The sequence below is a fragment of the Synechococcus sp. H70.2 genome (genome assembly GCF_047462275.1).
GTDB lineage: Bacteria > Cyanobacteriota > Cyanobacteriia > Thermostichales > Thermostichaceae > Thermostichus.
Map to the genome: position 1 here is coordinate 1 of NZ_JANSIU010000001.1, position 56636 is coordinate 56636.

Here is a 56636-nt window from a genome sequence, read left to right on the forward strand (position 1 = left end):
CGCCGACACCCTGCCAACGCCCACGCCAACACCCACACCCACAGTTCCCCCGGCACCGACACTGACACCTCCACCTACGCCCACGCCCACACCCACGCCTACGCCGACACCAACTCCAAGTCCTGCAGGCCTGCAGGTCACCATTCCGGGGCTGCCTGCCGACGCGATAGTCACCATCCGCCTGGCCGACGGCACGGTCATCGCCACCTCCACCTCAGTGGCAGGCAACGTGGCCACCTTCCCTGAGCCCTTCACCATCCCCTTCGGTGGCCAGATCCGGATAACGCCCGCCATCCCCTCGCCACAGCCAATCACAGTGGGCGGGACGACGCTGAACATCTTTGACAACACCACCAATCCTGGCAGCACTACCTACTTCAACTTCGGTCCAGCTATCTCAGTAAACTAGCCTAGACAGGGCCTTTGGCCTGCTGGCGCGATGGCTGCCGTTTAGGGTGAAGATGAGTAGCGGTCAGGTATTTTCTTGTTCACAGAGACTGGTTATGACTTGACTGCTCCTGCTAGGCGGGCTGTTCTGTAGCAGCTTTTGCTTCTTTTTCCTTAGCTGCTTTCATCTCCGCCAGAATCTCCTCCGGTCGCTTGCCAGCCCGCTGGGATCCGGCAGGCAGCTCATGGGGATCGATCACCCCCTTGGGCAAGTAGGCAAACTCCCGCAGCGGCGTCACCATCGGATCTTCCGTGACCTTGGAAGGCAGACGGCCCAGCGCCACCTGGTGGTAGTTCAGTTCGTGGCGGTCGTAGGTGGCTAGCTCATAATCTTCGGTAACCGAGAGGCAATTGGTGGGGCAAAACTCGACGCAATTGGCACAGAAAATACACACTCCAAAATCAATGCTGTAGCTATAGAGTTCTTTTTTCTTCAGCTCGGTGTTGTAGACCCAGTCCACCACCGGCAGGTCGATGGGGCAAACCCGAACACAGATCTCGCAGGCAATGCACTTATCGAACTCGAAATGAATGCGTCCCCGAAAGCGCTCGGAGGGGATCAATTTCTCAAAGGGGTACTGAACAGTTACGGGCCGGCGGTTCATGTGGTCGAAAACCACCCCCATTCCCTGGCCGATGTACTTGGCTGCTTTGAAAGCGTCGCTTACGTATTCGCCAACTCGCTTTAGAAAAGTCATAGTCGCTTTCCTCTCTCTTGTACTCTCATTCAACCCCCGAAAAAGGCGGGGAAGGCAAGTTTCAAGGCTGCCGTCAACAGCAAGTTCACAAACGAGACAGGCAGCAGAAATTTCCACCCCAAGTCCAACAGTTGGTCAATGCGCACCCGCGGCACTGTCCAGCGCAGGAGGATGGCCAAGAACACAAAGATAAAAGCCTTGACCATCGTCATGAGAATCCCTAAGACCGCCGCGCCAATCTGCAAAAAGGGGTTGTCCAACGGGATCCCAAGCCAGGCGGCGATCATCTCCACCGGCACCACAAACGACCAGCCACCCAGGTACAACACCGCCGCCATCAGGGAAGCCAGCAGCAAGTTGGCGTAGGAGCCTAGGTAAAACAGGGCAAACTTGATGCCGGAGTACTCGGTGTGGTAGCCAGCCACCAGCTCTTCCTCTGCCTCCGGCAGGTCGAACGGGATCCGCTCCGTTTCTGCCAGGGCCGCGATCAAGAAAATGACAAAGCCAATCGGCTGCCGCCAGACATTCCAACTGAGGATCCCCAGCCCGCTTTGCTGCTCCACAATCCCCACGGTGTCTAGGCCGTTGCTCATCAGCACCACTGCCAGCACCGACAGGGCCAGGGGCAGCTCGTAGCTAATTGACTGAGCTGCCGCCCGCAGCCCCCCCAGCAGAGAGTACTTGTTGTTGGAGCCGTAGCCGGACATCAACAAGCCGATGGGCTGCACGCTGGAGGTGGCGATTAGGAAAAAGACGCCAATGGCAATGTTGGAGATCAACAGGTTCTGGCCAAAGGGAACCACCAGGTAGCACAAAAAGACCGGTAAGAAAACCAGGATCGGCCCCAGGGTGAACAAAACCGGGTCAGCCAGGCTGGGCAGCACATCCTCCTTCGTCAGCAGCTTGATGCCATCAGCAATCGGGATCAGTACCCCCTGGGGGCCGGCCATGTTGGGGCCAATTCGCTGTTGGGCTGCCGCCGAGATTTTGCGCTCCAACCAGGTCATGACCATCACCCCCAGGGTGGCAGCGATGACCATGAGTAACATGGGCAGAGGTATCCACAGAGCGTGGGCAGCGCCTGGACTCAGCCCCAAGTTTTGCAAGGCGGTCTCAAAGCTGCGCTGTAAGTCAATACCAGTAGTGGTCATGGAGTGAAGTAGCTTCCTAAAGACAGTGGGCTCAAAAAACCCTAGATCCCTGACTAGGTCTTATTGTTGAGATCCGACTGGGGAGGACGGTAGCGGCGGCGTAGCTCCTGCTCAATGATGGCCTGGAGGCGGGCATCGGAGAGCTGCTCAGCACGGCGACGCCTTTCTTCTTGGTACTTGGCCCACTGCTTGGGGCCGATAATTGCAGCAATAGTTACAACGATCAGAAGCGGCAGAACCAGGATCGCCCAGGCCATCGCCTTTGTCCTCGCTTTCCTAGCAGTATTTTAGCGATCCACCTCCCCCATGATGATGTCGATGCTGCCCAAAATAGCAATCATATCGGCCACCTTCATGCCCCGAACCAGCTGAGGCAAAACTTGCAAGTTAACAAAGCCAGGCGGACGAATTTTCCAGCGCCAAGGACAGACGCTGTCGTCGCCAACAATGTAAATGCCCAGTTCCCCTTTGGCGCTCTCCACTCGCACGTAGGCTTCCCCTTTGGGGATCTTGAAGTTGGCCGAGGGCTTTTTGCTAATGAACTGATAGTCCAGTTGGTTCCACTCTGACTTCGGCCCCTCCAGCATGCGCTTGGCCTCCAGATTTTCAAAGGGACCGCCGGGCAGGGCCTTCACTGCCTGCTGGACAATTTTGCAGGACTCGCGCATCTCCTTCATGCGCACCCGGTAGCGGGCTAGGCAGTCTCCTTCGGGGTAAACCGCCACCTCCCAGTCGAAGTCGTCGTAGCACTCGTAGTGATCTACCTTGCGCAGATCCCAGTTGACGCCGCAGGCGCGCAGCATCGGCCCCGAGAGGCCCCAGTTGATGGCGTCCTGCTTGGAGATAACGCCCACCCCTTCCAGGCGGCGGCGGAAGATGGGGTTGTCGGTGACCAGACGCTCGTACTCATCCACTTTGGGCAGGAAGTACTCGCAAAAATCGAGGCACTTTTCCGTCCAGCCGTAGGGCAAATCCACCGCTACGCCCCCAACGCGGAAGTAGTTGTTGTTGATGAGGCGCATGCCGGTGACGGCTTCAAAGAGGTCCAAGATCCACTCCCGATCCCGCATGGCGTAGAGGAAGGGGGTTTGGGCACCCAAGTCTGCCAAGAAGGGGCCAAACCAGAGTAGGTGGTTGATAATGCGGGTCAGCTCTAGCATAATCACCCGCAGGTAGCTGGCCCGCTTGGGCACGCTGATCCCGGCCAGCTTCTCGACGGCGTTGACAGTAATGGCCTCGTTAAACATGCCGGCCCCATAGTCCCAGCGGGAGACGTAGGGCAGATATTGCACCACGGTGCGGTTTTCGGCAATTTTTTCCATGCCGCGGTGCAGGTAGCCAATCACGGGCTCGCAGTCGACGATGTTTTCGCCATCAAGGGTAACCAGCAAGCGCAAGACCCCGTGCATAGAGGGGTGGTGGGGCCCAAAGTTGAGCAGCATCCGATCAGTACGGGTCTCGATCATGGGCATGGGCATGGCCGCCACCTCCGCAGCTCAGGTTTATACTCTGCAACACTTGCAGTATAGCGGCTTTCCTACTTTTTCTCGGTGGCTGTAGACATCAAGGATCCCAATCCTCGCCATTGAGCTTGGCTAGAGTAGGAAAAAAAGGAGGAAGGGCGATGACCGGTTCCCCTGCCGATGGCTTCTCTCGAGGTGAGCAGCAACATCCGCAATACCATACCGATCGAGCTCTCCTCAATGAGCTGATGGCCAACCCTCCCTCCGACTGGGCCCTGGCGGAAGTAGCCCGTCTGCGCATCCGTTACTGCGGCTTCCCCGGTGCCTGGGATCTGCAGCGGGATTTGGATCAGATCCTGGAACAGTGGGGCCTAAGTGAAGAAGAGTTATTTGCCCGCACCCGCCAGATCCACGCTCGCGGCCAGGTGTATGGCCACAGCTTCAGCACACGGGATGACTGGGCTTAGGGCAGGGTTGGGAGCCTTGCTTGCCTTTCTCCCAGCAAGATGGGGGGTTCCGGCCACTGGCTGTTGGCTAGGAAGCACGAAGTTGCTCGGCAAAGATGGGATCCAAGGGCACATCCAAAGCAGCGATGACCTTGGTCCAGAAGTTCATAAAGCCAATCCAGGCCGAGAGCTCCACCAGATCCTCGTCCGACCAAATGGCTTTGAGACGGGCAAAGAAGCTGTCGGTTACCACCATACTAGGCACAGTCATCCGCTCGGCGTACTCAATGGCCAGCTTTTCCGCCTCGGTGTAAAGGGGGCTGGTGCGGGCCTGGGCTACCGCTGCAATTTTGGCCGGCGAGACGCCGTACTTTTGGGCCTGCAGGGTGTGGTAGGGCACGCAGTAGTGACGGCAGCCGTTGATCTGGGCAATGCGGATGCTAACCAGTTCTTTCAGCTCCGCGGGCAGGTTGGGGTTTTCCGTGTGCAGCGCCCCGTAAAGGTTCATCACTGCCCGCATCAGTTGCGGCTTATGGGCCATCACCTGTAGCGGGTTGAGGGCAGTGCCGTAGGTTTTCTCCAGGCTTTCGTAAACCTTCTGCAGTTGCTTATCGGCTTTTTCTGGGGGAACAGGAGGGATCCGCATGGAGGATCTATCTAAAATTGCAGCATTCTCGACTTTAGCGCGTTTGGGGAATCTGCCCAAGCCTTCCCTTCGCTGCTCTGGCTGCTTTCTTGGGGATCCCTCCTCCCACTGAGGAGTAAGCTTCAAGCCTTCTGAGGGTGCGGGCTTTCCCGGCCCCACCGTCAAGCCGGACGGCAGCCCTGTTTGCAAGCCCCCACTCAATTCCCCAAGGACTGCTCGAGGGCCTCCACCTGCTGCTGCGTGGCCGTGGCCCCTTGGTTGAGGGTTTGCTGAAGCTGTTCCCGCGACTGGTAGATCTGCAGTGGCCCTCCCTGAGGGATCCCTTGCTGGGCGGCCTCGGGGCTGGCCTGTTCCGGCCTCGGCTCCGAGCTCAGCGGATTGCGGTAGAGGCGGTTGACCAGCAGAAAGCCCACCAGCACCACGGCAGCAGCCACCAAAAGTCGGATCATGGGGGGTCCCTTGCAAATCGCTAGTTCTAGATCTAGAATGCCCCAAAAGAGTGCCGAGTATCGGGCAGATTGCGGGGGCTTGGCCGGAGTCAGACTAACCAACATCGGCGGGGATCCCCTATCGGACAGCTTGGGGCAGCAAAGTTGACGGGGCTCTGTCCCTTCAGTACGATACGATAATGGATCCAGCTGGGCGAGTGGCGGAACTGGTAGACGCACCGCACTCAAAATGCGGCGGGAAACCGTGTCGGTTCGAATCCGACCTTGCCCATAGCAAAGCGTCTCTGGCTTCGGCCCTTGGGAAGCGGCTGCCCTCGCCACGAGGGGGAAGGAAGAAAAGTTGACGGGATCCTTCTCTAGGTTGCCTGGGCTGTTTCGGTTAAACGTCAGCCCAGCAGCTTGTGATTTCGCTAGGGAGAGGGGGAAAGCTTGCCGCTGGCTTAACTCGAACGGCGCACCAGTTGCCAGCCCTCCACCTCAGCCAAAGGCTGTAGCCCCAGCTCCTGGAGCGATAGCTGCTGAGCTTGGACAGGGGAGACCCAGAGGTAATCCCCATGTTCCCCTGCCCGTAGGGCCTGGTTATCCACCCATCGCCCGGGGTTAGGGGTGTAGAAGGCGAGGGCCTGGGCTTGACAGACATCCGGCAGGCCGCTGCGGCCAATGTCTACCACGGGAAAATCGGGGTCGGCAGAGCCCAGCATCTGTTTCCAGTCCATCTGAGCGAAGGCGGGATTGAAATTGCCAAAGTCAGGCCGCAGAACAATGCTGACCATGGTGAGGATGCTGGCAGCTAGGAGCGTACCCACCCAAAGTTCACCAGCATAGTGCAGCACCCGCCGCCAGCTCCAGATTGCCGGCAAGAGCAGATACAACAGACCAATGGCCACCAACGACCAGGCGTGGGGTTGGAGCAGCTCCAATCCCTCGACATCCCGCCTGACGGCCACTCCCAAACCCAAAAGCAGGGTCCCCACCGCCGCCAGCCCCCAGGAGAGCACCTGGGCCAGGTGGGGCCTGTCCCGCAAAGAACCTCGTCCCGCTGTTGCCACCGAGCCGGTGCGGAGCGGAAACGGCAGAGCTTGATCCAGGGCCACTCCTGCCAGGAGAGCCAGCCAGGGATAGAGCTGTACCGTGTAGTAGGGCGTTTTGGTGGGGTAGAGCTGCAAGAGCAAAAGCAACAGCAGGGGGAAAGACCAAACCAGCAGGGTGGATCCCGGCTTTTGCCGCAGCAGCAGCCAGCCTCCTACCAAGGCCAAAACCGTCCAAGGAAAGCCGTGGAGCGGGAGGTGCCAAAAGTAGTACCAGCCGGTGGCATCGGCATGGAAGGGTTCTCGCCCCAGATCCCATACCTTCCCCACCAAGGTGGCCAGCACCTTTGCGCCATACACCCCCATAGCCGGCACCAGCCAGAGCCCAAAGATCCCCAGGCCCAGCAACATCCCCAGCCAAAAAGAGCTGGATCCCAGCCAATGCCGCCGCTGCTGCCACAGGTAGGGGATCAAAGCAACCCCCGGCAGCAGGATCATGGCACTCTTCATCAAGAGGCCCAGCCCAAAGGCTACCCCCACCAACCAAAACCAGCGCCGGTGGCCGCGGCTGCCGTTGACTAGGGCCAGGATCCCCAAGAGCTCTAGGCAGGTTAGGGGCACGTCCTGCCCCACCAGCCGTCCCTGCTGCACCCAGAGGTAGCAGAGGGGTAAAACCGCCATGCCCAGCAGGGCTGCCCGGGTTGGCAAAAAGGCCCGCCCAATCCAGCCAATGAGGGGAATAGAAAGCAGAGCCGCTAGGATCCCGGGCAGCCGCGCCGCCCACTCGTTTACGCCGTAGAGGGCAAAGCTGAGGGCCACACTCCAGGTAAGCAGGGGAGGTTTTTCAAAAAAGGGCTCCCCCAGAAAAGTTGGCCCCAGCCAGTTGCCTCCCCGCAGCAGCTCGCGGGCCATCTGGGCATAAAAGCTCTCGTCACAGCCAGCCAAGCTGGGATCCGCCCCCGAAAGCACAAACAGGGGCACCGCCAGGCCCGTGATCAACAGGCTCAGGCCCCAAAAGGACAGCAGGTTTGGGTCGCGGCGAAACTGGACAAAAGAAGTACTGCTTAGACGGTTGGGGTTGCCGGAAGGACGCATGACGGCAGCAAGTGGCAGCTCTAACCAGACTAGACGCTACCGAAGGAGATCTGGCCTTTTTCCAGCCAAAATCCGTAGGAGCCCTGTCCTCTGTCGGTAATGCCGGTTGAGGCTAGCAAAAAGACGCAGACTTTAACGCTGCGAAGGTGAGGGCACTTGTGGGTCTGTGGGTAAACCAGCCGTGATTGGCTTGCCGACTCGCCAGCGGAACAGAACCCTTAAGCCCCCACCTTCTCTGGGTCGGCATAAGCGCGGGTAGCTCACGGAAGCTCCAGGGATCCAGAGGTACTCTCTAGCCCATCTACCAGTGAGGTCAGTCCCTGAAACCAGTCAAAAAACTGCTCGGCATAGGGTTGCAGGGCAGGCTCCAGGTAGTAGAAGTTCTCCCCCCGGTCGGTAAATTCCCAAAACTCTGCCACCGTAGAGAGGAGCTCCTGGCGGATGATCTGAAGGCGGGCCAAGGGCTCGTGCTGCATGTCCTGATAGATCAGCCTCGCCCAATCCTCCCGGCCACAACTGAGGAAATAGGCTGCCAAGCGGACTTGGGTTTTGCGGATCCCGCGTAGGGTGGCTTCCTGCTGCTCGCTTTCCGGGTCTTGATCTAGGCGCAACAAGACCTGCAGGATGGCCTCTGTTGTTTCCGCTTGCAGCGCACAGCTCAGTTGGGCCAAAACGCCCAGGTCAAAGCCAAAGGTTTCGCAGAGGAAAAAGAGGCCGGCCTTGTAGGCCACCAGGCTGTAGTAGCGAAAATGGCTGACTATCTGCAAAACCAATGCCGGCTGCCGCTGGCGCAAAGCAGCCTCGGCCAGCAGACGGTACTGCTTGAGCAGGTTGTAGCCGCTGCGGATATCTCGTGCGTTGATGACGGCCCGTAGGTAGGTGTTGAAAAACTTGATTACCCACTCCACCAGCCGAAGCTGTTGGCTTTGCAGAGCCCGGATCCCCAGATCCCGTGTGTGGATAGCTACCAGGGTGCTCACCTGGCGCATGCCATTTAGCCCCTCGGCAAACAGAGCCTGATACTGCCGCAGGATCTTCAGCTCCAGCCAGGATCCCTCCGCCTCGATCTGGCTCAATAGCCGCTCATCCACCGAGGCAAAGTCGGGATCCCGCCGCAGCGCGGGGGTCAGGAGAAACCAGGAGCAGGGCAGGTGCGCCTTGTGCTCGGCATAGAATAGCCACAGGGCCTTCAGGCTATCCAAGGCCTCTAGAAGGATAACCCCCTCCTGCTGATGCAGAGCACTGGTGGCGATGGTTTTGATCTCATCTAGAGCCGCCAGGCAGCGCTGCTGGGCTGTCGAGTAAGGCTCTGGCGCAGAGGGTCGTCTGGCAAGTAGGAACTGGGCAGGCCGGGAAGCCAGGGATCTGAGAATCGCTTGCTGTGCCTGCTGTTTGATGCGGCGGACAATCGAAGTTGGCTGCAGGAAGTGAAACACAAAGCGAAAGTAGGGGATCAGTAGCAAAAACGAGGCCGTGCCCAGCAGTAAATTAAGCCCGATCAGCAGTCTTGGATTGTCGAAGAAACCAAGGGCCATCGAGCTCCACAAACTGACCACATTGGCCAGGATGAGAAAAAAGAACAGGTAGAAGTTGACCTTCTCGCGCAAAAATAGCTCGGTGACCTTGGGGGTAAAGCGGTCCGCGCTCAACTGCACCACAATCGCCACCACCGAGAGGGTGAAGCCCAGCACCCCCGACAGCACCTGGGCCAAGGTGGCAACAAATTCCTGCAGTGCTCCTGGATCTTGAATTGGCCTGGCCAGCGTCAGCTCCATGCCCGCCTGGAGCCAGTGGGATCCGCCCCAAGCCCACAACAGTCCAGCCGCCACCACTGCAGCGCTCCAGGGCAGAAGTTGACGGCGACGCATGGCCAGGGGGTTCAATACTCGCTTAGAAGAGCTTCCACAAACTCATAGCTGGAAAAAGGTCGCAGATCCTCTAGCCCCTCGCCGGCACCAATAAAGCGGATAGGCAAGTGCATCTGCTGGGTAATGGCCAGGGCAATCCCCCCCTTGGCGGTGCTGTCGAGCTTGGTGAGGATGACGCCGGTTAGCTTGGCCACTTCGGCAAACACCTGGGCCTGGCGCAGGCCGTTTTGCCCTTGGGTGGCATCCAAAACTAAGAGGCTTTCCACCTTGGCCTCAGGCGCTTTCTTGTCGATGATGCGGCGGATCTTGGCCAGCTCCTCCATCAGGTTTTTCTTGTTTTGTAGCCGGCCTGCTGTATCCACCAGCAGCAACTCGGTGCCTCTGGCCTTGGCGGCTGTAATGGCATCAAACACCACCGCCGCCGGATCGGCATTGGGGGACGGGTTGGCGATCACCTCCACCCCAGCGCGTTCCGCCCAGATCTTGAGCTGCTCGACAGCGGCAGCGCGGAAGGTATCGGCAGCAGCAATTAGACACTGGTAGCCAGACTCGCGGGCCACATGGGCAATTTTGCCAATGGTGGTGGTCTTGCCCACCCCATTCACGCCTACGATCAGCCAAATGTTGAGCGTGCCCCGCTGCGGCGCAAAGGTGGGATCCCCCACTGTCAGCATCTGCCGCAGCTGCTGCTTGAGGTACTTCACCGCCTCCTCTGGGGGTACTACCTCTTCGCGCAGGCGTCTTTGCAGGGCCTGAATGATCTGCTCAGTGGCCTCAACCCCCACATCCGCCTGCAGCAACATTGCCTCAATTTCCTCGACGGCATCCTGGTCGAGAGGGCCGCGGCCCACTAAGGCTTTTAGCTGGTTGATGAGGTTAAGGCGGGTTTTGCCTAGACTTCGCCGCAGCTTTTGCAGCCAGGAGATCTCTTCTATGGAGATCTCTTCGGGTTTGCGCCCTTGGGCCGCCAGGATCTCGGCTGACCAGCGAAAGCCCTCGTCGAAAACCAGCTCTTCTGCGGCTGACTGCGGCGCTGGGGCAGGAGGAGGGGCTACCGCAGCTACACCTTCTGGCTCCGGCTCCTCCATGGCAGTAGCTGCAAGGGCCTGCAGGCGCTCGGCAGCGCGAGGAGCCAGATCAAAAAAGGAAGGTGCAGCAGCCGGCTGGACAGGGGGCGAGGTGGGAGAGACCGCCTCAGTTGCTGCCGCCTCTGGGGCAGAGGGCTGGGATCCCTTGCTTGCAGGCGATTCTGGCGCTGGGGCGGCTGGGGAGACAACCTCTGCTTGAGTGGCTTGGGCTGCAGCCCGCGCCTTTAGGTTGGCATAGGCAGCCTTGGCAAAGGCCAAGTAGTCCTCTGGCGACATAGCTGCCGGCTCTGGCGCTGGGGGGGCCGCCAACTCAGGGTCTTGGGGAGAGGATTCTGCTCCACCCTTGGAGTCGGTGTAGCGACGGCGAAACCAATCGAAGGCCATAATCCCACCTCTACTCTTGCTTTCCAGTTTGGCAGAGCAGATCTCTTTCTGGAGCGCCGCCCTGCTGAGGAAGGGATCCCTTGGAACGGCGCAGCTCCCCTAAGCAACACCACCGGCTTGTTGGGGTAGACCAGCACGCGATTTTCCAGGTGATAGCGCACGGCCCGGGCCAGGACTAGGCGCTCCATGTCGCGGCCCTTGCGAATGAGGTCGGCTACCGTGTTGCGGTGACTCACCCGCACCACTCCTGATCGATGATTGGCCCCCGTCCAGCTCCGTGGGCAGTAGCGCTAATGATCTTGACGCCCCGCTGGTGGGCACGCGGGTAGGGGTTGGCGCCGGCAAAAGCAGGCAGGTTGATCACCGGCGGCGCCTGGCGGAGCAGCCACCCACTCAAGACCTGCAGGTATTTGGCCAGCACCACCAAGTCAACGCGATACTCCTGCAGCATGCTCGGCCTTGTTCTCCGGAGAAACATCGATGCCGAAGGAGCGGGCCAGCGGCTCCAAGTTGGGGTGGTTGCTTCTCCGCCGGCAGCTCCCCAGCCTTCTGCCGCCAGATCAAATCCAACAGACAGTGGGGCTGCTTGCTGGCCCACACCGCAATGCGCCGGCGGGTGTCGGAAAAATGCAGCTCCCAGTTGGCCTGGATGCCGCGGGCAATGCCGGAGATCGTTCCAGCCGAAAGCCCTCCAAATCCCACTCGAGGCGGCTCAGGAACAGCCCTGGCTCGAGATCCGTGGGGTGGTCGGCGTGAAGGCCGTCGTAGCTGTAGATGAAGTTGGAGAGCTTGGCTACCAGCCCTTTTTGATCGGGACAAGAGACCAACAAAGTGGCCGTGGGCATAAAGTCAGCCCTTTTACCCTAGGATTTGAACAAGAGCAAGCGGGACAGCAGCCTCAATCCCTGGAACGAAGTATGGCCGCCCCTGTCCAAAAAGGCAGGGGATCTCCAGGCCGAAGCGAGGAAGCTAGGCAGCATCTGCGGTCGGCGGGTTGTTGTCTGCAGCGGCCCCAGGCTCTGCCGCAGCTACCGGTTTTGCAGCTGCCTCGGCGGTGGCGACGGGGTTGGTTTTGGGTGAAGCTGCAGCTGCTGTCTGGGAAGCAGAGGCGCGGGCAGCTTTTTCCAGCTCCTGGGCTTCCTGAGTTAACTGCGCCTCAAACTCTCTAGCAGCATCCTGTAGGCTGCGCAAGGTTTTAGCTAGGGCACGACCCACCTCTGGCAGCTTGCGCGGCCCAAACACCAAGAGGGCCACTGCAAAGATAACCAGCATTTCTGGCAGCCCAATGCCCAAAAAATTCATAGGCCGTAGGATCCCTTCGCTTCCCTAGCCTGACATCTTTTTGCCCTTGGCCGCAAGCACCTCCCTCCTGCCAGAGTTCTAGCCGCCCAAGTCAATGGAAGGGGAATGATAAAATTGCGCTATACCCGTTCTATTGGCCTAGGCTCGCCCATGCTCCAAGCCCTCCAGAAACTCTTCGGGGATCCCAACGAACGCAAGATCCGCAAGTACCTGCCTACTGTCAAGCTAATCAACTCGCTGGAGATTGAGATTGCCTCCCTTTCCGATGCAGAGCTGAGGGCCAAGACCACCGAGTTTCGCCAGCGCCTAGACAGAGGAGAGTCCCTCGACGAGCTCCTGCCCGAGGCGTTTGCGGTGGTGCGGGAGGCGGCCAAGCGGGTTCTCAACTTGCGCCACTACGACGTACAGCTCATTGGCGGCATGGTGCTGCATGAGGGCCAAATTGCCGAGATGAAAACGGGGGAGGGAAAAACCCTAGTTGCCACCCTACCTGCCTACCTAAACGGCTTAACCGGGAAGGGGGTTCACATCGTAACTGTCAACGGCTATTTGGCCCGGCGGGATTCGGAGTGGATGGGCCAGGTGCACCGCTTCCTGGGCCTGACGGTTGGCCTGGTGCAAGAGGGCATGTCCACCGCCGAGAAGCGGCGCAGCTACCACTGCGACATTACCTACTGCACCAACAGCGAGTTGGGCTTTGACTACCTGCGGGACAACATGGCCACCGACATCAGAGAGGTGATGCAGCGGCCCTTTAACTACTGCATCATCGACGAGGTGGACTCCATCCTCATCGACGAGGCGCGCACCCCCTTGATTATCTCTGGCCAGATGGCCCGTCCCTCCGAAAAGTACCTCAAGGCGGCCCAGGTGGCGCGGGAGTTGATCCGGGACGAGCACTACGAGGTGGATGAAAAAGCCCGCAATATCATCCTCACCGACGAAGGTTTTGAAGCTGCTGAGCGCTTACTGGGGGTCTCCGATCTGTTTGATCCCAAGGATCCCTGGGCGCACTTTATCTTTAACGCTGTGAAGGCCAAGGAGCTCTTTATCCGAGATGTCCACTACATCGTCCGCAACCAAGAGGTAGTGATTGTGGACGAGTTCACAGGACGGGTGCTCCCCGGCCGCCGCTGGTCAGATGGACTGCACCAGGCCATTGAAGCCAAAGAGGGGGTGCCCATTCAAAGCGAGAGCCAAACTCTGGCCACCATCACCTACCAAAACCTCTTCCGCCTCTATCCCAAGCTTGCCGGCATGACGGGCACTGCTCGCACGGAGGAGGCGGAGTTTGTCAAAACCTACAACCTCGAAGTTACTGTTATCCCCACTAACCGACCCATTCGCCGCATAGATGCCCCTGACCTGGTGTACAAAACCGAAAACGCTAAGTGGAAGGCGGTGGTTGAGGAAATTGCCTACATGCACGCCCAGGGGCGCCCTGTTTTGGTGGGAACCACCAGCGTGGAAAAATCCGAACGCCTCTCAGCCATGCTTAAGGAAAGGGGGATCCCCCACAACCTCCTCAACGCCAAGCCGGAGAACGTGGAGCGGGAGGCGGAGATCATTGCCCAGGCGGGGCGCAAAGGTGCTGTAACCATTGCTACTAATATGGCTGGGCGGGGCACGGACATCATCCTGGGTGGCAACGCGGAATACATGGCCCGCCTCAAGCTACGGGAACGGCTAATGCCCAAACTGGCGCAGCTGGATCCCGACGACCCCCTGGGATCTGTCCCCCTAGTGAGCCGCGGCGGCGGTCAGGGGTTTGGCTCAGCCTCACCCAAGCCGAAAAAATCCTGGACGGTGGTCTCTCCCAACTTTTACCCCTGTGAGCTGTCACCCCGCACTAGCCAGGCCCTGGACGAGGTGGTGGCGGCTGCAGTGGCCAAGTACGGCTTAAACCGCCTGCCGGAGCTGGTGGTGGAAGATCTCATCGCAGTGGCCTCGGAGAAGGCACCCGTGCAGGATCCACTGATTTTGCAACTGCGGGAGGTCTACAACAGCATCAAGGCCGAGTACGAAAAGGTCACGGAGGCCGAGCACGAGGAGGTGGTGCGGCTGGGGGGCTTGCATGTCATTGGTACGGAGCGCCACGAATCCCGACGGATTGACAACCAGCTGCGGGGCCGCGCTGGACGGCAAGGAGACCCCGGCTCCTCGCGCTTTTTCCTCAGCCTGGAGGACAACCTGCTCAAGATCTTCGGCGGCGAGCGGGTGGCCAAGCTCATGGACCTGTTCCGGGTAGATGAAGACATGCCCATTGAGCACCCCCTCCTGTCGAAGAGCTTGGAGAATGCCCAGCGCAAGGTGGAAGTGTACTACTTTGACCTGCGCAAACAGGTATTCGAGTATGACGAGGTTCTCAACAACCAGCGGCGGGCTATCTACTCGGAGCGGCGACGCATCCTGGAAGGGGAGAACCTCAAAACCAAGATCCTCGACTACGTGCGCAAGACCGTTGAGGAGATCGTGCAGGCCCACGTCAACCCTGAGCTGCCCCCAGAAGAGTGGGAAATTGACAAGCTAACCGCCAAGATGCAGGAGTTCATCCCCCTGCTCAAGGAAAACCTCAAGGTCGAGGACTTACGAGATCTCTCCTACCAGGAAATTCTCGACTACCTGATTAAACAGGCGGAGCTGGCCTACGAGGCCAAGGAGGCTTTCTTGGATACGTTTGAGCCAGGCCTGATGCGGAAGGCGGAGCGCTTCTTCCTGCTGCAGCAGGTGGATACCCTCTGGCGGGAGCACCTGCAGCAGATGGAGGCCCTGCGGGAAGCGGTGGGCCTGCGCGGTTATGGCCAACGGGATCCCCTCATCGAATACAAGAACGAGGGCTACGAACTCTTCCTCGAGATGCTGGACAATATCCGCCGCAACACGGTGTACAACCTATTTGTCTTTACCCCTCAAATTGTCCAGATGCCCCAGGCAGCACCCGTGCAAGCAGTGGCCACCGGTTCCGATACAGGCCAGGTGGTAGAGGCCGATTTTACCCACGAGTAGGCAATGCCACGTAACCTCAGTCTTTCTTCAACGGGAGACAGACTGCATCTAGGCAGGGGATCAAGGCTGCTTTTCAAAGTCCAAATCCGGCAAGGGGAGATTGGCGGAGCTGCTCCCTTGGCCAGTGAGCAGGGCTAGGCGGCGGGAGATCTCGTCCTCGAGGGCCATTTCGTCAAGTTGGGCGGCAAGTTGCTCGCTGCGATCCTCGGAGAGCTCGCTGAGGGCTTGAGCCTTGAGCTGGCGTGCTTGGATGGCGTTTTTGGCCGCCTCAAATTGGGACTTAGCCGAGTCGATGCTGTAGGCGTTGTTAACGCGGCTCATCTGCTCAATAGCTTTGTTCACCTCGTAGATGTCCTTGAGGTTGCTCAGCTCGCTCTTGTAGATAGCCAGCCGCTCTTTTTCTCGGGCCAGCTTTTCCTTGGCAGCCTTGACATAGCGCTCAGCAGTTTCCACTTGTTCTTTGAGCGGGCCAAGAGCCGCCTCAATGCGCAGGGCTTGGGCCATAGCTAGGCGAGCGGCCTCCTGATCTCCCCGCTGCATGGCCAGGCGAGCCTTGTTCTCCAGCGCTTGGTACTCCCGCACCTTTTGCATGTACTTTTGCTCGGCCCGCTGGTAGGCAGCTACCTGGGTGGCGACGGCTTCAGTAAGCCGCTGCACGGTCTCCTGCATGGTTCGCAGCGATTCTTCGGCCACCGCCACTGCCTCTGCACCGCCTTTTTCCACTGGGAGCCCCCACAGCCAGTTCCACGTGCCGACGATGAGGCTACCGGCCCGCTGACCAAAAATGCCGTAGATAAGCTTGCGCACGCCCATAGCTTGCCCCTTGCCAATAGCTGACTTCACTTTATTCAATTTCTTCTGGAACTGGGAAGATACCGGTGTAGGGCAGACGGACAAAGTCTAACCCTCGCTCCCGCAGAGCTGGAATTAAGCAGCACACGACCTCGGCCACCTGGGATCCCCCCTGGACGCCGTCGTGGAGCACAATCAGAGAGCCAGGCCGCACTTGGGCCAGCACTCGCTCCACCACCACTGCAACCGGCGGCTCTAGCCAATCTTCGGGCACCACGGTCCACATCACTGGAAAAAATCCCCAGCGATGCAGCTCCACCAGTGTCTGCGGCCAAAACAGGCCGTTAGGGGGGCGCACAGCCCGATATTCTTCTGGGATCCCACCGCAGGCAGCCACCAGGGCGGCTTGGCTGCGCCGCAAGCTGCTATGCAATTCGCTGCGGCTGAGCTGGGTAAAGGAGCGGTGCTGCCAGCCGTGCAGACCAATGCCATGACCCTGTTGGCGAATTTGCCGCACCAGGTGAGGCCAGCGCTGCACCCGTTCCCCCAACACAAAGAAGGTGGCCGGCACCTGAAACTCCTGTAAAACCTGCAACAGAGCTGGCGTGTGCTGCGGGTGGGGGCCGTCGTCAAAGGTAAGGGCCACCTGCTGCTTCTTAGGATGCGGGGGCAGCTCCCAGAGAGCCTCCGGGAAAAGAGTCTTCAGGCTCCGGTGCAGGAGGGGGTAGAGGGCGGGGGGGAGCATCTGCGGCGGCGAAAAGAGCATGGGCCGGGATCCCGTCACTTTTTGGGTTGCGCTTGGCCGCGCCGTCCCTTGTCAACTTTCCAGAGAACCGCGTGTTACCCCTAGCTGGCTGTGGAGCTTCAGCTGGCGCCACAGTTGAGAGCCACTCATCTGGCCCTGAAGGAGTTGCTGGTAACAACGCAGAGTTTGTTGGATCTCCGCAGGAGACTCCTGGAGGAACTCGATGCGCAGATAGCGCAGCCCCAGATCCAGCAGTTTTTGCACATATTCGGCCCCAGTTTGGGCTTTGCCATTGTAGAGGGTGTTGCGGCAGCCAGCGTCAGCTTTCAAAATGTGCTCAACATTAGCCCTGTCCCTTAGCTTTACCTCGTGTTTTTCGCAGGGGCGGCCACAATTGGTGTAATCCGTGCCGCTCGACAAAAAGGCGCAGAAGACGCAGTGCTCCATGTGAAACAGGGGCATGTGCTGGTGGATGGTAACCTCGTACCAGTGGGCGGGGCCAGCTTGCAGCAGGGATCCCAGTTGCTCGTGGTTGAGGTCATAGGAGGCCGTCAGGCGCTCCAAGGGGTAGCGGCTTTTGAAATAGTGGGCGGTGATGGGGTTAGCCACGTTCAAGGAAAAATCGCCGATGCAGCGCTGGTTGGCAAAAAAGCGCAGGTGGTCGTAGTTGCGCACCAGATAGCCATCGGCTCCTGCTGCCAACACCTGTTTGAGGATCCAGCTTTCTCCCGGCTTGGTAATGCGGGGCGGGGCCACCCACAGCTCCACCTCGGGGTGGGCAGCTTTGGTAGCGCGGATAACTTCCCGGTAGCGGCGGGGATCCTCCAACTCTAGGTAGATCTGGCGGATGCCGCAGGCAATCACTGCCAGCAACTGCTCCGGCTCCCGCACCAGCACCACAAGCTGGGGCGATCCCGGCTCGGCTTGCTCTGGGGGGGGCAGCAGGTCCTGCCAGCGGGCGTTAGGGTTCAGGTGCCAGCGGCGGGGTCGAGCTCGCAGCGCCTGCAGCTGCTCCACGGCTTGGCGCCGCATTTGGTTGAGGACGCTCACCGGCAGCATCACTTTCCCCTTCAGGGCATTGTGCAGGGATCCCAGGCGAAAGGGCGTGCCCCCCAGCCGGCCCAGTTGCTGCTGCAGCTTCTCGTCGGTGAGGGGCTGCCGATAGGCAGGCTGCAAGGGCACGGGGGAGTCCACCTGCACCACGTGGCCCTCTTCGTCGCGCAAAATCAGCGTCAGGGGCAGGCCGGCCTGGCCGTGGACTTCCAGGTGAACGGGGCGTCGGAAGCGGGGCTGATCCCCGGCGTAGCTCTGGCGCAGGCGTTTCTCCAGCTCTGGGTCACTGGTTTTCCAGAGGCGATCCCCCACCCGTAGGCGTTTGCAGTCAATTGCCCCCGGAGCAAAGCTAAGCCAGGCCAACCCCTGCTGCTCTTGCACACGGTAGACTCGCCCCCCCTGCTCCGGCAGCTCCGGCTCCCCCTGGTCAAACACCACACCATCCCCTACCTTGAGGGGGGCCTCTAGGCGCACCCCCACCTGCTCCCCTTGGATCCTCACCACCTGTCCTAGATAAACTCCCCGCTTTTTGCCAAAACGGGCATGCACCAGCTCTTGGTTGTTAATACCCCGCAGCCAGCCGGTATACAGCCCGCGGGAAAAGCTCATCTCCAGCTCATACCACTCCTGAGCTGAGGGCTGCCACGCCTGCCCTGCCCCCAAGGCGTCTAAGGCCCGCCGATAGATGCGCGTTACATTGGCTACATATTCCGGCGATTTCAGGCGGCCCTCAATTTTCAGGCAGTGGATCCCTAGCTTGACCAGCTCCGGCAGCACCTCCAACCCCGCCAGATCCTGGGGGCTAAGCAGATACCGCTTCTCCCCGAGATCACGCCGGATCCCGTCCACTACCAACTCATAGGGCAGGCGGCAAGCCTGGGCACACTCCCCGCGGTTGGCCGAGCGTCTCCCCAGGGCCTCGCTGGTTAGACATTGCCCCGAATAGGCCACGCACAAAGACCCATGCACGAAGACCTCCAAAGCAATGGGGGATCCCTTCTCCTCCAGATGAGCGCGGATCTTGGCTATTTCCTTGAGGGAACACTCCCGCGCCAGCACCACCACCTCACAGCCCAGCTCGGCGGCAAACTCAGCTCCCACCCCACTGGTAATGGTCATCTGCGTCGAGGCGTGGAGGGGGAGATCAGGAGAAAGATGCCGAACCAGCCGCGCAATGCCAACATCCTGCACAATGACGGCGTCTACCCCTGCTGCCGTCATGGCGCGGATGTACCGTTCCGCCTCCTCCAGCTCCTCTGGGAAGACCAAAGTATTCAAGGTTACATAGCCCCGTACCCCGCGCTGGTGCAGCCAGGCCATCAGCTCCGGTAAATCCGCCTCTGTGAAGTTACGGGCGCGCAGGCGAGCGTTGAACCGTTCCAGTCCAAAATAGATGGCATCGGCGCCGTTTTCCACAGCCGCCTTGGCACACTCCCAATCCCCTGCCGGTGCCAGCAGTAGGGGCAGCCGAGTTGGCAAAGACCGGTCTCCGCGGCCACCGATTGGCCCCCCATCTCTTGCAACAGGTGTCATAGGAAAAAACCTGCCAGAACAAGGGATCCTTTCCTAATTCAAAATCAAAAACCCCCAGGAAGGATCCCCCTGGCTCTTTGCTCCCCTAGCTGGGTGGCTGCTACCTTCCGCCTATAAGGAACTCCCTGCCCTAGCCCTGGCTTTTGGGCAGTAGCAGGTCCTGCGAGGGGGCCTGGCTGCTTTTGAGGGAAAGGAGGGGGCAGATCCAAGGCTGGGTTTTCCAGCCGCGTCAGCTCCCAGCGATAGGGATGCCGCCGCCAGTGCAACAGGAAGGGCTGCTCCCGCGTCCAGTTGGCCAGGGGGCCGCCCGCTTCCTCGATCACAAATCAGAAGGTGGCCTGGCCCTGAGGATGGGGACCCTTGGTTCAGGCTGCACCTGGATTGCTTGGGGCTGGAGACGCAGATGCCAAAATTGGCTGAAGATCTCACGGCTGTAGGCCAGGGCCTGCTGTTTATCCAAGCCCCAACCATCGCGGTAGCTCTCAGCCACCAAGTTCTCCACCTGGGCCCAGTCCCGCCCTTCGATAGCTTGCAGGAGCCTTTGGGTATGGACGCGGATCTGGCCCTCAGGCGGAATGGAGTGCCAGAAGGCAACCCCTGCGCTGGCCGGGACGACGGCTCCCCCCACCGCCCAGCGCAGCGGAAGGGGGGCAGAGGAGGAAGAGAGCTAGAAGAATGCCATCTCTAGCTTAAAGAGTTTGGATGTGAGAAGATAGCGCTACGCGCCGCCAAACAAGTTCTGGCTCTGGAAGCCGGGGCAAGCTGTAGTAGCCGCCGCACCTTGCTCCTGACGCAAATGACTATGACCAAACCCACTGACCGCCTGCTGCTGGAGTTTGAGCAGCCTGTTGCTGCTCTAGAACAGCGTATCCAGGAAATTCGGGCCTTGGCCGAAGAAAACGACATCGACGCCTCCGAGCAGATTCGCCAGTTGGAGGCCAAAGCTGAGGAGCTGCGCCGCGAGATTTTCAGCCATCTGACGCCGGTGGAACGGCTGCAGGTAGCTCGACATCCCCGCCGTCCCACCACCTTGGACTATGTGCAGACCATCTGCGACGACTGGTTTGAGCTGCACGGGGATCGCCACGGCCAAGACGATCCGGCCATTGTCGGGGGCCTAGCCAAGCTGGGGGATCAGCCGGTGATGATCCTCGGCCACCAAAAGGGCCGCGACACCAAAGACAACATCCACCGCAACTTCGGCATGCCCAATCCTGCTGGCTACCGCAAGGCCCTGCGGCTGATGGAACATGCCCACCGCTTTGGCCTGCCGCTGTTGACCTTCATCGACACGCCGGGGGCCTACCCAGGGGTTAAGGCAGAGGCTGAGGGTCAGGGGGAGGCCATTGCCACCAACCTGCAGACTCTGTTTCGGCTGGAGATCCCCATCATCTGCACTGTGATTGGCGAAGGGGGATCCGGGGGGGCTTTGGCCATTGGAGTGGGCAACCGCGTCTTGATGTTTGAACATGCGGTCTATTCGGTGATCTCGCCGGAGGGCTGTGCCGCCATCCTTTGGAAAGATGCCAAAAAAGCCCCCCAGGCAGCAGCCGCCCTGCGCATCACTGCCCAGGATCTGTTGCAACTGGAAGTCATTGATGAGATCCTGCCAGAGCCGGTTGGCGGCGCCCACCGTGCCCCTCTGGAGGCTGCTCAAACCCTCAAAGAGGCTCTTCTAAGGCATCTCAGGGAACTTTCCAGGCTCAGCGGGCGGGAGTTGCGGGAAGAGCGCTACCAAAAGTTTCGCCGCATGGGAGCTTTTCTGGAGTTGGCCCAGGGGAGTTAGACCGGGGGGCTCTCCAGTCTGCCTCCCGGCTGGCTTAGCAGGTGCAGTGGGAGCTCTCCCCAGTGGAACTGGCTCTGCTACGAAAAATTACAGTTCCTAGCCAGTTCTAAGGTCAAAGATTAAGTCAATGGTAGATTCAAAGTGCTGCGCGTCATCAACTGCAAGCGCGGCCTAAACACCACCAACCACAACAAGAAGGGAGGCTATGGCTGTGATGCAAGGCGATCCCCGGCAAGGAGCCAAGCTGCCCCTGTTTGGGGGATCTACTGGAGGGCTGTTAAGCGCAGCCGAAACGGAAGAAAAATACGTAATCACCTGGACCGGCAAGCCAGGGCAAGTGTTTGAAATGCCCACCGGCGGGGCAGCTGAGATGGTGGAGGGCAAAAACTATCTCACCTTTGCCCGCAAGGAGCAGTGCCTAGCGCTGGGGGCCCAGCTGCGCTCTGAATACAAAATCAACGACTACCAGATCTTCCGCATTCCGGCCGGGGGAGAGCCGGAGCTGGTGCATCCCAAAGATGGCGTCTTCCCCGAAAAAGTCAACGAGGGGCGCCAGCCCATTGGCAAGGTGGATCACAGTATCGGCAAAAACCGCGAGCCAGTTACCTACAAGTTCACCAACGGCAAACCCTGGGACTAATTCCAGCAACCTTTGTCCCCTCCCATCCCCTGAGCTGGGCAGGGGATTTCTATCCCAGCGGGTTTTGGAGCAGCTAGCCGTTTCCCCTGCCTACGTGGGGCAAAAAAGCTCCGGCTTACCCAGCGCCGGAGCTGCATCCCCCGAGTCCCTGAGGCGGGTTGGGGAGGTGTTTACTTGGCAATCGCCGCAAAGAACTCCTTGGATTTGACTGGGTCGGGCTTCAGGGTTCTCTGACCAGGCTGCCAGTTGGCCGGGCAAACTTCATCGGGGTGAGACTGGACATACTGAATAGCCTGCAGGGTGCGCAGGGTTTCATCCACACTGCGGCCAAAAGCCAAGTTGTTGATGGTAGCGTGCTGGATGATCCCTTCCTTGTCGATGATAAACAGGCCACGCAGCGCCACTCCTGTGGCAGGGTCCAGAACATTGTAGGCGGCGCTGATTTCTTTTTTCAGGTCGGAGACCAGCGGATACCTTAGCTCGCCCACCCCGCCAGCTTTGCGCTCAGTTTGGATCCAGGCCAGGTGAGAGTACTCGCTATCCACCGAGACGCCGAGGATCTCTGTGTCCAGCTTGGCAAACTCGTCGTAGCGATCGCTAAAAGCCGTGATCTCGGTTGGGCAGACGAAGGTGAAGTCTAAGGGGTAGAAAAACAGCACCACGTATTTCTTGCCCCTGTAGTCGGAGAGCCTTATCGTCTTAAATTCCATGTCGTAGACGGCAGTGGCCGAAAAATCAGGAGCGGGCTGGCCCACCCGCAGACATCCTTGCTGAGACATAGGTTGACCCTCCTTCCGGTAAGGTGCAAATGTAAACTAAAGCTAAGATACCATACTCATAATGAGTTTGTCTTACCGGTCGGGCAAGCTAAAGCAACCCCTTCACACAGCATCTGCCAGAGTATTCCGAGGGGGCAGGTAGGGGTGGGCTTCGGCTTCAGGAAGCGAAGAATCCAGCAAGCAGCGACAGGGGCGGCGCTCTTCCAAGATGGTGGTGGCCCAGCAGCAGCTGTAAACTTCTAGGTAGTCGTCGGGTTCTGCCTCGAAAATGGCATACTGGCCGGGGAAGAGGGTGCGCTCCCAGTGGCCAGGGATGGTCCGGATGACTTGAACCTGCTCAGAGCGGTTGACAAAAATGTATCTTTTCATTGCTTTTTTTAATTCCCTTAAGAAAAACTTATTGCCTTTAAAACAGGCTATCATCCTTGATCCCCGGCCGACAATAGCCAACACTTGGGACGGGGATCGCTCTTTGCGCTTGGCTTTTGGCAATTTCTTTCCTCAGCTTAGGGAAGCGGGTCTCGAGAAGAAGCCTACCCTGGTAAACTGGGGGAGAGTCTGCTGAAGTTGGCCTTCATCGTTCCGAAAGACCAAGGGGGGCATACCGTGGACAAGAAGTTGGGGCTCGAGATCATTGAAGTAGTGGAACAGGCTGCCATTGCCGCCGCCCGCTGGATGGGCAAGGGGGACAACAAGGCCGCTGACCAGGCAGCGGTGGAGGCTATGCGGGAGAAATTAAATCAGATCCCCATGCGTGGTCGAATTGTCATTGGGGAGGGAACCCGCGATGAGGCCCCCATGCTCTACATCGGGGAAGAGGTGGGCCTCTGTACCCGCCCGGACGCCGAGCAGTTCTACCGCGCGGAAGAGCTGGTGGAGATTGATATTGCTGTGGATCCCTGCGAGGGCACTAACCTGGTGGCCAAAGGCCAGAACGGCTCTATGGCTGTGCTGGCCATTTCCGAGAAAGGTGGCCTTCTCAACGCCCCCGACATCTACATGCAAAAACTCGCGGCCCCGCCCCAGGCCAAGGGCAAAGTCCATCTTGACTATCCGCCAGAAAAGAATCTCAAGATCATTGCCGAAAGCCTGGGTCGGGAGGTGGCGGATCTAACCGTGGTGGTTATGGATCGCAAGCGCCACGTCGATCTCATTCGCCAGATCCGCGAGGCGGGGGCACGAGTAAAGTTAATTACCGATGGCGACCTCTCGGCAGCCCTTTCGGTGGCCTTCAACGGCACGGGTATCCATGCCCTGATGGGGATCGGAGCAGCTCCTGAGGGAGTGATCTCAGCAGCCGCCCTGCGCTGCCTAGGCGCTCACTTCCAAGGGCGGCTAATCTACGATCCCGAAGTGGTGCAGGCGGGCACCTACCTGCCACCGGTGGAAGAGACTCGGCGAGAGCTGAAAGAAAAGGGCATTGAGGATCCCGATAAGGTATGGGAGTGTGAGGAGCTAGCCAGTGGCAAAGAGCTGCTCTTTGCCGCCACCGGTATCACTGATGGGGATCTAGTGCGGGGCGTGCGCTTCTTCGGGGGTGGGGCTCGCACGGAAACGCTGGTGATTTCTAGCCAATCCCGCACGGTGCGCTTTGTGGATACCATCCACCTGAAGGAAGGCGAGCACCCCCCTGCCCTGCAATTGCGCTGAGGTCTCCTCTGCTGGATCTTCGTGATAAGGGCGGCTTTCCCCTGGGAAGGTCGCCCTTTTGCCTGGGAGAACGTTAAAAAATCTATCAAGGCCGACCCGGAAAAAACGTAATAACTCTTCAGCAAAATTCGGCAAAACCGATCCGATACTGGTCTTAGGGTTTAGGTAGGCTGAGAAAAGTTACCTAAGCTTGCCGCAGCCAAGACAGGTAAGACGCTTTGCGTGGGTTTGAGGCTGCTTTTGTTTGCGGGCGAATTTTTCCTTTGTTTGGAGATTTAATAATCGTTGGTCTAGAGACAACGGAGAGGCATGTTTATCGCGGTTGTCGGTCTTAGCCATCGCACAGCTCCTGTGGAGATCCGGGAGCGCCTCAGTATCGCGGACGCGGAGGTGGGAGGGAGGATCCAGCAGCTCCGTGCCTACCCCCACATTGAGGAAGCAGCAATCCTCAGCACCTGTAACCGGCTGGAGGTCTACATCGTTACCCCAGAAACAGAAAGTGGAGTGCGGCAGACGATGCAGTTTTTGGCGGAGGCAAAGGGGATCCCCCTCCCCCAGCTGCGTCCCCACCTGTTTACCCTGCTCTACCAAGATGCGGTGACCCACTTGATGCGGGTGGCTGCCGGGCTGGAGAGCTTGGTGTTGGGGGAAGGGCAGATCCTGTCGCAAGTGAAAAAAGCACAGCAACTGGGCCAGGCCTGCAACGGCATGGATCGCATCCTCAACCGCCTCTTCAAGGCGGCCATCACTGCCGGCAAGCGCGTCCGCACGGAGACAGGGATCGGCACCGGCGCCATGTCCATTAGTTCGGCAGCCGTGGAGCTGGCGCTGCAAGAGCAGGGTTCCCTCTCCCAGGGCAAGATTACAGTGGTGGGGGCAGGGAAAATGGCCCGGCTGCTGGTGCAGCACCTCTTGGCCAAGGGGGCGGTGGACATCACAGTAGTCAACCGCTCCTTGGAGCGGGCAGAAGCGCTAGCCAAGCAATTTGAGCAGCCCATTCAAGTCCTGCCGTGGGAGTCGCTGCTAGGCAGCGTGGCAGAGTCCAATCTGGTCTTCACCAGCACCGCTGCCACCCAGCCCATCCTCACCTACGGGCAACTGGTGGAAGTGCTGCAGCCAGATCAGCCGCTGCTGTTGGTGGATATCTCCGTGCCCCGCAACATTGATCCCGGGGTGGAAAAGCTAAGAGGGGTACGGTTGTTCAACGTGGATCACCTCTCCCGCATCGTGGAAGAAAACCGTGCCCAACGGCAAAAGCTGGCCTCGGCTGCCGAAGCGTTGATAGAGGAAGAGGTAGAGCAGTTTATGGAGTGGTGGCGTTCCCTAGAGACGGTGCCCACCATTTCCAGCCTGCGCCACAAGGTGGAGTCTATCCGGGAGCAGGAAATGAAGAAAGCTCTCTCCCGCTTGGGCAAGGACTTTGCCGAGAAGCACCTGGAGGTTATCGACGCCCTCACTCGCGGCATCGTCAACAAGATTCTGCACGACCCCATGGTGCAACTGCGGGCCAAGCGGGACATCGAGGCGCGGCGGAAGGCCATGCAAATTTTGCAGGAACTGTTTAACCTCGAGCCAATCCCCTTTCAGGCTCAGCAGGAGCGCTAGGTTTTATCTCTAGGCCAAAGCAAGCCCCACCCCAGACTCGCTGGGTAACCCTCCGTCCCGCTAGCGCAAAAGGACGCTGCCCCGCTAGCGCAATTAGTGTGGGGTGGAAAAGCCCGTTCGCGTTAGCAGGACGTAGTCCTTGAGCAACTGGAGTCGCTTGCCAAGGCTATAATTGCTCCTAAGCAAGCACCTACCCCGGTGAAAGACCCGGACAGTGCTAAAAGCCAGTACGTAAGCGGAACCTGGAGACTGGGGAACCGTCAAGGGGCGTCTTGACAACGCCTTGACGAGTCCCTCTGGGGACTGCGTAAGAATCCCCCGACTCTAGTCGGTGGGAGTGTCAAAGGTAGGCTACAAGATTTGGGGTTATGTTTGGACAATACGAAGTGTTTGTGCAGTTGCTGCTGCTGGCGATGATTGTCCTGGCAGGGCCGGCGGTCATCCTGGTGCTCTACCTGCGCGGGGCTGATATGTGAGGCAAGGGTTGGCCAGCGGGGTGGGGCACGCTCTAGCGGGGCTGGTGATCCTATGCTCCCTGGGATGGATCCCAGAAGCAGAGCTTGCTAGTCCCGTCCTGTAGGGCGGGGTGGAAAAGCCCCTCGGCAACTTTAGCTGCCAACCCAAGATGCAGCTTGCTAGTTGTAGCTACAGCTGGCCAGCCAGCTTCCTGGAGGCAAAAAACCCGACCGGTGGCAAACCTCTGGGCGGGTCTTAGGCGAGAAAGAGGGGGCTCCGGCCTAATTTGCTAAAGTAAGCAGAACCTTGGGACTTTGCCCTAGGGAAGTGGTTAGGGGCCGCTTGACAACGCCTTTTCGCTTGAGGACTCCCTAAAAATCCCCCGAGCTGGCGGGAGTTTCAATTCTTTGCGCTAGAGTTGGTAGAGGCACCCCCAGGAAGAGCTGGGGGTGAGTTTTTCCACGAATTGACGGCTATGCCGATCCCTATCCGCAACGTTGCTATCATTGCCCACGTTGACCACGGCAAAACCACACTTGTGGATGCCCTGCTGCGCCAGGCAGGAGCCCTACGGGCACGAGAGGACACTCCCCCCTGCGTGCTGGATTGCAATGCCCTAGAGCGGGAGCGGGGCATCACCATCCTGGCAAAGAATACTGCCGTTCGCTATGGCGAAACCCTGATCAACATCGTCGATACCCCCGGTCACGCTGACTTTGGCGGGGAGGTAGAGCGGGTGCTAGGCATGGTGGAAGGCTGTCTGCTGATTGTGGATGCTAACGAAGGCCCAATGCCTCAGACCCGCTTTGTACTGCGCAAGGCGTTGGAAAAGGGCTTGCGACCAATCGTGGTGGTCAACAAAATTGACCGGCCCCACGCCGAGCCCTACAAGGTCATTGACAAGGTGTTAGATCTGTTTTTGGAACTAGGCGCTGACGAAGACCAGTGCGACTTTCCCTACCTATTTGCCTCGGGTCTGCAGGGCTTTGCCCTGGAAGAAGCCAACCTCAAAGCCTTCCTCGAGGGCAACTACAGCGGCCCTCTGGACATGAGGCCCCTCTTTGAGGCCATCCTCAAGTACGTCCCGCCACCCATTGGGGATCCCACCAAGCCGCTGCAACTCCAGGTGACGACGCTGGAGTACTCGGAATACTTGGGTCGGATTGTGATTGGCAAGATCCACAATGGCACCATTCGGGTCGGGGATCAGTTGGCGGTGGTCAAGGAAGATGGGTCGATTGCCAAGGGCAAGGTAACCAAGCTCTTTGGCTTCCAAGGGCTGGAGCGCATTGAGCTGACAGAGGCTAGTGCCGGCCACATCGTTGCCGTGGCGGGGTTTGCCGAGGCCCACATTGGCCACACCCTCACCTCACCAGAAAACCCCCAGGCCTTGCCCCTCATCAAAGTGGATGAGCCCACGCTGCAGGTGAGGATCTGTGTCAACGACTCTCCCTTTGCTGGGCAAGAGGGGACGTTTGTAACCTCACGGCAACTGCGCGAACGCCTGCTGCGGGAGCTGGAGACCAATGTGGCGCTGCGGGTGGAAGAGACTGACTCCCCGGATTGCTTCTTGGTTTCGGGGCGAGGCGAACTGCACCTGGGCATTTTGCTAGAAACCATGCGGCGGGAGGGCTACGAGTTCCAGGTTGGCCAGCCGAAGGTGATTTTCCGCGAAGTGAACGGCCAGCCCTACGAGCCTTATGAGCTTTTGGTGCTGGATGTGCCAGAAGCAACGGTGGGCGCCTGCATCGAACGGCTGGGCGAGCGGCGGGGAGAGATGCAGGACCTAAGGGTAGGCGCAGATGGGCGGGCCCAGTTGGAATTCGTCATCCCGGCGCGAGGGCTCATTGGCTTCCGCAGCGAGTTCGTCCGCATCACCCGCGGGGAGGGGATCATGAGCCACAGCTTTTTGGAGTACCGTCCTCTCACCACAGGGCTGGAGACCCGCCGCAATGGCGTGCTCATTGCTTTTGAAGAGGGAGTAGCCACTGCCTACGCCCTGAAGAATGCGGAGGACCGAGGTGTATTCTTTATTAAGCCAGGCACCCGCGTTTACAAGGGCATGATTGTGGGTGAGCACAACCGACCCCAGGACTTGGAGTTGAATGTTTGCAAGACGAAACACCTAACAAACCATCGCTCCTCAACTGGAGAGGAGCTGGTACAGCTGCAGCCACCGGTGGAGATGACCCTAGAGCGAGCCTTGGAATACATTGGCGAAGACGAGCTGGTGGAGGTCACACCCCAGTCGGTGCGGCTGCGCAAGGCCCAGTTGGTGCCCTCCCGCCGCTAGGCAGCTCACTACCGCCTAAAATAAGAGGCCAAGTTGGGGAAATAAAAGGCCCCCCAAATCCCCAGCAAGACAACTCCCAAGCCCAACAAAGCCAGCCACAGACGAGGACGGCTGTGGAGCTGCTGGGATCCTGCCTGGACGTAGGCCAAATCCACCCAGGCAGTGTTGCCGCGGCGGAACCAGCCCACCACCTTGACCTGCTGGCCCATGAGGGCACGGAGGGGCTTTAGGCCGGAAAAGACATTGCCCACCGGTCCTAGGGGAGAGGTAAAGCGCAGGGGGATCAGGCCGGTGGCATCCTGTAGCTTTAGCTCTGCCCCCAGTTGATAGCCGGCTTGTCCCAAGCCCAGCAGCTCCCCTTCCAGCTCCACTGGCTGACTGCGGCAGGGATCTGCCTCGGGATCAGCCAGCAAGCTGAGCACGTCAGCTGGCTGGGGCGACAGGGATCCGCGGTACATCAACGCCGCCTTGGCCCACAGTCCCACGCCATAGCCCACCATCGCGGCCGCGGCAATAACCTTGGGATCGAGGCGATTTTGCAGCGCTAGGTAGAGGATCAGCCCCCCCAGCCAGCCAATCACCATCCCAACCACTTCAGCAGCATAGATAGCCAGATCCAACCAGAAGCGAGCCTTTGGAGGAGCCACTTCCTCCGTTGGCTGAACTAGGCTTAGCTCGGGCAAAAGGCGCAGCCGCTGGGCATATTCCCCCAAAACCTGGAAGCGCCGCCCCAGCAGGGGATGGCTGGAATTGAGCTGCATCCAGCGGGCCCAGGGGTTAAGCTGATCCCAGCGGAAGAGCTGGCTGGCTTGGGCGGGATCCGGCAGGCGGACAGCGGCGCTGGCGGCAGCGGTGGTTTTGAAGTCTAAGAAGCTGAACAGTCGGGTGCAGTGCAGCAGCGAAGATGGGCGGCGGTCGTTTTTGTGGGCCTCCTGCAGGCCGGCAGCCGACTTGAGCAGGGCGGCCACCAGCCCGTTGGGGTTGCCCGTGGCCTCCACCGCGAAGTGATCGGCGTGGGAGGTGCCCAGGCGAGAAAGGAAAAACAGGGGGTAGGAAAGCACCGTGTAGATGAGGTAGAGCAGGGGGGCCACATGCCCGATGAGATCCCGCCGTTGCCTTCCCAGTTGGCTCACCTGCTCCAGAGCCAAGTAAACCAGTTGAACGGGGGATCCCAGCAGAGTCAGGATCAGGATATCGCCGTTGACGATCCGCCCCAGCGCCTGGGCATAGACAGCGGCAATCTCGTCCGGGGCAAGCTGCTGCAAGAGAGCCTGGGTGACCACGATGCGGCCGCCATCAGGGAAAGTGCCGTAAACAAAGGCCAGTGGCCCCCCTTCCGGGATCACCCCCAGGCGGGGTTGTTTCAGTTGTTTTTGGGCGCAGAGGCGCTGCAGCAGGCGGGTCGCCTCAGGGCTGTGGCGCTCGATTTCCCCCAGGCTGGCCCAACGCAACTTGTGCAGCCGCCGGTGCAGCTGATCCATAAGCCAGGGGGCAAAAAAGAGAAGGCCCACCCCAAAGTTAACCGCCAGGCTACCGGCCACTAGCCAGCGCAAGCCGTTGCGCAGCCAGGGCAGCAACCCCTGCAAAAACCAAAGCTGCCGCGGAAAACTCAGCCGCCCAAAATCCAGGTGGCTGCCCACCAGCAAAAAACTCAACCCCCAGAGGAAGAGGATGCCCACCCCCAGGGATCCCCACTTGGCCCACGCCAGGGATCCCGCCTGCACCGGCAAGGGGATCCTCCCCCCTAATGGAGCAGCCCGTTGGTGGGGGGAGACCAGCTGAGCTTTAGGAAGGGGCTCTGGAGGAGGGCCTTGTTCCCTAGATGGAGAAGCAACGGGTTTTTCTGGGGCGGGCAGGCGGGGCAGGATTTTTTGGGCCCAGCCCCGCGCCTGGGGATCCGGATGCTGCAGCAGTTCTAGACAGAGGGCCCGCGCCTTCTCGGCCTGGCCCGCCAGATGGTAGGCCCGCACCAGGTTCATCTGGGCCTCCAGGACTTGGCTGTCGGAGGAGCCTGCCGGGCTCCCCTCTGCTTTGCCCTCCTGACGGAACTGGGCCAAGTAGTCCTCAAGAAGTTGGATGGCCTCTTGAAAGCGGCCCTGCCGCAGGGCCTCCTTGCCCGCCTCCGCAGGATTCATCAACCTGCTCCAAGTCTGCCTGCTCCCCCAGCTTACTCAAGGATCTGGACGCTCAGGAGTAGATCCCTCCGAAAGGGGGTAACGGAGCAAGCGCCGCCGCAGGCAATCTAGCGCCGTCTGGGCGCTCCACCAGCGCACCCCCTCGCGGCCCCGCAGGCTGCCGAAGCGGTACTCGTGGACTTCCACTTTCCCCTCCGGGTCGGCCAAGCCCAGATAGACAAGACCAACTGGCTTGGTGGGGGTACCCCCCTCTGGCCCAGCAATGCCGGTAATGCTTAGGGCCCAGTCGGAGCCAAAAACCTGTTTGGTCCCCAGCGCCATCTGAGCCGCCACCGGCTCGCTCACAGCCCCGTGCTGCCGCAGGGTCTCTGGATCTACCCGCAAAAGCTGCTCCTTGAAGCGGTTGTCATAGGCAACAATGCCGCCCAGGAAGTAGCGCGAGCTGCCCGGGATCCCGGTTACCAACTGCCCCAGGAGGCCACCGGTGCAGGATTCTGCCACCGCTAGGGTTTGCCGCCGCTGCAAGAGGAGCTCCCCCACCACGCTGGCCAAGGTGGCCTCGTCGCTGCCGAAGTAGTCTTCTCCAGACACCCGTAAAATCTGCTCCACCACCGGAGCAATCAACGCTTCCGCCGCCTCGCGCGTGGGGGCACGTCCGGTAATCCGCAGGCGCACCTCTCCCTGACCAGCGTAGGGAGCGACCGTGGGATTTTCCCCCGCCAGCCAGGGGGCCACCCGCTCGGCCAAAGTCGATTCAGGAATGCCCCAGTAGCGCAACACGCGGCTGTAGAACACCTCCTTGCCCCAGCCCAGGGAGCGCAAATAGGGTACAGCCGTCTCCTGCCACATGCGCTGCATCTCCTGCGGCACGCCGGGAAAAGTAAGGATGTGCAGGTTGGGGCGGGGCTGCCAAATGAGGCCGCAGGCGCTACCCAGGGGGTTGGGCAGGATGGTTGCCCCCTGAGGCAGAAAAGCCTGCTTGCGGTTACTGGGCGAGGGCACAAGGCCCCGCTGCCCGTACTTTCGCAAAATCTCCTCCCAGAGCTGGGGGTGCTCCACCATCTCTACTCCAAAAAAGGAGGCTAGCGCCGCGTGGGTCAGATCATCCGGGGTTGGCCCCAGCCCTCCTGTAATTAAAAGTAGGCTGGAGCGGTTGCAGGCCACCTCCAAAGCATGGTGGATGCGGGCTTCGTTGTCCCCCACCACCGTTTGGTAGTAGTGCGGGATCCCCAGCTTGGCCAACTCGGCTGCCAGGTATTGGGCGTTGGTGTTGGTGATCTCTCCCAAGAGCAACTCTGTGCCAATGCAGAGGATCTCAGCCCCTTGGGGAGTGACGGTTTGCGTTGGGCTCATGCTCGGCTCAACCTCGGCTCAGCCGCTAAGTATAGAGGTCTAGGCTCCCCTTTCGCGCAGGGATCCCTAGGATCTCTTGCTCAAGAGGGGTAGGGATCCTCGGCCAGCCGAGCCAAAGCTTCCAGCTCAGCACCCACCACGCGGTGCAGGATCCACTCCGGATGTGGCTTAGCACCCAGGCGCCGGTAGAACTCAATTGCTGGCTGGTTCCAGTCCAAAACCCTCCACTCCAGCCGCCCATATCCTTTGGCCACTGCCTCCTGGGCCACCCGCGCCAAGAGCGCCTTGCCAATGCCCCTGCCGCGAAACTCCGGCAGCACAAACAAGTCTTCCAGGTAAATTCCCGGTCGGGTGAGGAAGGTGGAAAAGTTGCGAAAGTAGAGGGCAAACCCCACCACCTGCTCCTCTACCTCCGCTACCAACGCTGAAACAAAGGCCTCCGGGCCAAACAAATGGTGCCGCAATAGCTCGGCGGATCCCGTTACCAGGTGGCTCAGGTGCTCGTACTCGGCCAAAGCGCAGATGAGATCAAACAGAACGGGCACATCCTCAGGCGTGGCAGGACGAATTTCCATACTTTTGCCCGGCTCCACCCACCCTTTTCCTGGAACATCGGCACGGGACAGACTCCAGCTTATTCTTTTTCCCGGCGGTTGGGGACATTGTGCAGGGGGAGCAGCGACAGGATCCCAGAGGGTTAACAGCCCAGGGCAAATAGCAGCAGGAGGGATCCCAGGCCGAGGTGGGCTGCTGCTCAGGGGAGAGAGTGGCTCTTTGCCAGCAGAGGGATCAACGGGGCCAAGAATGTGAGTCCCAACCACAACCCGACTCCCGCGATCAGCGCTTGCACCATTGCCCTCCTCCGTCGGCCAGAGCCAGCCTAGGCCAGTCGGCTACAGCGTTGGCAGACAGTTTCGCAACTGCCCTGCTCAGCCAGCGAAGACCCTGGAGAAAAACCGACTAGAGTGAAAAATAGAGCCGTTACCTCATTTTTGATGCCATGACCACCTCTACCCTCGATGCTGCCGCCATCCTTGAGGCGTTGCGCCCGGTTCAAGATCCGGAGCTGCGCCGCAGCCTGGTGGAACTGAACATGATCCGCGACATTCGCGTCGAGCCGGAGCGGGTGGCTTTTACTCTGGTGCTGACGACACCAGCTTGCCCCTTGCGGGAGTTCATCGTCGAGGAATGCAAGGCTGCCATCCGCCGCCTGGCTCCCATTGAAACCATCGAGGTCACCGTTACAGCAGAAACTCCCCGCTCGCCCTCGCTGCCGGATCGCCAGTCTGTCCCCGGCGTGCGCAACATCATCGCCATCTCCAGCGGCAAGGGGGGGGTGGGCAAAACCTCCGTAGCGGTGAACGTAGCTGTGGCGCTGGCCCAGAGCGGAGCGCGGGTGGGGCTGCTGGATGCGGATATTTACGGCCCCAACGTGCCCCTGATGCTGGGGCTGCAGGATTGCTCTCTATTGGTGCGCAAGCGGCAAGATGGCAGCGAAGAGATCCTCCCCCTGGAGAACTACGGCGTCAAGATGGTGTCGATGGGTCTCTTGGTGGGGCGGGATCAGCCGGTGATCTGGCGGGGGCCGATGCTCAACGGTGTCATCCGGCAATTCCTCTACCAGGTGCAGTGGGGGGAGCTGGACTATCTCATCGTGGATATGCCCCCCGGCACCGGGGATGCGCAATTGACCCTAGCTCAAGCGGTGCCGCTGGCGGGAGCCGTGATCGTCACTACGCCGCAGTCGGTGGCCCTGCTGGATAGCCGCAAGGGCTTGAACATGTTTCGCCAGTTGGGGGTGCCCATCCTTGGCATTGTCGAGAACATGAGCTACTTCATTCCGCCTGACCTACCGGATCGCCAGTACGATATCTTCGGCTCAGCCGGCGGAGAAACTACGGCCCGCGAGCTAGGGATCCCACTGCTGGGGCGGATCCCGTTAGAGATTGCCCTGCGCCAGGGGGGAGATGCGGGCAGGCCCATTGTCGTCGACCAACCCGAGTCGGCCTCGGCCCAGGCGCTGCGTCAGATTGCCAAAACCCTGGCAGGCCGAGTCTCTATGGTAGCTCTTGGGGCTAGCTAGAAGCGCTCGACTTCTACTAGCGATACCCCAAAGCGGCGCCCTGCCACCGAGATCCCCTCCTGGGCCTTGCCACGCACAGTTACCGTGCTGTTCATGGCCGGCAGCCCCTTGTTGGTGATGACCCAGAGGGAGCCACTAGGGTCCTGGATCTCGTACACCCCCTGGCCAAACACACCTATCTGGTTGACCACACGACCGCGGACGTACACGTCAGTGTAGCGAGCAGGATTTTGTTCGATCTGGGCAATGGGGGTTGTGCCAATGCCTAGCCGTGCCAGTTGTCCACACCCACCTAGGGCTAGGCTGAGGCAGAGCAAGAGCAGCAAGGAGCCCCCGCGTAAGGATTGGCTAGGGTGCATGGGTTCTTTCCTCACAAGTGCTGCTCCCACCATATCCCACCGCCAAGTTAGAACTTCTCCCCAATGCCAAAGTGCAGTTGAGGTCGGCCGGCCTCTCCTTGGCCAACGGCGTAGTCAATGCGCAGCGGCCCCAGGGGAGATTGGATGCGAATGCCAGCTCCCAGACCTAAACCGCTGCCCGGCTTGTTGCGCGCTGCCGCCGGATTGCCGATAACTGCTGCACCGCTACCTAGATCCGTGCCGTAGTCAGCAAAAACCACTACCCCCACCGGGTCGAAAAGAGGAAAGCGCAGCTCCGCTGTTGCGGTGGCAAAGCTGCGGCCGGAGCCAACGCCGCCTTCAAAAAATCCCCGCACGGAGTTGCCTCCGCCAATGGGGAAAGCGTCGTAGGGAGCCAAGTCGCCAAGGGTGGTGCCCGCCCGCACGTCAAAAGCCAGCACCTGCGGCCGCTCACTGCGCGTTTCAAATAGCTTGACGGGAATGAACTGGCTGTAGCTGGCTTCGAGGCGGTTGGCGTTCAGGCCATTCGCAAACAAACGTACCGACTGTTCGGTAGAGAGGCGAAAGACGGATCCCTGGCTGGGGCTGTTGGGGTTGTCGCGGCTGTCGTGGATAAGGCCAAACCGCAAGGTGGTGTAGCTGTCTTGGCCGCTGGCACTAAAGGTAATGGGGTTGCCCAGCACATCAAAGCGCTCCTGTTCGCCGTTGCTGTTGCGGGCTTCCACAAATTGGATGCGGGTGCCCAAGCTGGCCCGCCAATTGCCCCCAATCGGACGCGAGAAGGTGACGCTGCCACCCAGCCGGTTGATGCGCACGGGATCCCCGTTGGGCAGAGTCAATCCCTCGTTGAAAACAAAGCTGGAGCTCTGCTGGTTGGAGATATTGATGCTGTAGGAGGTGGGGATCTCCAGCGTAGCGATGCGGGGATCGGTGAAGTTCAAATCAAACAGAGTTTCATTGGTGCCTACCTGAACATTAAAGCTGGCCTTTTGGTTGTTGCCGCCCAAGTTTTCTTCCGAGACGCTAAGGCCAGCGAAGACCCCCGTGGCCGAGCTGACGCCGAGGGTGCCGCTCAAGGTGCCGGTGCGGCGCTCTTCCACGTTCACCACCACCACGACTTTGTTGGGATCCCGACCGGGGTTAAGCCCCACATTCACGTCCTGAAAAAGGTTGAGGTTGAAAACTGCCTGCAGATCCTGCTGAATTTGGTTGCGGTTAAACACATCCCCCGGCTTGGTCTTTAACTCGCGGGTGATGATGAAGTCGCGGGTTTTGGTGTTGCCCTGCACGCGAATGTCCTCGATCTCCCCTTCGGCAATTTCTAGGGTGAGGGTGCCATCTTCGGAGGAGCGTACATCTGTCACTTTGGCCAGTACGTAGCCCTTGTCAGCATACCACTGCTCAATCTCGGCCACTGCTGCCTGCAGCTTGCCAAAGTTGAGCACCCGCCCTTCTTGGTCGGCAAAGGCCTTCTGGAGCACCTCCGGATCCAAAACTTTTGCCCCTTCGGTGCGCACGGCTTTGAGGATGGGGTTGGGCTTGACCTCAAAGGTAACTCGCACTCCCAAGGGGGTATCGGAGGGCACCGCTCGGACATCGGCAAAGAAACCAGTGGCAAACACGGCGTTGATGTCTTCCCGCAGTTGGGAACGAGTGGAGACCTCGCCGGCGCGGGTGCGGATAACTTTGTAAACCTGCTCAATCAGCTCTGGGTCGTCGGTACCCTCGACCACCACCTCTGCCACCAAAACTTCTGGCTCGCTAGCGGCGGGGGTAGGTGTGGGGGTGGGTTGGGCGGGGGGGTCGCCACTGGTGCGCAGATCCAGGCTGTCCGGCGGGGGAGCTGATTGCGCCCAAGCCGCCACTCCTGCCAGCAGCCCCATCCCACAAGCAAGCCCTGCAGCAAGCTGGAGTTTCAGTTGCCTGGAACGGTTCATGGGGATCCCTCGCCCACCACAAAGAAGTGCCAGTGGGGAACCATTGGCCTGAATTATACTACCAACCCCCATTCATAGCGGATCCGGGTCTTGGCACGCACCCAATGGCAAAAGCAGCCTCTTTTTATGGCAGGCGCAGGGATCCCTGGCAGCGCTGGCCACAACTCTGCGGCTCGGCTGCCTCGGCGGCCAAGTTGGCCTGGGAGTTGAGGATAAGGATTGTGATGGGGGCAGGGGGAGGTGAGGGGCTGCGGCGCCAACCCCACCTGCCAGCGTAGGGCTGCGTTGGGGGGTTGGGCACGACGAAGACAATGTTTTGTAGGACATTGCTTTGTAGAGGGGTGGCGCTGTTCTGTCTGCTGTCGAGGAGCACCGTTTGCTGCGGCAGAAGCGTCTGGGCCAGAGCGGCTGGAGCTAGGCCTAGGCAGAGCAGAGCTGCTACCCCAGAGAGGGGTTTGGCCGGCATCATCACCGTTTTCCCCGTAGAGCCGAGATGCTAGCACCCTAGCTCGCCCTACTGAAATGGCTCCACCCCTTTGCCGCAAAAAGGGTTACGCAACAGAGCAAGCTTCTCCTCTGCGCCTGAGGAAGCTGCGAACGCTGCCCTTTTAAACTCACGCCTTGCGGATACTGCCGAGCTAGTCACCCGCCCCTGAACTCTCTTGCTGGGCCCGCTCCCGCTCTTGGCTAAGACGGGCCACCTGGGCTTCCAGCTCTTGAATGCGGTGCAACAGCTGCTCGATTGCCCGTCCCACCGGGTCAGGCATGAGGTGGTGATCGAGGTCGATGCCATGGGCAGGGATGCGGCGTTGATGGGGTGGGATAACGGCCCGGCCCGGGATCCCTACCACTGTCATCCCCGGAGGCACATCGTGGATCACCACTGCGTTGGCTCCAATGCGGGCTCTGGCACCAATGCGAACTGGCCCCAGGATCTTCGCCCCTGTGCCCACGATCACCCCATCTTCCAGGGTGGGATGCCGTTTACCTTTTGTCCAAGAGGTGCCCCCCAGGGTAACGCCGTGATAGAGGGTAACATCGTCGCCAATTTCCGCTGTCTCCCCGATCACCACACCACAGCCATGGTCGATGAAAAAGCGCCGCCCAATCCGGGCTGCCGGGTGAATTTCAATCAGGGTAAAGGAGCGGGAAATGAAGCTAATCAACCGAGCCAGCAGGAAGCAGCGCCGCTGCCACAGCCAATGGGCAATGCGGTGTAGAAACAGAGCGTGTACCCCTGGGTAGGTGAGGATAACCTCCCAGCGGTTGCGCGCCGCTGGATCCCGCTCAAAGACACAGTCAACATCTTCCCAAAATTGCTGCCAAAACCCCAGCTTTGTCTTTGGCTGCTTAGAAGGGGGAGCCTCACTCCTGTCTGCTTGGGGGCTTTCTGCCGCCGACTGCTTGGCCTCGGTCAGCATGAACGGCCTCCGATAGGGAACCTCCACTTCTCCCCTTCTAGCACTTTTTGCTGCCAGTGGGGGGATCCCTGCTAGCCTCCACCTGCTTGACAGCAGCTAGACTAGACCAATGAAATACTGGTGTTGCTCGACCAGCAGACGGCCATGCTAGACCCCCTTTTGGAAGAGAAGATCCGCGAGCAAATCCGCACCCACAAGGTACTGATCTACATGAAGGGCACCCCAGAGATGCCCCAGTGTGGGTTTTCCTACACAGCTGTGCGCATTTTGGACAGCTTGGGCTTTCCCTACACGGCAATTAACGTGCTGGAGGACCCGGAAATTCGCCAGGGGATCAAGGTGTTTTCCAACTGGCCAACCATTCCACAAATCTACATCAACGGGCAGTTTATTGGCGGCTGTGACATCCTCCAGGAAATGCATGCCCGCAACGAGTTGCGCCCCCTAGTGGAAGCAGCTTTTGCCCAGGCTGACAGTCAACCTTAAAACCCATGCTCACCGCAGATGGTTTGCGGCAGCTCCTAGCTGAAAAGCTGCAAGCTCTTTACGTCCACGTGGAGGACGAGTCCCACCGCCATGCAGGCCATGGAGGCGGGCAACAGGGATCGGGAGGGCACTACCGCGTGCAGGTGGTATCCCCTCTTTTTACTGGCAAAACCTCTTTGCAACGGCATCGCCTGGTGTACGCCGCCCTGGCTGAGGAGATGGGGCAAAGCATCCATGCCTTGGCCCTGCAGACGTACAGTCCCGAGGAGCGGCCGGATCTAGGTAGCATAGAGGGCAAAATGGCTGCCCCAGCGGGGTAAGGGAGGAAGCATGGCATCTCTTCTGGCCACCTGGTTAATGTCGGCCTTGAGCGTGATGATTTTGGCTTGGCTGTTGCCCGGGATCCACGTCTCCGGATTTGGGGGTGCCTTGGTAGCGGCGCTAGCCATTGGTCTGGTCAATAGCTTAGTGAAGCCATTGCTGCAGTTGATCACCCTACCGCTTACCATCTTCACCCTGGGCTTGTTTTCGCTCATTTTGAACGCTATTTGCTTGCTCATTGCCGACAAGCTTGCGGGTGATGCTTTCAAGATCGACAACTTTGGCTGGGCCCTGCTTGGTGCAATTGCCCTCTCCATCATTAGCAGCTGGGTTCGGAGCATTTTTGAACAGGCTGCTTAGTTTCCCTAAGCAGCAGAAGGCCGGGTAAGACGGGGGAAGAGAGAGTCAACTGCAGCCACCTAGCTTTTGGCCAACCCTTGTAGGGCCTTAGCCTGGGCTAACCCCTGCTGAGTTAGCCAGCTAAGGGGAGTTAGGGCTTAAGCCCGAGCTTTGGGAACAACCTTAAGAAGAGGGGGAGGGCATTGGGTAGGGTCCTCCCCTTGAGCTTGTCCCTTGCTGCGGGCAGGGCCCTGCACCGTGCGTTGCCTCTGGGGAACGGCAGCCTCAGCTCTCTTGGCCTGATTGGCCGCAGCTGGGCAGCTGGCGTTTGCTTGGGCCTTGCCCTTACCTTCCTTTTCCGCCAGCAGCTCCAGAGCTATCTCCAGCGTCACGGCTTCGGGGGAGAGATCCTTAGGCAGCGAGGCGTTGACTTTGCCGTGCTTGACGTAGAACCCATAGGGGCCGTCGTGCAGAGTTACCGGCTTGCCGTCCTCGGGGTGGACTCCCAACTCGCCTAGGGGCTTGGCCGAGGTGGGAGTGCGGCCTTTTTTGGGCTGGGCCAACAGCTCTAGCGCCCGCTCCAAGCTAATGGTCAGGACATCCTCCTCGGGGGGCAGCGAGCGGAACTCCCCGTCGCAGGCCACGTAGGGGCCGAAGCGACCAATGCCGGCTTGCACCTTTTTCCCCGACTCGGGGTGCTCGCCCAACGTACGTGGCAGGCTGAGCAACCCCAGAGCCATCTCTGGAGTGACGTCCTCCGGCTTGAGTCCTTTGGGCAGGGAGACGCGCTTGGGCTTTTTGTTTTCCTCAGAGACTTCCCCCAACTGCACATAGGGTCCGTAGGGGCCCTGGGGGATGACATAGATGGGCTCTTGGGTCTCTGGGTGGAAGGCAATCGGCTTGGGGCCTTCCTGCTTGCGCCGGATGAGTTCCTCGATGTGTTCCAGGGTCAGGTCAGCGGGGGGAATGTCCTCCGGTAGATTGGCGCGTACCTCCCCCGCTTCGGTTTCGACCACCACGTAGGGTCCGTAGGGACCAATACCTATCTTGGCAGGTAGGTTTTCCAGGTGGATGGAGCGGGCCAGGCTGGGGTCAATTTCTAGCTCCCGTGCCTTCACTTGTCCCTCAAGGCCTTGCTCACCCAGGAAGAAGTGGCGCAAATAAGGCAGCCACTCCGCCTGGCCGGAAGCGATATCATCCAGGGTTTGCTCCATCTCGGCAGTGAAGTGGATGTTGACGAGATTGGGAAAGTATTTTTCCAAAAGCTCGGTAACTGCAAAGGCCGTGTAGGTGGGTACCAGAGTGTTCCCCATTAGCCTCGCGTAGCCGCGGCTTAGGATTGTACTCAAGATGGTGGCATAGGTGCTGGGCCGGCCAATGCCCTCCTTTTCCAACACCTTCACCAGGGAGGCCTCTGTATAGCGGGGTGGAGGTTGGGTCTCGTGAACCACCGGCTCTAGCCGCAGGCAGTCCACTTGCTCCCCTACCCGCAGCAGGGGCAGGTACACCTCTTGGTCTTCCAGAGCCGCCTCTGGGTCATCGGATCCCTCTACGTAGGCGCGAAAGAAGCCGGGGAAGTCAATGCGCTTGCCGCTAGCCCGGAACACGGCATCGTCGACAGCAATCAGCACAACGGTGTGGGTTTGCCGCGCCTCAGCCATTTGGCTGGCAACGGTGCGCTTCCAGATTAGGTCGTAGAGGGCCAACTCCTGACCCGTGAGGGGAGTCTGGCTGGGCAGGCGAAATTCCGAGCCGGCGGGACGAATGGCCTCGTGGGCTTCCTGGGCTCCTTTGGTTTTAGTGATGTACTGCCGCGGTTCAGGGCTGAGGTACTCCTTGCCGTACATTGCCTCCACGCAGGCTCGGGCGGCGCGGATGGCCTGTTCCGACAGGTGGACCGAGTCGGTACGCATGTAGGTGATGTAGCCCTCCTCGTAGAGCTTTTGGGCAATGCGCATCGTCTGCTGGGCCGACAGGCGCAGCTTGCGGTTGGCCTCCTGTTGTAGCGTGGAGGTGGTGAAGGGAGGGGCGGGCTTGCGGGTGGAGGGGCGCTCTTCTACAGAACTGACCACCCAGACTTTCCCCAGCAGACGCTCCCGCAAGGCTTCGGCCTGGGCTTGATCCAACAGCACCACGTCCCTTCCAGTCATGAGCTGCCCCGTGCTGGGATCGAAGTCTTGTCCGCTGGCCAGACGTTTGCCGCCCAGGCTCACCAGCTCTGCCGGGAAAACCGCTGCCGGATCAGCACCTTGCAGCTGCAGCTCTGCCCGCAGATCCCAGTAGGAGGCTTTTTTGAAGGCTCGCCGCTCCCGCTCCCGATCCACCAAGAGCTTCACTGCCACCGATTGCACCCGCCCGGCTGAGAGTTTGGGGGCAATTTTTTTCCACAGGAGGGGCGACAGGGTATAGCCCACTAGGCGATCCAGGATGCGGCGGGTTTCTTGGGCACGCACCAGTTGCTCGTTTACCTGGCGACAATTTTGTAGAGCCTCCTGAATGGCCTCGCGGGTGATTTCGTGGAACACCATGCGGCGGGTAGGCACCTTGGGCTGAAGCACCTGTTGCAGGTGCCAACTGATGCTTTCCCCCTCCCGGTCTTCGTCAGTGGCCAGGATCAGCTCATCTGCCTTCTTGAGCGCCTCTTTTAGCTCCTTGACCACCTTTCTTTTTTCTTTGGGGATCACGTAGAGGGGCTCGAAGTTAGCGTGGACATTGACCCCAAGGCGGCTCCACTCTTCTCCCTTCACCTCCTCGGGGATGTCGGCAGCCGACTCGGGCAGATCGCGCACATGTCCCATGGAGGCTTGCACCTCATAGTCGGCGGGCAAGAAGCTGCGGATGGTACGCGCTTTAGTAGGAGATTCAACAATGACCAGCTTGGGCATGATGAGGCCTAAAAAGACTAACCGATGCTGTTGCGGCACACTGGAAGAGTGGCTCAAGAATCAGGGACTACTTCTCAGGAGCGTAGCAAGTCTGTCTCCGCTTGACTAGCGGCTCTCGCTTTGCCTTCTGCTGATACTCCATCCTGACAATGCACCACTTTTCGATTCGCACTGCCGATATCTTCCGCTCCATGGCCTTCTACGAAGGGCTAGGCTTTGGGGTAGAAGAACGGTTTACCATCGGCAGCACCTTGGCCTGCTGGATGGGCGGCCCCTGGGGCCGTCTGGAGCTCATTCAGGTACCCCAGCCCTACCCTGCCCCCGATCCCTTCGGGGATCCCCACTATGTGGGTTACTACCACCCCTCCTTTGAGGTGGGCCCCGAATGGGGATCTCTGGCTGACTATCTAGAACACTTACAAGCGCGAGTGCCCCTGATCTTGCTGCTGCCGCCCCAATGCCAGAAAATTGGGTCTCAAACCTACGAAGTGGCCTTCATCGCCGATCCCGATGGCTTGCCAATCGAGCTCATTCGTCGGCAGGGATCCCCAGGAGCCAAAGAGGATTGAGCTTGACTCTAGGATCCCGCAAGCTCTTGGGGGCTTGCTGCTAGAAACAAGGGGCACCCCGGCAAGCGCAACTTGCCAAGGGCGACATTCCCCAGGTCTAGGGTAGCAACAAGTTGACCCCTAACGATGACGTAGTCCCTTTTCCGGAGTCTTGACACTCCCCTGAGTAAAGTCGGGGGATTCTTACGCAGTCTGCAGACAAACTTGCAAAGGCGCTGTCAAGACGCCCCTAGACCGTCCCTTGGAACCAAGTCTCAAAGTTGACTTACCGCAGTGTTCGGGTCTTCCACCGGGGTGGGTGCTTGCTTAGGGTTATAGTTGTTATAGCATTGGCGAGCGACTCAAGTCGCTCAAGGACTACGTCCCCCTCCGCACTACTCGCGTTAGCGGCGCGGAGCCCTCAGTACGGGGCTACCAAGTTACCCCGCTGTGTCGCCCTTGGAGAGAAGGAAGCCTATGGAGATGGATCTCCGCCCCCTCATCATTCTGGCGCCAGTTGCTCTAGCAGTAAGCTGGGCCGCTTACAACATCATCAAGGCTGCCCTCAAGGGGGAAGCCAAGCTCTTTGGCGAGAGGGGCAACAACCCCTTTGGCAAGAGCAACAGCTAAGGATCCGTTGGCAGCCGCTAGAGTCCCTGTATGTCAGACGCCAATCCCCCAGAAGCAGGGTCACCGTCTGAGCAGGCTGACAGGAAGTCGGCAGATGTCATTGTTGTCGGAGCAGGGGTAGCCGGCTTGACCTGTGCGCGGCAGCTGCTGCGGGCAGGCCTGCAGGTTCTGGTACTTGAGAAATCGGCGGGCCTTGGCGGGCGTATGGCCACTCGACGGGTTCAGCACGCCGGTCAGACGGTGCCTGTGGATCATGGAGCGCAGTACCTGACTGCCGACTCTGATGGTTTCTATCGTTGGCTCAAGGAGCTCCTGGGCTTGGGACTGCTGAGGGAGTGGACCCGCTCCTTGCATCTGCTGGATCACCAAGGGCTGCGCCCAGAAAGTGCCAACGAGGAGAAGCCGCGCTATGCCTGTCCCCAGGGTATGACGGCGCTGGCCAAGCAGCTGGCTGCTCCCCTGGCCGTTCACACCCAAACTCAAGTGGTTGGCCTCGAGCCCCAGGCAACGACCTGGCAAGTGCAAGCCGAAAATGGCCAGTGCTACGAGGCTGCTGCCCTGGTGATGGCCATTCCTGCTCCCCAGGTACTGCTTTTGCTGCGGGGAAAGATTTCTCCAGGGGATAACCTGTTGTCCCTTTTGGAAGCGGCTGCCTACCAGCCTTGCATTGCTGTGTTGGCCAGCTACGCCGAAAACACGCCGCTGCCCCCCTGGAAGGGGATCAAGGGTTTGGACGATCCCCTCCTAGCCTGGGTGGCCCTAGACAGCAGCAAGCGGCCACAGCCTCTGCCGCCGCTAGTGGTCTTGCAAGGGGGAGCGGAGTGGTCGTCGCTGTATCTTGAGGCCGCGCCTGCGGAGCTGGAAAAGGCTGGTCGAGAGCTGCTGGCCCATGCTGCCCAGCGCTTGGGATCCTGGCTGGCCTCGCCGCAGTGGATCCAAGTTCATCGCTGGCGCTACGCTTTTCCGGTGGAGGCAATAGGTCTTGCTAGCCTTGGCACCTACATTCCCACTGGCTCTGGCAAGGGACTACCCCTGGTGTGCAGCGGCGATTGGTGTGCTGGAGGGCGCGTAGAAGGTGCCTGGCTGTCTGGCCAAGATGCGGCTAGAACCTTGCTGCAAATGTTAGGGATCCCTCCCCGCCTCCCCTCGGAAGGGCGTCCCTAGGCAGTCCTGGTGGAGCTGTGGGGGGCGCAGGGATCGTGGCCACCGGGTACAACCCTGCGGTGGGAGTCTATCCCGTTGAAGCAAGAAGCCCGCACTCTAGGCGTTAGCAGGAGGGGGGGAGGGTGTTACAGGAAGCGGGGGCTGAAAATCCCAGCGGGGTCAAACTGCTGCTTTAGCTTGTGCATTAGGGTTGCCGTGGGGCCAAAGTCGGGGGCTAAAGCTGTCTTTAGATCGGCTGGCGCTTCCAAAAGTACGAGAAACCCCCCCGCCGCCTGGAGATAGCGCTGCAGCTGCAGCAGGGATCCCCTCTCTGCTTGAGGGATCCAGGCTCGCCCCAACCCGCAGCCGCGATGCAGTTGCACCTGAGCGTTAGGGAAAAGGGATTGGAACTGCTCCAGAGTCGCCAGGCTTTGGCTGGGCAAGCAGCCGAACTTGGCCAACACCATCCCCAAGCGGGGTGAGGGCAGAGGCAGAGCCCCCGGTCTTGCCTCCTGCCAGCTCAATCCTGCTGGAGCTAGCTGTTGCACCTGGGTCATCTGGTGGGCAATTCCCCGCTCGGAGCCGTGGAAATGGATCCAGAGCTGGGATCCCCCTGCCCCCAGCCAGAGATCCACCCCCACCGGACTGACTGGCGCACTCAGGACCTGCCGAGCTAGGGTTTCCAAATCCGGCAGCGCCCCTGCAGCCAGCAAAGTTGCTTGGGCCGCGGGAAGGGGATAGAGCCGCAGGGTTACCTGCGTCAGGATCCCCAAGCTGCCCAGGGATCCGGCAAATAGTCTTGTCAAGTTGTAGCCGGCCACATTCTTGACCACCCGCCCGCCCGCCTTAGCCACCTTCCCATCGGCCCGCACCCAAGTAATGCCCAGCACTAGGTCGCCAATGCTACCGTAGCGCCAGCGCAGCGAGCCCGTATCGGCAGTGGCGATAACGCCGCCCACCGTCGCCCAGTCGGGATAAAGCGGGTCCACCGGCCACCATTGTCCTCGCTCGGCCAAGATGGCCTGTAGCTCCGCCAGGGTCATACCGGCCTCCACCGTCGCCGTTAGGTCGGCAGCTGCGTGGTCAATGAGGCGGCACAGCCCACGGGTACTGAGGATAAGATCCACAGCCTCCAAGCGAGGAGCCCATCCCCACTTGCTCCCCTGCCCCAGCGGCAAGACCTTCTGCCCCTGGCACTCCTTGAGGAGCCGAGCCAGTTCCGCGACTGTCGAGGGAGTTTGGATGGGAATAGGAGCGGCCTGGCTAGAAAGAAAGGTGGCTAGCGCAGGAGAAAAAGCCATAGTTGCCCCAAAACTTCCTAAGCTTGTTTGCAGGTAGAGAGCCTAGCCGTTGGCCTCGATAGAGCAAGGTTCTTTCTCCCTAGAAGGGAAGGAGGAAAGTCTTTGCTGCTCCACTAGGCAGGCAAACTCCCGCTCGAAGGTCACCAGGGCGCGGTTGGTTTTGCCCCCCAGGTAAAGCCCTGCTTCCGTCTCCAGAGCCCAAACTTGGCTGTAGCTGAAATAGCTCATCACCACCCCCAGCATCAGCAGCCCAAAGCCGAGGTAGACAAGCGGGATCCCTGGATCCGATTTCATTTGCAGGCCGGTGGCGCCGATAACCTCGTCTAGGTGCAGGGTAAGGCGTTTGGGAAAGCGCTGCGGAGCCACTTCATCAAGGGCCAGGCTCATGCCCTGGCGCAGGGATCCTACCCACTGGCCCTGGGTGTCGTAGAGCAGGGCCGTCCCCTGCAAATCCGGCAACAACAGCGTCAAGCCCTCGCTGAGATCCGGTCGGGTGGGCACAAAAGCGCCCCAGAGCTTGCTGCCTGTCTGGGTGGGCACCGGCACCACTGGAATTTGAAAGGAGGGGCTGTTGTTAAGGCGGATGCGAATGCTGTCGATGCCCCAGTCGGCTTGGTAGAGGGTTACGCCGCGGTAGGAGAGGGGATGGTTGACAGAGATGGTCTGACGCTTGACCTCCTGGCCGCCCTCTAGAATCGAGAGGTCAGAGTAAAACTGCTTTACCCGTCCGTCGGGAGCATAGTCAATCCAGAAGCGGTTAACCCGAATTTGCCAGGTGGGCAGACGAGCCAGATCCCCTGCCCCGGTTACATGTTCAATGGCGGCAACCCCACCGCTGGGAATCAGCTCCTGCGCCTTAAAGCCCCCGAGGCTGCCCCAGATAGCCCCCAACAGGATCAGCAGCAGGCTGACGTGCACCACGATGGGGCCAAACCGCCCGATTAGCCCCTTGCGGGCGTAGAGCCGGGATCCCTCCTGAAACACCGCATAACCCCGTTGGCGCAGCCGCTGCGGCAGCCCCTCTAGGGAGTGTTGGGGCAGATAGGCCCAAAAGGGCAGCCGCTGGAAGGAGGAAGGACGGGTGAGGTAGCTCCAGCGGCGGGCCACCTTGAGCATCGGCCACTGGCGCGTGAAAGAACAGGCGGCCAGGCTGCTGCCAAACAGGATCAACAGGGCCAGAAACCAAGGGGTGCGATAGACGTGATCCAACCCCAGCTGGAGGATCAGCCGCCAGGTGAGAAAGCCAAACAGGGCCGGATGCTCAGGATAGTGAGCCTGGTAGAAGGCCACCGTCTCCTCTTGCTCAATCACCGTGCCGACAGCACTCAAAAGGGCAATCGCCAAGAGAAGACCGATGGCCAGGCGCAGATCCGCCAGCAGCGGCAGCAGCTCATGGCGAAAATACCGCCGCAACAGCGGCAGAGGATGGATAACCATGGGAAGTTGTTAGCTCAAGACTTGGATGCCCCTCTCAGGGCAGCCCCATCTTAGCCTGTTCCCTTAGGCCCACGCGGAGAGGATCGTCAGGGTGCCAAAGCCCACCAACACCCCGCCACTGGCATAGGTGAACCAGCCCGACCAGCGCCGCAGGGCCAACAGTTGCTTAATGGAGCCAGTGAACACCCCGGCCACCAGCAGCGGCGAGACCAGCCCCAGCGCATAGGCCAGCAGCAGCCCGCCCCCAACCCAGGGCTGCCCCGTGGTGGAGACCCAGCCCAGCAGGGCCACCAAAACCGGTGTGCTGCAGGGAGAGGCCAGCAGGCCAAAGGTGGATCCCAGCACCACTGACCGGCCCAGCCCAGGCCAATCGCCAGGGATCTCCAACCGGTTAAACCAATCGGGGAAGCGCAAGGGGACAACTTCCAGCAGGTTCAGCCCCATGAGGATGGCGATCCCTCCCGCCACTAAGGATCCAAAGGCGGTGGTTTGTCCGTAAACCCGGCCTAGCAAAGCTGCTCCCAAGCCCAGCCCGCTGAGGGTCAAAGCCACACCAACCGCAAAGCCTAGGGACTGCACCCAAACTTGCCGGCGCACTGCTCCGGCAGCAGCGGGGGTAGTAGGGGTGTAGCCGCCGATGTAGCCAATGGTTACCGGCAACATAGAGAGCATACAGGGAGAAAGGCTGGTAACCAGACCTGCCAGGCCCACTGCCAGCCAGCTCAGGGGAGAGAGGTGCTGCAGTTGCCCTTGGACCAGCTCCGCTGCCCACTGCTCTAAGTGGTAGAGCCAAAGCTGAAGGGTATCCACCATAGCAAAAGCCGTCGAGTCCAAACCTAGGCTAGCTCAAGGAGCCCCCTCCAGGGCAGCTGAGCGCCAACTGGCCAGCACCCCTAGCGGCGCGCTCCAGTCTAGAAAAGCTGGGGAGCTACTTGGACTGTTGGTAGGCGGCAATGCTGCTGGCAATCACTGCCTCGGTTTCGGCCAGACCTTTCCAGCCCAAGATCTGGGTTTCTTTCTTCTCTAGGCGCTTGTAGGTGGCAAAAAACTCGGCAATCTCGTCCAGGCGGTGCTGGGCAATATCTTCCAGCTTGGTTACGGAAGCATAGCGAGGATCCTTAGCAGGCACGCACAGCAACTTCTCATCCGGCTCCCCTGCGTCAATCATCTGCAGCATGCCCAGCGGTCGCACCGCAATCACACACCCCGGAAAGGTGGGCTGATCCATGATGACTAGGCCATCTAAGGGATCCCCGTCCCCTGCCCGCGTGTTGGGCACAAAGCCGTAGTCGTAGGGGTACTGCACCGAAGAGTAGAGCACCCGGTCTAGGGCCATCACGCCCATGTCCTTGTCAAACTCGTACTTGTTCTTGCTGCCGCCAGGGATCTCAATTAGGAGGTTAAGCAGGCCTGGCTTGGGTTGGGCAGGGATCCGCGACAGGTCAATCACAGTCAATACCCTCGGAATACGTGACGCAAAAATGGCCAGAGGGCATTATAGCTCCCAGGGGGGGATGTCAAGTAGCCAAGGCAAGCTCCTCGGGCAAGATTCGAACTTGCGACCAATCGGTTAACAGCCGACCGCTCTACCGCTGAGCTACCGAGGATCGAGATATACCCCATCATAGGAAAAAAAGAGCTGCAAAGCAACTCCTCAGCCGGCCACTGCCAAGGCAGTGGCAAGGCGTTCTTTCAGGGTAGGCACCACAGCTTCGAGGGGAATGTCCACAGCCTGACCAGTGGCCCGTTCCGCCAGTTCTACCTTGCCCTGCTTGAGACTGCGTCCCGTGGTTAGGCGATAGGGGATCCCAATGAGATCGGCATCTTTAAACTTGACGCCCGCTCGCTCATCCCGGTCGTCCCAGAGGGTTTCAATACCGGCAGCGTCCAGCTCCTGCACCAATTTTTCCGCCACCTGCATCTGCTCTGGATCAGAAGTGTTGGGCACCACCACCACCACGTGGTAGGGGGCAATGGCCACTGGCCAGATGATGCCGTTGGCATCGTGGGACTGTTCCACCGCCGCCTGGGCTAGCCGCGACACCCCAATGCCATAGCAGCCCATCCACAGCGGCTGCTCAAGGCCGTTTTCGTTGGTAAAGGTAGCCCGCATTGGCAGCGAGAACTTAAGGCCCAACTGGAAGATATGGCCGACCTCAATGCCGCGGGCTCCCTGGAGAACCTGCTCAGGGTTGAGCAGACAGCGATCCCCCGCCTGGGCTTTGCGCACATCAACCACCTCTGGCAAGGGGTACTGCTCACCCCAGTTGGCCCCCACCACGTGCCGCCCCACCTGGTTGCTGCCGGTTACAAAGTTTTTCAGCGTGGCTGCCGTCTGGTCAACTAGGCGCAGAATCTGGGGGGCAAAGTGTTCCTGCCCCCCGAGGCAGCTATCGGGCAGGTCAGGGGCAATGTATCCCACGGGCACGGGATCCCCTTGCCAGCTTTTTTGGATCTCAGCATCCGCCAAGGTTAGTTTAAGCAGCTTGTTGGCTTGGTAGCGCTCCGCCAGACGGTTGAGGTGGTTGGCCAACTTCACCTCATTGACTTCTTGATCCCCGCGGATGCTCAGCAAGACCACTACCCGCCGGCCGTTGTCGTAGAGGGCCTGGTAGAGCACATTCTTAACAATTAGGGTGGGGGAGATCTTCAAGAAAGCAGCCAGTTTCTCAATGGTTTCCGTTCCCGGGGTATCCAGAACCTGGAAGGTGGTGTAGGGAGACGCTGCCGCTGGCGGTGGAAGGGAGACGGCTTTCTCCACATTGGCAGCGTAGGAGCCATCGGGGGTGTAGAGGATCTCATCCTCTCCGGCAGAAGCCAGCACCATGAACTCCTGGGACATTGCCGAGGGTCCGCCAATGGCGCCGGCGTCGGCCTCCACTACACGAAACTGCAGCCCGCAGCGGCGCAGGATGCGGCAGTAGGCGCGGTACATGTCCTGGTAGGTCTGGCGCAGGCTTTCCTCATTGGCGTGGAAGGAGTAGGCGTCCTTCATGAGGAATTCCCGCCCCCGCAGCAGGCCAAAGCGGGGTCGAATCTCGTCGCGGAACTTGGTCTGGATTTGATAGAGGATTTGCGGCAACTGGCGATAGGAGCGGATGAGATCCCGCGCCAGCAGGGTGATTACCTCTTCGTGGGTGGGGCCCAGGGCCTGCTCGCGTCCCTGTCGGTCTTTGAGGGCGAACATGATCCCTTCTGCCTGGGTATACACCTCCCAGCGGCCCGATTCCCGCCAGATCTCTGCCGGCTGCAACTGGGGCAAAAGACACTCCTGAGCCCCAATGGCGTTCATCTCCTCCCGGACAATGCCCGAGATCTTCTGCAGCACCCGCCACAGCAGGGGCAGATAGGTGTAGATCCCTGGGGAGAGCCGCCGGATAAAACCGCCTCGCAGCAGCAGCTTGTGGCTGGGCAGCTCTGCTTCAGCAGGATCCTCCCGCAGGGTTACAAACAACATCTGACTCAATCGCTGGCTCCGTTGCATTCCTCCTCTCCACTTGTGTTCTGGAGAAAACCCCTCCTCGGGCTCCCCTCAACCGGGATCCCTCGGCCTCTAGGCCGCCCAAATTGACTAGGCGGGAGCTAGGGTCCGCCGCTTGGTAACCATTTGGTAGACCTCGATAATGTCCCCTTCCTGCCAGGCATCGAACTTCTCAATACCGATCCCACACTCGAAACCAGCAGCCACCTCCCGCACGTCGTCCTTGAAGCGTTTGAGAGAGTCGAGGCGTCCCTCGTAGACCACTTCTCCCTTGCGGCGAACCCGCACCAGGGCGTTGCGCTGCACTTTGCCGGAGAGCACGTAGCTGCCAGCCACGGTGCCGCGGCTGATGGGGATGACTTTGCGCACTTCCGCTTGGCCCAGCAGCTCCTCCACCTCTTCTGGCTCCAGCAAGCCCTCCATGGCTGCCCGCAGGTCATCCAGCAGGTTGTAGATAATGTTGTATTCGCGCACATCGACCCCTTTCTCGTCGGCAGCTCGCCGCGCGCCGGGGGCGAAGGTGGTGTTAAAGCCCAAGATAATGGCGTCGCTGGCTGCTGCCAAATCCACGTCAGTCTCTGTAATCTCCCCAGGAGCTGCCAGAAGAACCCGCAAGCGCACTTCCTCTTGCGGCAAATCCTGCAGGGCCGTCTGGATGGCCTCGGCGGAGCCCTGGACGTCTGTTTTGATGATTAGGTTCAACTCTTTGAGCTGGCCTTCCTGGGCTTTGGCAGAAATGCTAGTCAAGCTGACGCGACGAGAGAGCAACGCCTGTTGCAAACGGCTTTGCCGCAGGGCCTCCGCCCGCTCCTCAGCAACGCGGCGTGCTTCCTTCTCATCGCCATAGACCTGAAACTCATCCCCTGCCGCCGGCACCTCTTCCAAGCCCAGCAGTTGCACCGCTGAAGAGGGCCCGGCCTCCTGCAGCCGTTGGCCACGGTCGTCCATCATGGCCTTGACGCGGCCAAACACGGCTCCAGCCACCAGCGTATCCCCCACCCGCAGGGTGCCGTTTTGCACCAACAAAGTGGCCACGGGTCCCCGCGCTTTGTCCAAGTGGGCTTCGATCACAGTGCCGCGGGCGGGCCGGTTGGGATTGGCCTGCAGCTCGGCCACATCCGCCACCAACAGGATCATCTCTAGCAGCGCGTCTAGGTTGCGGCGGGTAAGAGCGCTGACCTCCACCATGGGCGTGTCGCCACCCCACTCCTCCGGCACCAGCCCATGCTCTGCCAACTGCTGCTTGACGCGCTCCGGCTGGCTGCCGGGCTTGTCAATCTTGTTGATGGCCACGATGATGGGTACGTGGGCTGCCCGTGCATGGCTAATGGCCTCCAGCGTCTGCGGCTGCACCCCATCGTCGGCAGCCACCACTAAGACAGCAATGTCAGTGACGCTGGCACCGCGGGCGCGCATGGCCGTGAAGGCCTGGTGGCCAGGAGTATCCAGAAAAACAATGCGCCGCTTCTGGCCTTCAAAGTCTACGTCCACGTGGTAGGCACCAATGCGCTGGGTGATCCCACCTGCTTCGTGCTGGGCCACATTGGTTTGGCGGATGGCATCGAGCAAAGTGGTTTTGCCATGATCCACGTGGCCCATGATGGTTACCACTGGCGGACGGGACACCAGGTGGTCAATGTCCTCCAGCTCAAGCATCTCGCTTTTCTTGACTTTGGGCTCTGTCTCTGGCCGACGAACCTCATAGCCCAACTCTTTGGCCACCGTTTCAGCCAGCGACTCGTCTAAAACCTGGTTGATGGTTACCTTCACCCCCTTAAAGAAGAGGGTTTTGATGATCTCTGTTTCCGACACCCGCAGGCGCTGGGCCAGTTCCTGCACACTGAGGCTGCCTTCGAGAACCAGAACCTTCTCTTGGGGCAGCAATTCCACCGTTTCTTCTGGAGGGCTGGCTTGAGCAGGGGTTGAGGGCTGCGGGGAGGGGTCAGCCGCTGGCCGAGGGCGCGGGGTCGAGACAACCGCTGCTGGTGGACGCTGCGCAGGGGGCTTGGCAGCGGGACGCGGCAAGGGCTGGATAGCGTTTAGCTGCGCTTGCTTGACGGTGGAGCTCACGGCCAGGGAATCCAAGTCCAGCAAGCCGTCTCCGTCTCCCTCCTCGCGTCTGCGTTTGCGCTTGCGCTCGGCCTGAGTGCGGCTGGATCGCCGTTCTAGGGCTTGTAGCTCCTCATCTTCCTCTTCTTCCACTGCTTTGCGCTTGACTTTGGATGGGGCAGGCCGCACGGGAGCCTCGGCCAGCACGGGAGTAGAGCGTTCTCCAGGGATCGCTTCGGGCAAGCGGGGAGAAGGCTCTGGCTCGGGGGGAACTGTTTTAGCGGCAGGACGGATGGGAGGCCCTACCAACTCCAACCGCGGCTGGGACCGAGGAGCCTCCTCGGCTTTACTGGGGCTGTCTGCCTTTTTGAGGGCTGCTGGCTGGGGCTCGGGATGACTGGCAGGGCGAACAGGTGGGCCCACCAGTTGGGGACGCGGTCTTTGCGGCGGAGGAGCCTTTGCTTCTGCGGGATGAGGAGGGGGAGTAACCCGCTGAGGAGGGGGAAGCACCACCAGGCGCTTAACCACCGGAGCAGGGCTGGTCTCGGCGCTGGCTGCTTTGGCTCCACTAGGTTCAGGTCGAGCTGGAGGGGCCGCTAGCTGTGGCTTGGTCTCTCCTGCGGGAGTAGCCTGTTGCCGCGGCGGGCCTATTCGTTCGGGGCTGGCCGCAGAAGCCTCTTTAGCAGGGGGGAGGCGCTCTGGTCGCTGCAACAGCGGTTTGGGAGAGCTGGCCTCCCTAGGGGTAGCTGGCTGCTGAGCAGGAGCAGGCCGGCGAATGCCGACAATAGCCTGAGAGCGCTCACTGGCTTTGGCTTCTGCCGATGCCTCTGCTGGCGAGCTTCCTTGGGACTTGGTCCGCGGGCGAGGCGGTTTCCCACTGGGGGATCCGCCCAGTTTGCTACGCACCAACTCGGCTTGCTCTAGGGAAATGGTGCTGCTATGGCTCTTGAAAGGGATCCCCAACTGCTCACAAGCCTCTAGCACCTCGCGATTGTCACGTCCCAGTTCGCGGGCAATGTCGTAAAGTCGAACTTTGTCGGTCATTCCTCTGCTCGCCTCTGCTCCTATCTCCTCGTTAGTTTTACGCTTGAATCATCTAGGCGGGCGTTTCTCCCGGCATAGGGGACAGTCTTGAAGATCCTAGGGGGAAGCGAAGTCCAACGGGGGCAGGAACCAACACCAACAGCGCCTTTTTAGAATAACTCTTCTGTAGTCCCTAGAGGGTGGCTGTAGCTGACCTCACCCAACCCCATTTTGACAACTAAGAGGGGTTGCCGTGTAGTTGGCAGGGGGGTAAAGCAATACCCTAGCTGCTGGCAGAGCTTTTGAGACTCAGCCTTTTGCATCTGATGTCTCTTGTCGGCCTTCTGCCAATTCCTGCTCCAGCAGCTGCCACAGCGAGTCTGGCACCGGAGCCTTGAGAGCTTTGCTCAGCTGCTGCCTCCGCCGCGCCGCCTGTAGACAGTCTAGCCGGCGACACAGGTAGGCAGAACGCCCCATACCCTGGTTCAAAAGCACCTGGTGAGTACCGTATTGCCTAACTAGCCGCCACAACTGGGAGCGGGGAAACAGTTGGCGACAGCCTACACAGCGCCGTAGAGGATCCCTGCTAACCAAAGGATCTTGTCTTGAAGGGCCTACCTACCCCAGCCTACTCCAACTGGGGCAGCCGTGACCGCAAAAACTCAAAGAAACGCTCCACTAAGTAGGGATCCCGCCAGCCCTTGGCCGTTTCTTCCTGTAGGATGTCCATGGCTTCTTGGACAGTGAAGGCTCGCTTGTAAGGCCGCTCCGAGGTAAGGGCGTCGTAGATGTCCACAATCTGGAAGATGCGGGCCACGAGTGGGATCTCTTCTCCCTTGAGGCCATCGGGATAGCCGCTGCCGTCCCAGCGCTCGTGGTGGTGGCGGATGAGGGGCAGCACATCCTTCATGGTGCGCAGCGGGCGGCAGATCTCCTCCCCGATCAAGACGTGGGATTTCATCACCTCCCACTCTTCCGGCGTGTGCTTGCCCGTTTTGCTCAAAATGGCGTCGGGTATGCCCACTTTGCCGATGTCGTGCAGGTAGGCTCCCCAGGTCAGCGCTTTGATCAAGGGACGGGGTAGCTGGAGAAACTCGCCGAAGCCCTTGGCCAGTTGTGCCAGACGCTCACAGTGATCCCCGGTGATGGGATCCCGGCTTTCTACGCTGCGGGCAATGGCAAATAAAACCTGGGCAGCATGATCCAGGTCTTCATTGAGGTGCTTTTGGTAAACGAGGGACCGCACCCGCGCCAGCAATTCCGCCTCATCAAAGGGCTTGCTCAGGAAGTCATCGGCTCCAGCTTCAATACCGCGCAGGCGATTTTTGCGGTCGCTGGCCGCTGTAATCAACACCACCGGGATTAAGCGGGTCTCTTCATCAGCCTTGATGCGCCGACAGACCTCGAATCCGTCCAACCCCGGCATCATCACATCCAACAGGACCAGATCCGGCTGCAAGCTTGGCAGCATCTGCAGGGCTTGCTGGCCGTTTTCCGCCTCGCTGACGCGATAGCCAATGCTCTCCAACAGATCCCCCAGCAACAGGCGACTGTGGGGCTGATCGTCCACGATGAGGAGATGGCCCGCCGGCTCCTGCTCTCCAGAAGGTGTTATCTCAGGGATCCCAACCCCCACGGTTCTCTCAGCTTGGGCGGACTGCATCTTAGCAAAGACTCTCCCTTGCTTACCGCCTTCAGCGTAATCTCAGCTCCCCCTGGCAAGCATCCGCCTTTCCACTGAACTTGCTTTCAGCCGCCGCCAATTGCTTAACCAAAACCCTGGCCAACAAGGGGGCTTTTTCTACAGCAATCAACTCTCCAGGGATCCCCTCTCTCGGCCACAATAGGGATAATGAAGGTAGTCTTGGCTACGTTGACACCCGTTTTGTTGGCTTCTTGGCAACTTTACCATGTCGTCTTTTTCCTCTGAGTCTTTGCGGGAGCAGGTGCGCCGCATCGATGACCAGCTTTCCCGCCGACCCCTAGAGCTCGATCCGGCAGGCTACTTTGTTATCTACATTGATCGGCAGCAGCAGCTCATTTGCGCCAAGTACTACAGCACCGTGATCAACGAGCGGGGGCTGGCCACCGACCCGGAGACGGGGGCGGTAATCCCAGCGCGGGGGCCAGTCAATCGCTCCCCACAGCGGGTGTACGTTGGGCGGACGGCCAAGGAGTTGTGTGTCCAGATCTTTGAAAAAGAAAGCGAGAAGGTCGTCTCCCAGCTTAGCCACGCTGCCTACCTGGGACGGGAGTTCCAGAAGGCAGAAGCAGCCCTAATCTCCGGCGAAGAGTACGTGCAGGACTAAGGGCAAACTCGCTGCAGGCGAGCAGCTTGTGGCAGAATCGAGCCAGCTTGCCGTGACCAAGATCACAGCGGGGCGAGCTAGGCCATGGACGACAAGGTTAAGCCGGGAACCCTTCTGCGGGGGCGCTACGAAATCCTCGGCCTTCTGGGGCAAGGGGGGTTTGGGGTTACCTACAAGGCGGTGGATCGAGACACCTTCAACACCCCCTGCGTAGTTAAGCGCCTGCGCCCTCTCTCCACGGATCCCCATACCCTAGCCACGGCTCGCAAGCTGTTTGAACGGGAAGCCAAAGTTCTCAACCAACTCAACCACTACGACCGGGTGCCCCGCCTCTTGGCCCACTTCGAGCAGGATCAGGAGTTCTACTTAGTCGAGGAGTTCATTGCCGGCCACGATCTCGGCCAAGAGCTGGTGGCCGGCCAGCCCTTGAGCGAAGCGGAGGTCGTCAAACTGCTGGGGGAGATCCTGGAGATCCTCCGCTATGTCCATGCCCGTCAAATCGTGCATCGGGACATCAAGCCAGCCAACCTGATGCGCCGCGACTCCGACGGCAAGTTGGTGTTGATTGACTTTGGGGCGGTGAAGGAGGTGGGCCGGTTGGTCAGCCCGGCTCCTGGCCAAACCCAGCTGGCAACAGTCATCGGCTCGGTGGGCTACATAGCCCCAGAACAGCTTGCTGGCAAGCCGCAGCCCTGTAGCGACATCTACTCGGTCGGAGTGCTGGCCATTCAGGCGCTGACTGGGCGCCCCCCCACCAAGATCCCAGACGATCCGCGCACTGGCCAGCTGCTTTGGCGGGATCTGGCCCCAGTGAGCGAGGCGCTAGCGGCAATTTTGGATCGCATGATCTGTCCCCGCTGGCAAGAGCGCTTTCAGTCGGCGGCTGAGGTGCTAGAGGCGCTGCGGCCCCTGCTGCCTGTTTCCAACGAAGCTCTGGCTTCTGATCTTTCGGTGGACCAGGTTTTGGCAGCACGCCTCTTGGTCCGTGGCCAA

49 protein-coding genes, 2 tRNA genes and 2 pseudogenes (1 of these 53 running past the window's edge) are annotated in these 56636 nt (G+C 60.0%); 20 read left to right on the forward strand and 33 right to left on the reverse strand.

Annotation, left to right across the window (positions count from 1 at the left end; translation table 11 throughout):
- Nucleotides 1–409 (forward strand): annotated as a pseudogene (locus NW822_RS00005) (right-handed parallel beta-helix repeat-containing protein); the annotation flags it as partial.
- Nucleotides 410–521: 112 nt separating this feature from the next.
- Here NW822_RS00005 and ndhI read toward each other — a convergent pair.
- The 4 genes from ndhI to NW822_RS00025 are packed head-to-tail and all read right to left on the reverse strand — an operon-like array spanning nt 522 to nt 3768.
- Entirely contained in the window at nt 522–1145 is a 624-nt protein-coding gene (gene ndhI / locus NW822_RS00010; protein ID WP_414359637.1) for an NAD(P)H-quinone oxidoreductase subunit I, read from the reverse strand.
- Nucleotides 1146–1174: 29 nt separating this feature from the next.
- Nucleotides 1175–2296, reverse strand: a complete 1122-nt coding sequence (gene nuoH / locus NW822_RS00015; protein ID WP_414403098.1) for an NADH-quinone oxidoreductase subunit NuoH — start codon at nt 2294–2296, stop codon at nt 1175–1177.
- Nucleotides 2297–2349: 53 nt separating this feature from the next.
- Complete coding sequence (locus NW822_RS00020) at nt 2350–2553, reverse strand: hypothetical protein (RefSeq protein WP_414359634.1); 204 nt, start codon at nt 2551–2553, stop codon at nt 2350–2352.
- A gap of 30 nt (nt 2554–2583) precedes the next feature.
- Nucleotides 2584–3768, reverse strand: a complete 1185-nt coding sequence (locus NW822_RS00025) for an NAD(P)H-quinone oxidoreductase subunit H (RefSeq protein WP_414360059.1) — start codon at nt 3766–3768, stop codon at nt 2584–2586.
- Nucleotides 3769–3920: 152 nt separating this feature from the next.
- Between NW822_RS00025 and NW822_RS00030 the strand changes: the two genes are divergently transcribed.
- A complete protein-coding gene (locus NW822_RS00030) occupies nt 3921–4226 on the forward strand; it encodes a DUF3288 family protein (RefSeq protein WP_414359633.1) in 306 nt (101 codons plus the stop codon).
- A gap of 67 nt (nt 4227–4293) precedes the next feature.
- Here the strand turns inward: NW822_RS00030 and NW822_RS00035 are convergent, their stop codons facing one another.
- Both NW822_RS00035 and NW822_RS00040 read right to left on the reverse strand, forming a co-directional pair.
- Nucleotides 4294–4851, reverse strand: coding sequence for a carboxymuconolactone decarboxylase family protein (locus NW822_RS00035; protein WP_414403099.1), 558 nt, complete (start codon nt 4849–4851; stop codon nt 4294–4296).
- Nucleotides 4852–5048: 197 nt separating this feature from the next.
- On the reverse strand, nt 5049–5300 hold the full coding sequence (locus tag NW822_RS00040; RefSeq protein WP_414359631.1) for a hypothetical protein: 252 nt from the start codon (nt 5298–5300) through the stop codon (nt 5049–5051).
- 191 nt (nt 5301–5491) lie between these two features.
- Here NW822_RS00040 and NW822_RS00045 point away from each other — a divergent pair.
- Nucleotides 5492–5571 (forward strand) — tRNA-Leu (locus NW822_RS00045).
- 169 nt (nt 5572–5740) lie between these two features.
- Here the strand turns inward: NW822_RS00045 and NW822_RS00050 are convergent.
- The 5 genes and pseudogenes from NW822_RS00050 to NW822_RS00070 form a co-directional block, all read right to left on the reverse strand.
- Entirely contained in the window at nt 5741–7423 is a 1683-nt protein-coding gene (locus tag NW822_RS00050) for an ArnT family glycosyltransferase (RefSeq protein ID WP_414403100.1), read from the reverse strand.
- A gap of 260 nt (nt 7424–7683) precedes the next feature.
- The gene (locus NW822_RS00055; RefSeq protein ID WP_414403101.1) at nt 7684–9291 is read right to left on the reverse strand and encodes a DUF2254 family protein; all 1608 of its coding nucleotides are present in this window, start codon (nt 9289–9291) and stop codon (nt 7684–7686) included.
- Between the two features lie 11 nt (nt 9292–9302).
- Nucleotides 9303–10763, reverse strand: a complete 1461-nt coding sequence (gene ftsY / locus NW822_RS00060; RefSeq protein ID WP_414403102.1) for a signal recognition particle-docking protein FtsY — start codon at nt 10761–10763, stop codon at nt 9303–9305.
- A gap of 101 nt (nt 10764–10864) precedes the next feature.
- Nucleotides 10865–11608: pseudogene (locus NW822_RS00065) on the reverse strand (formyltetrahydrofolate deformylase); the annotation flags it as partial.
- 124 nt (nt 11609–11732) lie between these two features.
- Nucleotides 11733–12065 (reverse strand): TatA/E family twin arginine-targeting protein translocase, encoded by a 333-nt coding sequence (locus tag NW822_RS00070; protein WP_414403103.1) that lies wholly within the window; start codon nt 12063–12065, stop codon nt 11733–11735.
- Between the two features lie 150 nt (nt 12066–12215).
- On the opposite strand from NW822_RS00070, the gene secA reads away from it, so the two are divergent.
- Nucleotides 12216–15071 (forward strand): preprotein translocase subunit SecA, encoded by a 2856-nt coding sequence (gene secA, locus NW822_RS00075; RefSeq protein WP_414403362.1) that lies wholly within the window; start codon nt 12216–12218, stop codon nt 15069–15071.
- 60 nt (nt 15072–15131) lie between these two features.
- On the opposite strand, the gene NW822_RS00080 is transcribed toward secA, so the two are convergent.
- Genes NW822_RS00080 through NW822_RS00090 form a run of 3 tightly spaced genes read right to left on the reverse strand, consistent with a single transcriptional unit; the run spans nt 15132 to nt 19194 of the window.
- Nucleotides 15132–15884, reverse strand: coding sequence for a PspA/IM30 family protein (locus NW822_RS00080; protein WP_414403104.1), 753 nt, complete (start codon nt 15882–15884; stop codon nt 15132–15134).
- Nucleotides 15885–15915: 31 nt separating this feature from the next.
- The gene (locus tag NW822_RS00085) at nt 15916–16629 is read right to left on the reverse strand and encodes a polysaccharide deacetylase family protein (protein WP_414403105.1); all 714 of its coding nucleotides are present in this window, start codon (nt 16627–16629) and stop codon (nt 15916–15918) included.
- Nucleotides 16630–16680: 51 nt separating this feature from the next.
- Nucleotides 16681–19194 carry a DUF3656 domain-containing U32 family peptidase gene (locus NW822_RS00090; protein ID WP_414403106.1) on the reverse strand — a complete coding sequence of 838 codons (2514 nt, stop codon included), beginning with the start codon at nt 19192–19194 and terminating at the stop codon, nt 16681–16683.
- A gap of 403 nt (nt 19195–19597) precedes the next feature.
- On the opposite strand from NW822_RS00090, the gene NW822_RS00095 reads away from it, so the two are divergent.
- From NW822_RS00095 to NW822_RS00105, 3 genes are all read left to right on the forward strand, one after another.
- Entirely contained in the window at nt 19598–19882 is a 285-nt protein-coding gene (locus tag NW822_RS00095; protein WP_414403107.1) for a hypothetical protein, read from the forward strand.
- 114 nt (nt 19883–19996) lie between these two features.
- Nucleotides 19997–20980 (forward strand): acetyl-CoA carboxylase carboxyltransferase subunit alpha, encoded by a 984-nt coding sequence (locus NW822_RS00100; RefSeq protein WP_414359618.1) that lies wholly within the window; start codon nt 19997–19999, stop codon nt 20978–20980.
- Between the two features lie 205 nt (nt 20981–21185).
- Complete coding sequence (locus NW822_RS00105; protein ID WP_414359616.1) at nt 21186–21620, forward strand: photosystem I reaction center subunit II PsaD; 435 nt, start codon at nt 21186–21188, stop codon at nt 21618–21620.
- Nucleotides 21621–21790: 170 nt separating this feature from the next.
- Here the strand turns inward: NW822_RS00105 and NW822_RS00110 are convergent, their stop codons facing one another.
- Both NW822_RS00110 and NW822_RS00115 read right to left on the reverse strand, forming a co-directional pair.
- Nucleotides 21791–22399, reverse strand: coding sequence for a peroxiredoxin (locus tag NW822_RS00110; protein WP_414359615.1), 609 nt, complete (start codon nt 22397–22399; stop codon nt 21791–21793).
- Between the two features lie 102 nt (nt 22400–22501).
- Complete coding sequence (locus NW822_RS00115) at nt 22502–22768, reverse strand: DUF1830 domain-containing protein (RefSeq protein ID WP_414359614.1); 267 nt, start codon at nt 22766–22768, stop codon at nt 22502–22504.
- A 237-nt stretch (nt 22769–23005) separates the two neighbouring features.
- Between NW822_RS00115 and glpX the strand changes: the two genes are divergently transcribed.
- The 4 genes from glpX to typA all read left to right on the forward strand — a co-directional run bounded on the left by glpX (nt 23006) and on the right by typA (nt 28403).
- Nucleotides 23006–24049: a class II fructose-bisphosphatase gene (glpX, locus tag NW822_RS00120; protein ID WP_414360054.1), complete on the forward strand. Its 1044-nt coding sequence runs from the start codon at nt 23006–23008 to the stop codon at nt 24047–24049.
- 309 nt (nt 24050–24358) lie between these two features.
- Nucleotides 24359–25654, forward strand: coding sequence for a glutamyl-tRNA reductase (locus NW822_RS00125; RefSeq protein ID WP_414359613.1), 1296 nt, complete (start codon nt 24359–24361; stop codon nt 25652–25654).
- A 368-nt stretch (nt 25655–26022) separates the two neighbouring features.
- Entirely contained in the window at nt 26023–26130 is a 108-nt protein-coding gene (gene psb30 / locus NW822_RS00130; RefSeq protein WP_414359612.1) for a photosystem II reaction center protein Ycf12/Psb30, read from the forward strand.
- Nucleotides 26131–26585: 455 nt separating this feature from the next.
- Entirely contained in the window at nt 26586–28403 is a 1818-nt protein-coding gene (gene typA / locus NW822_RS00135; protein WP_414403108.1) for a translational GTPase TypA, read from the forward strand.
- Nucleotides 28404–28411: 8 nt separating this feature from the next.
- Here the strand turns inward: typA and NW822_RS00140 are convergent, their stop codons facing one another.
- From NW822_RS00140 to NW822_RS00150, 3 genes are all read right to left on the reverse strand, one after another.
- Entirely contained in the window at nt 28412–30538 is a 2127-nt protein-coding gene (locus tag NW822_RS00140) for a M48 family metalloprotease (protein ID WP_414403109.1), read from the reverse strand.
- A gap of 36 nt (nt 30539–30574) precedes the next feature.
- Nucleotides 30575–31891: a competence/damage-inducible protein A gene (locus NW822_RS00145; protein WP_414403110.1), complete on the reverse strand. Its 1317-nt coding sequence runs from the start codon at nt 31889–31891 to the stop codon at nt 30575–30577.
- 80 nt (nt 31892–31971) lie between these two features.
- Nucleotides 31972–32466 carry an N-acetyltransferase family protein gene (locus NW822_RS00150; RefSeq protein WP_414403111.1) on the reverse strand — a complete coding sequence of 165 codons (495 nt, stop codon included), beginning with the start codon at nt 32464–32466 and terminating at the stop codon, nt 31972–31974.
- A 425-nt stretch (nt 32467–32891) separates the two neighbouring features.
- Between NW822_RS00150 and NW822_RS00155 the strand changes: the two genes are divergently transcribed.
- Nucleotides 32892–33974, forward strand: a complete 1083-nt coding sequence (locus NW822_RS00155; RefSeq protein WP_414403112.1) for an Mrp/NBP35 family ATP-binding protein — start codon at nt 32892–32894, stop codon at nt 33972–33974.
- Here the strand turns inward: NW822_RS00155 and NW822_RS00160 are convergent.
- The 4 genes from NW822_RS00160 to cysE all read right to left on the reverse strand — a co-directional run bounded on the left by NW822_RS00160 (nt 33971) and on the right by cysE (nt 37691).
- A complete protein-coding gene (locus NW822_RS00160) occupies nt 33971–34333 on the reverse strand; it encodes a hypothetical protein (protein ID WP_414403113.1) in 363 nt (120 codons plus the stop codon). The two genes, NW822_RS00155 and NW822_RS00160, sit on opposite strands and share 4 nt — an antisense overlap.
- A 47-nt stretch (nt 34334–34380) precedes the next feature.
- The gene (locus NW822_RS00165; RefSeq protein ID WP_414403114.1) at nt 34381–36270 is read right to left on the reverse strand and encodes a BamA/TamA family outer membrane protein; all 1890 of its coding nucleotides are present in this window, start codon (nt 36268–36270) and stop codon (nt 34381–34383) included.
- A gap of 124 nt (nt 36271–36394) precedes the next feature.
- Entirely contained in the window at nt 36395–36739 is a 345-nt protein-coding gene (locus tag NW822_RS00170; protein ID WP_414403115.1) for a hypothetical protein, read from the reverse strand.
- A gap of 169 nt (nt 36740–36908) precedes the next feature.
- Entirely contained in the window at nt 36909–37691 is a 783-nt protein-coding gene (gene cysE / locus NW822_RS00175; RefSeq protein ID WP_414359599.1) for a serine O-acetyltransferase, read from the reverse strand.
- 144 nt (nt 37692–37835) lie between these two features.
- On the opposite strand from cysE, the gene grxD reads away from it, so the two are divergent.
- Genes grxD through NW822_RS00190 form a run of 3 tightly spaced genes read left to right on the forward strand, consistent with a single transcriptional unit; the run spans nt 37836 to nt 38858 of the window.
- Nucleotides 37836–38177: a Grx4 family monothiol glutaredoxin gene (gene grxD / locus NW822_RS00180; protein WP_414359597.1), complete on the forward strand. Its 342-nt coding sequence runs from the start codon at nt 37836–37838 to the stop codon at nt 38175–38177.
- Nucleotides 38178–38182: 5 nt separating this feature from the next.
- A complete protein-coding gene (locus NW822_RS00185) occupies nt 38183–38497 on the forward strand; it encodes a BolA family protein (RefSeq protein WP_414359596.1) in 315 nt (104 codons plus the stop codon).
- Nucleotides 38498–38507: 10 nt separating this feature from the next.
- Nucleotides 38508–38858: a phage holin family protein gene (locus tag NW822_RS00190; RefSeq protein ID WP_414359595.1), complete on the forward strand. Its 351-nt coding sequence runs from the start codon at nt 38508–38510 to the stop codon at nt 38856–38858.
- A 137-nt stretch (nt 38859–38995) separates the two neighbouring features.
- On the opposite strand, the gene topA is transcribed toward NW822_RS00190, so the two are convergent.
- The gene (gene topA, locus NW822_RS00195; RefSeq protein WP_414403363.1) at nt 38996–41722 is read right to left on the reverse strand and encodes a type I DNA topoisomerase; all 2727 of its coding nucleotides are present in this window, start codon (nt 41720–41722) and stop codon (nt 38996–38998) included.
- A gap of 149 nt (nt 41723–41871) precedes the next feature.
- Here topA and NW822_RS00200 point away from each other — a divergent pair, with 149 nt between their 5' ends.
- The 3 genes from NW822_RS00200 to NW822_RS00210 all read left to right on the forward strand — a co-directional run bounded on the left by NW822_RS00200 (nt 41872) and on the right by NW822_RS00210 (nt 44064).
- The gene (locus NW822_RS00200; RefSeq protein WP_414359594.1) at nt 41872–42291 is read left to right on the forward strand and encodes a VOC family protein; all 420 of its coding nucleotides are present in this window, start codon (nt 41872–41874) and stop codon (nt 42289–42291) included.
- A 462-nt stretch (nt 42292–42753) separates the two neighbouring features.
- On the forward strand, nt 42754–42900 hold the full coding sequence (locus NW822_RS00205) for a photosystem II protein Y (protein WP_414359592.1): 147 nt from the start codon (nt 42754–42756) through the stop codon (nt 42898–42900).
- Between the two features lie 30 nt (nt 42901–42930).
- The gene (locus NW822_RS00210; RefSeq protein ID WP_414403116.1) at nt 42931–44064 is read left to right on the forward strand and encodes an NAD(P)/FAD-dependent oxidoreductase; all 1134 of its coding nucleotides are present in this window, start codon (nt 42931–42933) and stop codon (nt 44062–44064) included.
- Nucleotides 44065–44189: 125 nt separating this feature from the next.
- Here NW822_RS00210 and NW822_RS00215 read toward each other — a convergent pair whose 3' ends face one another.
- The 9 genes from NW822_RS00215 to NW822_RS00255 all read right to left on the reverse strand — a co-directional run bounded on the left by NW822_RS00215 (nt 44190) and on the right by NW822_RS00255 (nt 54997).
- Entirely contained in the window at nt 44190–45344 is a 1155-nt protein-coding gene (locus tag NW822_RS00215; protein ID WP_414403117.1) for an FAD-binding oxidoreductase, read from the reverse strand.
- A 42-nt stretch (nt 45345–45386) separates the two neighbouring features.
- Nucleotides 45387–46781, reverse strand: coding sequence for a cytochrome c biogenesis protein (locus NW822_RS00220; protein ID WP_414403118.1), 1395 nt, complete (start codon nt 46779–46781; stop codon nt 45387–45389).
- A gap of 63 nt (nt 46782–46844) precedes the next feature.
- On the reverse strand, nt 46845–47594 hold the full coding sequence (locus tag NW822_RS00225) for a cytochrome c biogenesis protein CcdA (protein WP_414403119.1): 750 nt from the start codon (nt 47592–47594) through the stop codon (nt 46845–46847).
- A gap of 115 nt (nt 47595–47709) precedes the next feature.
- On the reverse strand, nt 47710–48228 hold the full coding sequence (locus NW822_RS00230; RefSeq protein WP_414360047.1) for an inorganic diphosphatase: 519 nt from the start codon (nt 48226–48228) through the stop codon (nt 47710–47712).
- A gap of 88 nt (nt 48229–48316) precedes the next feature.
- Nucleotides 48317–48388, reverse strand: a tRNA-Asn gene (locus tag NW822_RS00235).
- 47 nt (nt 48389–48435) lie between these two features.
- Nucleotides 48436–50265: a proline--tRNA ligase gene (locus tag NW822_RS00240; RefSeq protein WP_414403120.1), complete on the reverse strand. Its 1830-nt coding sequence runs from the start codon at nt 50263–50265 to the stop codon at nt 48436–48438.
- An 87-nt stretch (nt 50266–50352) separates the two neighbouring features.
- Nucleotides 50353–53355 carry a translation initiation factor IF-2 gene (infB, locus tag NW822_RS00245; RefSeq protein ID WP_414403121.1) on the reverse strand — a complete coding sequence of 1001 codons (3003 nt, stop codon included), beginning with the start codon at nt 53353–53355 and terminating at the stop codon, nt 50353–50355.
- A 288-nt stretch (nt 53356–53643) separates the two neighbouring features.
- Nucleotides 53644–53928: a YlxR family protein gene (locus NW822_RS00250; protein WP_414403122.1), complete on the reverse strand. Its 285-nt coding sequence runs from the start codon at nt 53926–53928 to the stop codon at nt 53644–53646.
- A 34-nt stretch (nt 53929–53962) separates the two neighbouring features.
- On the reverse strand, nt 53963–54997 hold the full coding sequence (locus NW822_RS00255) for an HD domain-containing phosphohydrolase (protein ID WP_414403123.1): 1035 nt from the start codon (nt 54995–54997) through the stop codon (nt 53963–53965).
- 247 nt (nt 54998–55244) lie between these two features.
- Here NW822_RS00255 and NW822_RS00260 point away from each other — a divergent pair, with 247 nt between their 5' ends.
- On the forward strand, nt 55245–55643 hold the full coding sequence (locus tag NW822_RS00260) for a DUF4346 domain-containing protein (protein WP_414359581.1): 399 nt from the start codon (nt 55245–55247) through the stop codon (nt 55641–55643).
- 84 nt (nt 55644–55727) lie between these two features.
- Nucleotides 55728–56636, forward strand: the 5' end (the start) of a protein-coding gene (locus NW822_RS00265) for a tetratricopeptide repeat protein (RefSeq protein ID WP_414403124.1). The gene runs 1932 nt beyond the window's last position; only the first 909 of its 2841 coding nucleotides appear in the window; the start codon lies at nt 55728–55730; its stop codon lies off the right edge, out of view.

Coding starts and splice junctions, on each gene's coding strand:
- ndhI (WP_414359637.1), bottom strand. CDS start 1,145: ATGACTTTTCTAAAGCGAGTTGGCGAATACGTAAGCGACGCTTTCAAA.
- nuoH (WP_414403098.1), bottom strand. CDS start 2,296: ATGACCACTACTGGTATTGACTTACAGCGCAGCTTTGAGACCGCCTTG.
- NW822_RS00020 (WP_414359634.1), bottom strand. CDS start 2,553: ATGGCCTGGGCGATCCTGGTTCTGCCGCTTCTGATCGTTGTAACTATT.
- NW822_RS00025 (WP_414360059.1), bottom strand. CDS start 3,768: ATGCCCATGATCGAGACCCGTACTGATCGGATGCTGCTCAACTTTGGG.
- NW822_RS00030 (WP_414359633.1), top strand. CDS start 3,921: ATGACCGGTTCCCCTGCCGATGGCTTCTCTCGAGGTGAGCAGCAACAT.
- NW822_RS00035 (WP_414403099.1), bottom strand. CDS start 4,851: ATGCGGATCCCTCCTGTTCCCCCAGAAAAAGCCGATAAGCAACTGCAG.
- NW822_RS00040 (WP_414359631.1), bottom strand. CDS start 5,300: ATGATCCGACTTTTGGTGGCTGCTGCCGTGGTGCTGGTGGGCTTTCTG.
- NW822_RS00050 (WP_414403100.1), bottom strand. CDS start 7,423: ATGCGTCCTTCCGGCAACCCCAACCGTCTAAGCAGTACTTCTTTTGTC.
- NW822_RS00055 (WP_414403101.1), bottom strand. CDS start 9,291: ATGCGTCGCCGTCAACTTCTGCCCTGGAGCGCTGCAGTGGTGGCGGCT.
- ftsY (WP_414403102.1), bottom strand. CDS start 10,763: ATGGCCTTCGATTGGTTTCGCCGTCGCTACACCGACTCCAAGGGTGGA.
- NW822_RS00070 (WP_414403103.1), bottom strand. CDS start 12,065: ATGAATTTTTTGGGCATTGGGCTGCCAGAAATGCTGGTTATCTTTGCA.
- secA (WP_414403362.1), top strand. CDS start 12,216: ATGCTCCAAGCCCTCCAGAAACTCTTCGGGGATCCCAACGAACGCAAG.
- NW822_RS00080 (WP_414403104.1), bottom strand. CDS start 15,884: ATGGGCGTGCGCAAGCTTATCTACGGCATTTTTGGTCAGCGGGCCGGT.
- NW822_RS00085 (WP_414403105.1), bottom strand. CDS start 16,629: ATGCTCTTTTCGCCGCCGCAGATGCTCCCCCCCGCCCTCTACCCCCTC.
- NW822_RS00090 (WP_414403106.1), bottom strand. CDS start 19,194: ATGACACCTGTTGCAAGAGATGGGGGGCCAATCGGTGGCCGCGGAGAC.
- NW822_RS00095 (WP_414403107.1), top strand. CDS start 19,598: ATGCCAAAATTGGCTGAAGATCTCACGGCTGTAGGCCAGGGCCTGCTG.
- NW822_RS00100 (WP_414359618.1), top strand. CDS start 19,997: ATGACCAAACCCACTGACCGCCTGCTGCTGGAGTTTGAGCAGCCTGTT.
- NW822_RS00105 (WP_414359616.1), top strand. CDS start 21,186: ATGGCTGTGATGCAAGGCGATCCCCGGCAAGGAGCCAAGCTGCCCCTG.
- NW822_RS00110 (WP_414359615.1), bottom strand. CDS start 22,399: ATGTCTCAGCAAGGATGTCTGCGGGTGGGCCAGCCCGCTCCTGATTTT.
- NW822_RS00115 (WP_414359614.1), bottom strand. CDS start 22,768: ATGAAAAGATACATTTTTGTCAACCGCTCTGAGCAGGTTCAAGTCATC.
- NW822_RS00125 (WP_414359613.1), top strand. CDS start 24,359: ATGTTTATCGCGGTTGTCGGTCTTAGCCATCGCACAGCTCCTGTGGAG.
- psb30 (WP_414359612.1), top strand. CDS start 26,023: ATGTTTGGACAATACGAAGTGTTTGTGCAGTTGCTGCTGCTGGCGATG.
- typA (WP_414403108.1), top strand. CDS start 26,586: ATGCCGATCCCTATCCGCAACGTTGCTATCATTGCCCACGTTGACCAC.
- NW822_RS00140 (WP_414403109.1), bottom strand. CDS start 30,538: ATGAATCCTGCGGAGGCGGGCAAGGAGGCCCTGCGGCAGGGCCGCTTT.
- NW822_RS00145 (WP_414403110.1), bottom strand. CDS start 31,891: ATGAGCCCAACGCAAACCGTCACTCCCCAAGGGGCTGAGATCCTCTGC.
- NW822_RS00150 (WP_414403111.1), bottom strand. CDS start 32,466: ATGGAAATTCGTCCTGCCACGCCTGAGGATGTGCCCGTTCTGTTTGAT.
- NW822_RS00155 (WP_414403112.1), top strand. CDS start 32,892: ATGACCACCTCTACCCTCGATGCTGCCGCCATCCTTGAGGCGTTGCGC.
- NW822_RS00160 (WP_414403113.1), bottom strand. CDS start 34,333: ATGCACCCTAGCCAATCCTTACGCGGGGGCTCCTTGCTGCTCTTGCTC.
- NW822_RS00165 (WP_414403114.1), bottom strand. CDS start 36,270: ATGAACCGTTCCAGGCAACTGAAACTCCAGCTTGCTGCAGGGCTTGCT.
- NW822_RS00170 (WP_414403115.1), bottom strand. CDS start 36,739: ATGATGCCGGCCAAACCCCTCTCTGGGGTAGCAGCTCTGCTCTGCCTA.
- cysE (WP_414359599.1), bottom strand. CDS start 37,691: ATGCTGACCGAGGCCAAGCAGTCGGCGGCAGAAAGCCCCCAAGCAGAC.
- grxD (WP_414359597.1), top strand. CDS start 37,836: ATGCTAGACCCCCTTTTGGAAGAGAAGATCCGCGAGCAAATCCGCACC.
- NW822_RS00185 (WP_414359596.1), top strand. CDS start 38,183: ATGCTCACCGCAGATGGTTTGCGGCAGCTCCTAGCTGAAAAGCTGCAA.
- NW822_RS00190 (WP_414359595.1), top strand. CDS start 38,508: ATGGCATCTCTTCTGGCCACCTGGTTAATGTCGGCCTTGAGCGTGATG.
- topA (WP_414403363.1), bottom strand. CDS start 41,722: ATGCCCAAGCTGGTCATTGTTGAATCTCCTACTAAAGCGCGTACCATC.
- NW822_RS00200 (WP_414359594.1), top strand. CDS start 41,872: ATGCACCACTTTTCGATTCGCACTGCCGATATCTTCCGCTCCATGGCC.
- NW822_RS00205 (WP_414359592.1), top strand. CDS start 42,754: ATGGATCTCCGCCCCCTCATCATTCTGGCGCCAGTTGCTCTAGCAGTA.
- NW822_RS00210 (WP_414403116.1), top strand. CDS start 42,931: ATGTCAGACGCCAATCCCCCAGAAGCAGGGTCACCGTCTGAGCAGGCT.
- NW822_RS00215 (WP_414403117.1), bottom strand. CDS start 45,344: ATGGCTTTTTCTCCTGCGCTAGCCACCTTTCTTTCTAGCCAGGCCGCT.
- NW822_RS00220 (WP_414403118.1), bottom strand. CDS start 46,781: ATGGTTATCCATCCTCTGCCGCTGTTGCGGCGGTATTTTCGCCATGAG.
- NW822_RS00225 (WP_414403119.1), bottom strand. CDS start 47,594: ATGGTGGATACCCTTCAGCTTTGGCTCTACCACTTAGAGCAGTGGGCA.
- NW822_RS00240 (WP_414403120.1), bottom strand. CDS start 50,265: ATGCAACGGAGCCAGCGATTGAGTCAGATGTTGTTTGTAACCCTGCGG.
- infB (WP_414403121.1), bottom strand. CDS start 53,355: ATGACCGACAAAGTTCGACTTTACGACATTGCCCGCGAACTGGGACGT.
- NW822_RS00255 (WP_414403123.1), bottom strand. CDS start 54,997: ATGCAGTCCGCCCAAGCTGAGAGAACCGTGGGGGTTGGGATCCCTGAG.
- NW822_RS00260 (WP_414359581.1), top strand. CDS start 55,245: ATGTCGTCTTTTTCCTCTGAGTCTTTGCGGGAGCAGGTGCGCCGCATC.